The 57,671-nt window shown below is 61.9% G+C and carries 49 protein-coding genes and 2 pseudogenes (2 of these 51 only partly in view); 21 read left to right on the top strand and 30 right to left on the bottom strand.

What is annotated here, in order from left to right; genetic code table 11:
• Both PQR54_RS12480 and PQR54_RS12475 read left to right on the top strand, forming a co-directional pair.
• Nucleotides 1-319: the final stretch of a hypothetical protein gene (locus tag PQR54_RS12480; protein ID WP_408246079.1), read on the top strand. Its footprint begins 908 nt before the window's first position; only the last 319 of its 1,227 coding nucleotides appear in the window; its start codon lies beyond the left edge, outside the window; the stop codon is at nt 317-319.
• 18 nt (nt 320-337) lie between these two features.
• Nucleotides 338-2,905: an ATP-binding response regulator gene (locus tag PQR54_RS12475; RefSeq protein WP_408245949.1), complete on the top strand. Its 2,568-nt coding sequence runs from the start codon at nt 338-340 to the stop codon at nt 2,903-2,905.
• An 85-nt stretch (nt 2,906-2,990) separates the two neighbouring features.
• On the opposite strand, the gene PQR54_RS12470 is transcribed toward PQR54_RS12475, so the two are convergent.
• A complete protein-coding gene (locus PQR54_RS12470) occupies nt 2,991-4,055 on the bottom strand; it encodes a hypothetical protein (protein WP_408245946.1) in 1,065 nt (354 codons plus the stop codon).
• A 193-nt stretch (nt 4,056-4,248) separates the two neighbouring features.
• On the opposite strand from PQR54_RS12470, the gene PQR54_RS12465 reads away from it, so the two are divergent.
• Nucleotides 4,249-5,748, top strand: coding sequence for a hypothetical protein (locus tag PQR54_RS12465; RefSeq protein WP_408245944.1), 1,500 nt, complete (start codon nt 4,249-4,251; stop codon nt 5,746-5,748).
• Between the two features lie 28 nt (nt 5,749-5,776).
• On the opposite strand, the gene PQR54_RS12460 is transcribed toward PQR54_RS12465, so the two are convergent.
• On the bottom strand, nt 5,777-6,943 hold the full coding sequence (locus PQR54_RS12460) for a hybrid sensor histidine kinase/response regulator (RefSeq protein ID WP_408245942.1): 1,167 nt from the start codon (nt 6,941-6,943) through the stop codon (nt 5,777-5,779).
• 303 nt (nt 6,944-7,246) lie between these two features.
• Here PQR54_RS12460 and PQR54_RS12455 point away from each other — a divergent pair, with 303 nt between their 5' ends.
• Complete coding sequence (locus PQR54_RS12455) at nt 7,247-9,082, top strand: ABC transporter ATP-binding protein (protein ID WP_408245940.1); 1,836 nt, start codon at nt 7,247-7,249, stop codon at nt 9,080-9,082.
• Nucleotides 9,083-9,115: 33 nt separating this feature from the next.
• Here PQR54_RS12455 and PQR54_RS12450 read toward each other — a convergent pair whose 3' ends face one another.
• Nucleotides 9,116-9,337 carry a hypothetical protein gene (locus PQR54_RS12450; protein WP_408245938.1) on the bottom strand — a complete coding sequence of 74 codons (222 nt, stop codon included), beginning with the start codon at nt 9,335-9,337 and terminating at the stop codon, nt 9,116-9,118.
• Between the two features lie 423 nt (nt 9,338-9,760).
• On the opposite strand from PQR54_RS12450, the gene PQR54_RS12445 reads away from it, so the two are divergent.
• The 4 genes from PQR54_RS12445 to PQR54_RS12430 are packed head-to-tail and all read left to right on the top strand — an operon-like array spanning nt 9,761 to nt 19,004.
• Nucleotides 9,761-11,041, top strand: a complete 1,281-nt coding sequence (locus tag PQR54_RS12445; protein WP_408245936.1) for an efflux RND transporter periplasmic adaptor subunit — start codon at nt 9,761-9,763, stop codon at nt 11,039-11,041.
• A gap of 15 nt (nt 11,042-11,056) precedes the next feature.
• Entirely contained in the window at nt 11,057-14,182 is a 3,126-nt protein-coding gene (locus PQR54_RS12440) for an efflux RND transporter permease subunit (protein ID WP_408245934.1), read from the top strand.
• Nucleotides 14,179-17,499: an efflux RND transporter permease subunit gene (locus PQR54_RS12435; RefSeq protein ID WP_408245932.1), complete on the top strand. Its 3,321-nt coding sequence runs from the start codon at nt 14,179-14,181 to the stop codon at nt 17,497-17,499. The genes PQR54_RS12440 and PQR54_RS12435 overlap by 4 nt, the downstream gene beginning before the upstream one ends.
• On the top strand, nt 17,496-19,004 hold the full coding sequence (locus tag PQR54_RS12430) for an efflux transporter outer membrane subunit (RefSeq protein WP_408245930.1): 1,509 nt from the start codon (nt 17,496-17,498) through the stop codon (nt 19,002-19,004). The genes PQR54_RS12435 and PQR54_RS12430 overlap by 4 nt, the downstream gene beginning before the upstream one ends.
• Before the next feature lie 32 nt (nt 19,005-19,036).
• On the opposite strand, the gene PQR54_RS12425 is transcribed toward PQR54_RS12430, so the two are convergent.
• The gene (locus tag PQR54_RS12425; RefSeq protein WP_408245928.1) at nt 19,037-19,870 is read right to left on the bottom strand and encodes an ABC transporter substrate-binding protein; all 834 of its coding nucleotides are present in this window, start codon (nt 19,868-19,870) and stop codon (nt 19,037-19,039) included.
• Between the two features lie 73 nt (nt 19,871-19,943).
• Entirely contained in the window at nt 19,944-20,171 is a 228-nt protein-coding gene (locus PQR54_RS12420; protein WP_106284719.1) for a hypothetical protein, read from the bottom strand.
• 451 nt (nt 20,172-20,622) lie between these two features.
• On the opposite strand from PQR54_RS12420, the gene PQR54_RS12415 reads away from it, so the two are divergent.
• Nucleotides 20,623-20,991 carry a hypothetical protein gene (locus PQR54_RS12415; protein ID WP_408245926.1) on the top strand — a complete coding sequence of 123 codons (369 nt, stop codon included), beginning with the start codon at nt 20,623-20,625 and terminating at the stop codon, nt 20,989-20,991.
• Nucleotides 20,992-21,202: 211 nt separating this feature from the next.
• Nucleotides 21,203-22,270 carry a catalase family protein gene (locus PQR54_RS12410; protein ID WP_408245924.1) on the top strand — a complete coding sequence of 356 codons (1,068 nt, stop codon included), beginning with the start codon at nt 21,203-21,205 and terminating at the stop codon, nt 22,268-22,270.
• A gap of 64 nt (nt 22,271-22,334) precedes the next feature.
• On the opposite strand, the gene PQR54_RS12405 is transcribed toward PQR54_RS12410, so the two are convergent.
• The 15 genes from PQR54_RS12405 to PQR54_RS12335 all read right to left on the bottom strand — a co-directional run bounded on the left by PQR54_RS12405 (nt 22,335) and on the right by PQR54_RS12335 (nt 37,481).
• Nucleotides 22,335-23,468, bottom strand: a complete 1,134-nt coding sequence (locus tag PQR54_RS12405; RefSeq protein ID WP_408245922.1) for a porin — start codon at nt 23,466-23,468, stop codon at nt 22,335-22,337.
• Nucleotides 23,465-23,833, bottom strand: coding sequence for a Rieske (2Fe-2S) protein (locus PQR54_RS12400; RefSeq protein ID WP_408245920.1), 369 nt, complete (start codon nt 23,831-23,833; stop codon nt 23,465-23,467). The genes PQR54_RS12405 and PQR54_RS12400 overlap by 4 nt, the downstream gene beginning before the upstream one ends.
• A gap of 12 nt (nt 23,834-23,845) precedes the next feature.
• Complete coding sequence (locus tag PQR54_RS12395) at nt 23,846-24,721, bottom strand: intradiol ring-cleavage dioxygenase (RefSeq protein ID WP_408245918.1); 876 nt, start codon at nt 24,719-24,721, stop codon at nt 23,846-23,848.
• Complete coding sequence (locus PQR54_RS12390) at nt 24,718-25,809, bottom strand: branched-chain amino acid ABC transporter permease (RefSeq protein ID WP_408245916.1); 1,092 nt, start codon at nt 25,807-25,809, stop codon at nt 24,718-24,720. Before PQR54_RS12390 ends, PQR54_RS12395 begins: the two co-directional genes overlap by 4 nt.
• 10 nt (nt 25,810-25,819) lie before the next feature.
• Entirely contained in the window at nt 25,820-26,686 is an 867-nt protein-coding gene (locus PQR54_RS12385; RefSeq protein ID WP_116121178.1) for a branched-chain amino acid ABC transporter permease, read from the bottom strand.
• Entirely contained in the window at nt 26,683-27,393 is a 711-nt protein-coding gene (locus PQR54_RS12380; protein ID WP_408245914.1) for an ABC transporter ATP-binding protein, read from the bottom strand. The genes PQR54_RS12385 and PQR54_RS12380 overlap by 4 nt, the downstream gene beginning before the upstream one ends.
• Before the next feature lie 2 nt (nt 27,394-27,395).
• The gene (locus PQR54_RS12375) at nt 27,396-28,118 is read right to left on the bottom strand and encodes an ABC transporter ATP-binding protein (RefSeq protein WP_408245912.1); all 723 of its coding nucleotides are present in this window, start codon (nt 28,116-28,118) and stop codon (nt 27,396-27,398) included.
• A 20-nt stretch (nt 28,119-28,138) separates the two neighbouring features.
• Nucleotides 28,139-29,428 (bottom strand): ABC transporter substrate-binding protein, encoded by a 1,290-nt coding sequence (locus PQR54_RS12370; protein ID WP_408245910.1) that lies wholly within the window; start codon nt 29,426-29,428, stop codon nt 28,139-28,141.
• Between the two features lie 41 nt (nt 29,429-29,469).
• Nucleotides 29,470-30,528, bottom strand: coding sequence for a maleylacetate reductase (locus PQR54_RS12365; RefSeq protein ID WP_408245908.1), 1,059 nt, complete (start codon nt 30,526-30,528; stop codon nt 29,470-29,472).
• 6 nt (nt 30,529-30,534) lie between these two features.
• Nucleotides 30,535-31,998, bottom strand: coding sequence for an aldehyde dehydrogenase family protein (locus tag PQR54_RS12360; protein ID WP_408245906.1), 1,464 nt, complete (start codon nt 31,996-31,998; stop codon nt 30,535-30,537).
• A gap of 94 nt (nt 31,999-32,092) precedes the next feature.
• A complete protein-coding gene (locus PQR54_RS12355) occupies nt 32,093-33,088 on the bottom strand; it encodes a hydroxyquinol 1,2-dioxygenase (protein WP_408245904.1) in 996 nt (331 codons plus the stop codon).
• 35 nt (nt 33,089-33,123) lie between these two features.
• Nucleotides 33,124-33,615, bottom strand: coding sequence for a cupin domain-containing protein (locus PQR54_RS12350; protein WP_408245902.1), 492 nt, complete (start codon nt 33,613-33,615; stop codon nt 33,124-33,126).
• A gap of 164 nt (nt 33,616-33,779) precedes the next feature.
• Nucleotides 33,780-34,745, bottom strand: coding sequence for a LysR family transcriptional regulator (locus PQR54_RS12345; RefSeq protein WP_408245900.1), 966 nt, complete (start codon nt 34,743-34,745; stop codon nt 33,780-33,782).
• Between the two features lie 91 nt (nt 34,746-34,836).
• A complete protein-coding gene (locus tag PQR54_RS12340; protein WP_408245898.1) occupies nt 34,837-36,210 on the bottom strand; it encodes an MFS transporter in 1,374 nt (457 codons plus the stop codon).
• A gap of 137 nt (nt 36,211-36,347) precedes the next feature.
• Entirely contained in the window at nt 36,348-37,481 is a 1,134-nt protein-coding gene (locus PQR54_RS12335) for a porin (protein ID WP_408245896.1), read from the bottom strand.
• A 542-nt stretch (nt 37,482-38,023) separates the two neighbouring features.
• Here PQR54_RS12335 and PQR54_RS12330 point away from each other — a divergent pair.
• Nucleotides 38,024-38,581 (top strand): 4-hydroxylaminobenzoate lyase, encoded by a 558-nt coding sequence (locus PQR54_RS12330; RefSeq protein ID WP_408245894.1) that lies wholly within the window; start codon nt 38,024-38,026, stop codon nt 38,579-38,581.
• A 138-nt stretch (nt 38,582-38,719) separates the two neighbouring features.
• On the opposite strand, the gene PQR54_RS12325 is transcribed toward PQR54_RS12330, so the two are convergent.
• The 4 genes from PQR54_RS12325 to PQR54_RS12310 all read right to left on the bottom strand — a co-directional run bounded on the left by PQR54_RS12325 (nt 38,720) and on the right by PQR54_RS12310 (nt 41,921).
• A complete protein-coding gene (locus PQR54_RS12325; protein WP_408245892.1) occupies nt 38,720-39,325 on the bottom strand; it encodes an NADPH-dependent FMN reductase in 606 nt (201 codons plus the stop codon).
• Nucleotides 39,326-39,398: 73 nt separating this feature from the next.
• Nucleotides 39,399-40,130: a nitroreductase gene (locus PQR54_RS12320; RefSeq protein ID WP_408245890.1), complete on the bottom strand. Its 732-nt coding sequence runs from the start codon at nt 40,128-40,130 to the stop codon at nt 39,399-39,401.
• Nucleotides 40,131-40,209: 79 nt separating this feature from the next.
• On the bottom strand, nt 40,210-41,181 hold the full coding sequence (locus PQR54_RS12315; RefSeq protein WP_408245888.1) for a LysR family transcriptional regulator: 972 nt from the start codon (nt 41,179-41,181) through the stop codon (nt 40,210-40,212).
• Nucleotides 41,182-41,639: 458 nt separating this feature from the next.
• A complete protein-coding gene (locus PQR54_RS12310; protein WP_408245885.1) occupies nt 41,640-41,921 on the bottom strand; it encodes a hypothetical protein in 282 nt (93 codons plus the stop codon).
• 617 nt (nt 41,922-42,538) lie between these two features.
• On the opposite strand from PQR54_RS12310, the gene PQR54_RS12305 reads away from it, so the two are divergent.
• The 4 genes from PQR54_RS12305 (at nt 42,539) to PQR54_RS12290 (ending at nt 47,709) form a co-directional block, all read left to right on the top strand.
• Entirely contained in the window at nt 42,539-43,711 is a 1,173-nt protein-coding gene (locus tag PQR54_RS12305; RefSeq protein ID WP_408245883.1) for a porin, read from the top strand.
• A gap of 457 nt (nt 43,712-44,168) precedes the next feature.
• Nucleotides 44,169-45,788: a class I adenylate-forming enzyme family protein gene (locus PQR54_RS12300; RefSeq protein WP_408245881.1), complete on the top strand. Its 1,620-nt coding sequence runs from the start codon at nt 44,169-44,171 to the stop codon at nt 45,786-45,788.
• Between the two features lie 130 nt (nt 45,789-45,918).
• Nucleotides 45,919-46,350: a TerB family tellurite resistance protein gene (locus PQR54_RS12295; RefSeq protein WP_408245879.1), complete on the top strand. Its 432-nt coding sequence runs from the start codon at nt 45,919-45,921 to the stop codon at nt 46,348-46,350.
• 180 nt (nt 46,351-46,530) lie between these two features.
• On the top strand, nt 46,531-47,709 hold the full coding sequence (locus tag PQR54_RS12290) for an FUSC family protein (RefSeq protein WP_408245877.1): 1,179 nt from the start codon (nt 46,531-46,533) through the stop codon (nt 47,707-47,709).
• A 146-nt stretch (nt 47,710-47,855) separates the two neighbouring features.
• Here PQR54_RS12290 and PQR54_RS12285 read toward each other — a convergent pair whose 3' ends face one another.
• Nucleotides 47,856-49,589 (bottom strand): FAD-dependent oxidoreductase, encoded by a 1,734-nt coding sequence (locus PQR54_RS12285; RefSeq protein WP_408245875.1) that lies wholly within the window; start codon nt 49,587-49,589, stop codon nt 47,856-47,858.
• A gap of 215 nt (nt 49,590-49,804) precedes the next feature.
• Complete coding sequence (locus PQR54_RS12280; protein WP_408245873.1) at nt 49,805-50,107, bottom strand: DUF4148 domain-containing protein; 303 nt, start codon at nt 50,105-50,107, stop codon at nt 49,805-49,807.
• Between the two features lie 260 nt (nt 50,108-50,367).
• On the opposite strand from PQR54_RS12280, the gene PQR54_RS12275 reads away from it, so the two are divergent.
• Complete coding sequence (locus PQR54_RS12275) at nt 50,368-50,790, top strand: VOC family protein (RefSeq protein WP_408245871.1); 423 nt, start codon at nt 50,368-50,370, stop codon at nt 50,788-50,790.
• 27 nt (nt 50,791-50,817) lie between these two features.
• Here PQR54_RS12275 and PQR54_RS12270 read toward each other — a convergent pair whose 3' ends face one another.
• Complete coding sequence (locus PQR54_RS12270; RefSeq protein WP_408245869.1) at nt 50,818-51,339, bottom strand: GlcG/HbpS family heme-binding protein; 522 nt, start codon at nt 51,337-51,339, stop codon at nt 50,818-50,820.
• Nucleotides 51,340-51,678: 339 nt separating this feature from the next.
• Between PQR54_RS12270 and PQR54_RS12265 the strand changes: the two genes are divergently transcribed.
• On the top strand, nt 51,679-52,686 hold the full coding sequence (locus PQR54_RS12265; protein ID WP_408245867.1) for a TIGR03571 family LLM class oxidoreductase: 1,008 nt from the start codon (nt 51,679-51,681) through the stop codon (nt 52,684-52,686).
• A gap of 97 nt (nt 52,687-52,783) precedes the next feature.
• Here the strand turns inward: PQR54_RS12265 and PQR54_RS12260 are convergent, their stop codons facing one another.
• Together PQR54_RS12260 and PQR54_RS12255 are read right to left on the bottom strand one after the other, a co-directional pair.
• Nucleotides 52,784-53,329, bottom strand: a complete 546-nt coding sequence (locus PQR54_RS12260; protein WP_408245865.1) for a carbonic anhydrase — start codon at nt 53,327-53,329, stop codon at nt 52,784-52,786.
• Between the two features lie 89 nt (nt 53,330-53,418).
• Complete coding sequence (locus tag PQR54_RS12255) at nt 53,419-54,405, bottom strand: nitrilase-related carbon-nitrogen hydrolase (RefSeq protein WP_408245863.1); 987 nt, start codon at nt 54,403-54,405, stop codon at nt 53,419-53,421.
• Nucleotides 54,406-54,619: 214 nt separating this feature from the next.
• Between PQR54_RS12255 and PQR54_RS12250 the strand changes: the two genes are divergently transcribed.
• The gene (locus tag PQR54_RS12250) at nt 54,620-55,576 is read left to right on the top strand and encodes a GlxA family transcriptional regulator (protein ID WP_408245861.1); all 957 of its coding nucleotides are present in this window, start codon (nt 54,620-54,622) and stop codon (nt 55,574-55,576) included.
• Between the two features lie 46 nt (nt 55,577-55,622).
• Here the strand turns inward: PQR54_RS12250 and PQR54_RS12245 are convergent.
• Nucleotides 55,623-55,847, bottom strand: a pseudogene (locus PQR54_RS12245) (hypothetical protein); the annotation flags it as partial.
• Between the two features lie 179 nt (nt 55,848-56,026).
• Between PQR54_RS12245 and PQR54_RS12240 the strand changes: the two are divergent.
• From PQR54_RS12240 to PQR54_RS12230, 3 genes and pseudogenes are all read left to right on the top strand, one after another.
• Nucleotides 56,027-56,950, top strand: coding sequence for an ATP adenylyltransferase family protein (locus PQR54_RS12240; protein ID WP_408245859.1), 924 nt, complete (start codon nt 56,027-56,029; stop codon nt 56,948-56,950).
• A 31-nt stretch (nt 56,951-56,981) separates the two neighbouring features.
• Nucleotides 56,982-57,383: pseudogene (locus PQR54_RS12235) on the top strand (mannitol dehydrogenase family protein); the annotation flags it as partial.
• A 207-nt stretch (nt 57,384-57,590) separates the two neighbouring features.
• On the top strand, nt 57,591-57,671 hold the 5' portion of the coding sequence (locus PQR54_RS12230; protein ID WP_114224755.1) for a cold-shock protein. 123 nt of this gene lie beyond the right edge of the window; 81 of the gene's 204 nt are visible here — the first part of the coding sequence; its start codon is at nt 57,591-57,593; its stop codon lies off the right edge, out of view.

Below are 57,671 nucleotides of genomic sequence, written 5' to 3'. Positions count from 1 at the left end.
CGAACTCGCGTCACGCGGTCATACGCTATATATTGAGTGCTTCGCGCGTGGCCCTGCCGGACTCAACACCGCGTTCCCGTTCCGGCTGCCGACCACGCGCGATTGCTATACCTGTTTCGCCGAAGGCTACTCCGCCTGGCAGGAAGGCATTGCGTCCGACTTCATCATCGGCAGCCCGCCCGTGTGGTCCGTCTCGTACACGCACAGCCTGCTGAAAAAGTACGGCTTCGCGGTCGGCCCTTTCCACGGCAAAGACGGTTCGCCGATCGAGCTGGCGGATGCGCAACTTGGCGGCAAGCAAGAATTGATGGGGTCGTAGAACGTCACTGGAGGCCTGATGGTAATGCCGCGCGAGAGCATGCGGGACGTGCTGGAACGAAGCCGGTTTGCAATACGATGGGGCGGCGCACTGGGCCTCCTGTGCCACCCCATCTACTACGTAGTCTGGACCTATGTCCTGCCGCAGCCTTACGACAATCTCTCTCTTCGGCTCAGTGCGGCGTTCGTCTGCATTCCATTGATTTTCCAGGCGCGCTGGCCAAAGCGATTCAATCATTACCTGCTGATCTATTGGCATTGCTGCCTGATCTACGTCCTGCCATTCGTTTGCACATTTCTCGCGATCAGAAATTCATTCTCCACCATGTGGATGATGACCGAGGTCATGATGATCTTCATCATGGCGCTGTGCATCGACAATCCGCTTTTGCTGATGGGCTGCATCGGCATTGGCGTTTTTTCCGGGGCGCTTGCCGCAGTGATCAGTTCGCCGGTGCCGATTGTCTTGACCGCGGCCGATCAATCGAACCTCGCCTTGCTGCCGGTCGTCGTCCTGTGCAGCATGGCGTTCAGCCATGCGATCAGCAAAGGACGCATCTTCGTCGAAAAGAACCGCGCGTTGCAGGCGCTTGCCGGTTCGATCGCGCATGAAATGCGCAACCCGCTCAGCCAGTTGCGCTATGTGCTGGATCGCGTGGAAGAAGCCTTGCCCGCGACGATGGGACCCAACCGCCCGCTCGCACTCACACACGACAAACACGACCGGCACGACAGGAACGAGAGCGCCGCGGGGCTGTATCGTCATCTCGCCCAAGGGCAGTTGTCGATCGAGCGCGGCCTGCGCATCATTGCCATGACGCTGGACGAGGTCAGTGCCAAACCCATTCGCCCGGACTACCTCACTTATCTGAGCGCGACGAGCACCACGCGTAAGGCGCTGGAAGAATACGGCTTCGCCGACGAAAAGGAACGCGGCAAGGTCAGGCTGGTGGTGCGGGAAGACTTTACGTTCAAGGTCGACGAAACCGTCTATCTGTTCACGCTGTTCAATCTGATCAAGAACGCGCTGCATCACATCGCCACGCACCCGGCGGCCACGCTCACACTGACGATCGAGCAGCAGTCGGTCATGGTTCGCGACACGGGGCCCGGCATTGCGCCCGAGATGGTGTCGCATCTGTTCGAGCCCTTCCGTACCGCGGGCACTTCGGGCGGCACGGGGCTCGGACTCGCCTACTGCCAGCGCGCGATGCGCGCCTTCGGCGGCAGCATCAGCTGCCGCTCGGAGGTCGGCAAGTTCACGGAATTCACGCTGCAATTTCCCGTTGTCCCGAAGAGCGAGATCGTGGACCACGAGCGGCGCATTTTTGAACGCGCCACGCCGGTGTTCAAAGACCGGCGCATTCTCGTCGTGGACGACGACGCCGCTCAGCGCGCACGAGCCTGCCGTGCATTGTCGAAAGTGGGCGCGCAGGTGAGCGAAGCGGAAAACGGTGCGATTGCAGTGACCGTGCTCCGGGAGTCGGCCCCTTACGACCTCGTGTTGATGGACATCAACATGCCGGTTCTGGACGGCTATACGGCCGCCGAGAGAATTCGCGCAGGGCACGACCATCCTGGCTGGAATGTCCTGATTGCCGCCTATACCGCCGAGCCCGGGAGCGTGGTGCGCGTGCTCGCCCGGCGTGCCGGCATGGACGGAATCATCAGCAAATCCTGCAGCGTGATCGAATTGATCACGACGCTGCAGGCGCTCTTCGAAAACGGCAACCGTCATCATCTGAGCCAGAAATCCGACGCGTTCTCCGGCAAATCGATCCTCGTCGCGGACGACGATACCTACAGCCGGCTGGTGGCCAAAGCCTATCTGGAGCGATGCGGCGCGAGCGTCGTCGAGGCCGAGCACGGGCAGGCCGTGCTCGCGCATCTGCAGGCGGACGGCGTGATCGACGCTATCGTCATGGACATGAATATGCCGGGCATGGGCGGCCTGGAAACAACCGCGTCGATTCGCGCGCGTGCCGACTCGTACGCCACCGTGCCGATCATCGCGCTGACCAGCCAGTCCGATATCAAGGCCGTCCAGACCTGCCTTGCCGTAGGCATGAACGAAGTCATGATCAAACCGGTGCAAGCCGGTTCGCTCTATGCGTGCCTTGCGCGGCAGTTTGCCCAGCAACGCGGCTCGAGCGTGCCGACAGATGCAGAACTATCGTCGACGCCAGCGGCCACGCCGGCCGGCAAACCGCCCATCGTGACGGACAGCGAACTGCTCGACGAAAAACACCTTGAAGAGCTTGCATCGCTCGATCTGCTCGACGAATCGTTCCTCAAAGGCATCGAGCAGATTCGCCAACTGGTGACGCGGCTTGCGGCCAGCGTCGCGGCCGGCGACCTCGAATCGACGCACGGCGCGTTGCATGTCCTGCTTGGCGTGAGCGGCAATATCGGCGCGAGGGCGCTGCATCAGTTCGCGCGGCAAATCTATCCGCGCGTGGTGGAAGGCCAATGGCCGGTGGAAACCGATTGGCTTGCGCGCATCGGCATCCTGAGCGAGCGCTCGACCGATGCGTTGCAGACGTATTTCGTTACGGCCAGGGCAAGCCACGAACAACGGGATTTTTGAGCGATTGACGGCGCTCGAAAGCGGACCCCGGAGTGAGCCAGGAGTGAACCCGGTGGTCACACACGCGGAAGCGGCCAGAAAGCAATCAGAAGGTGATGGCCGACTTCACTGATTGCACCGCAACGCTATTGAGGAAAATATAGAAATTTTGCGGCGTGCTGCTGCCAAGTGAATTGGTCCCCAGCGTCGTACCGTCCTTGATCAGATCCGCGCTAAAGATTTGCCCGTTATTCTGAAAATAGACCCGGTACTGTGTCGTAGCAGAGTTCGATGCCACATTGGCGACCCACGCCCGCGTTCCGGCGAGTGTGACGATCTGACCGTCACTCAGGTTATACGTCGTGTTGTCCGTACTGCTGGTATGGGGGAAAAAGCCTTCCAGCGTGGATGCGGTCGTGGCGCACGGCGTGAGATTCGGCCCTGTCGTATTGGGCAATGCGCAATCCCCTGCCAATACCGTATCGCCAACCACTTCCCTCACCACTTTCAGATAGGCGGCTCCGGCTTGCCAGCCTGCTTGCCGGTTATAGAGCGAGGTTCCGTTAATGGTGTTGGTAACGATTCCTAGCGCGCTACCGTTGAATAACTCGGATGGCGAATTCGAAATAGCGCCAGACAGTGGCACCGTCGTATAGCTGGTCCCTAGCAAGGTCATCGTGACGGTTTTGCCGTCGGTAGACAGATCCGTTTCCTCTACATTTGCACCGCTGTAGCTGACCTGTACCTGCGCCGGAACCGCCTCGACAACCACACTTCCGTTAACCAGATAGCGTTGGCCGGCGAGCGCGGGCACGGCGAGCGCCGGATCGATCGTGGAGGTGCCCGTTGTTAGACGTTGGGGACCGGCCACTGCTGGGCTTTGCGCGAGGCTTGAATCGCGCGTGAAAAAGTAGGAGGTGGCCGTATTCAGTGTCGGCGCACCGCCCGACGCAGTGGAAAAATTGAGCACGCCGGTCACGAAGTGCTGGCCGCCATTGCTTGCCAGCGTGAAATTCTCGTAATTCTGCTGCGCGGCGCTGAGATTGGCGGCCGGCGCGGAGGATGAGCCACTTCCGCCGCCGCATGCGCAGAGCAACGAGGTCAGGACAAGCGTAAAGGGAAATACAAAGCGCGACTGGTTTATTTCAAAACCCCGATTTTCTTCTTTCATTTTTATAATGCCTTGTGTCGATTGTTTTATTATCGTTCGCATTCGGAAGCGGATTATAAGGCGAATTATTCTCGCGGAACACAGGTTAGTGTTCGAGCGAAAACGCTAACGCCATGCGAGGAAAACTGTATAGTTAATCGAACCCGGGGACGGCCCAACCACCGTCAGGACGGAGACCGAAACGGGGCACGACATGAGAATCAGAATCGCGTTGCTGGCGTGCATCCTCACGCTGTTCGGTTGCGGTGGGGGCAATGGCTCGTTGACGACCTATACGGTCTCGGGCACTGTCGATCACCTCTCGTCACCCGGGTTGACGCTGACCAATGGCGCCACGACCATCGCCGTCGCGGCGGGCGCCACCCACTTTGCGTTCCCGGATCAACTGACCAACGGCGCCGCCTATCAGATTTCAGTGGCGAGTCAGCCTGGCGGCGAGAACTGCGCGATCAGCCAGGGCGGCGGCACGGTGGCGGGCGCCAACGTCGGCAACATCGATGTCGCGTGCAACACGGTGATCTCCAGTCCTACCGCGGTCGGCATCTATCCGGTCGCCACGGCGCCGGATGGTTACCCGCGCGCTTATGTACCCGTCACGATGGTGGGCAACAACCCGGTGTCGATCAACGCGACACTCGACACCGTTTCGGCCGGCGTCGTACTGAATGCGTTCGATGTCGTTCCGTCGTCTATGGTGAGCATCAACGGCTTCAATTTCCCGGCTGGTCAAAGCACGATCACGTACAACGGCATCACGGTCACGAACAACGTGATGACGACATATCTGAATGGCCAGGGTGCGGGCATCAACTTTGGATTGGGACTACTCTTCGGCGCCTCCAGCACGAATGGCCCTTTGATCAGGGCAACCGGCAATCTGGCTTACGCACAGGTGACTTTCGGTTCTGCCGGAGACGTGACCACTGCAGTACTTCCGATCCTGCTGGTGTACCAGGTATCGACCAGCGCCAACGGCACGGCGCTGCCGTCGACGGTCGCATCGAATGTGTTCGGTGTCGGCGGGACCTTTACCCCCATCGGCCCCCTGACCGGCACCTTCGTCTATCCGGCGGGCACCTGCGCCACGCCGCCGGGTTCGTCGAACGCATGTGGTCTTCTCAGCCCGTTGCGGTCGGTGTCGTTTTCGTCGAACGTGGATCCCGGTTTCCTGTTGGCGCCGCTTGCTTTGCAAAACTGCCAGATCGGCACGCCGGGTAGTTGCGCTGCCATGCCGTCCCTGACGGTCGGCGTCAACGCTACGACCACGCAAGCGCTAGGGTTCGCTAATGGCTGGACCTCAAACACGGGTTGCGCCACGCTAACCTTGACTTACGTACCGCCAGCCTCAGTCGAATGCAGTACCTACATTAGCGACTTGACAACCTTGTACTTCGACAACCATGGCAGCGAGACGCGCGCGCTGCTGGACACAACGAATTCGGGCATGACGCTCGGTACGCTCGACGCCGGGTTTCCGTCGACGATCGCGGCCGGCACGCAGGTCACCATTCAGTTCGGGATCGCCATTCGCGGCAATCTCGCCGACGTATACACCTATTCGTTCACCGCCGGGACCGGCGCCTATACGACGACGATCCTGCCCACGACCAATCTCAATGACATTGGCATCGGCTTCTTCACGACGCATCGCTACTACATGGACTATCAGATGGGTCAATTCGGCTGGGTGTGAGGTCTTGAGTCACGCCAAGAGTGGAACCTCATCTCAAAGCCGCCTGACTAGCGGACGGCTCCTCATCATCAGCGCTTTGCATGCGGCTGTTAAAACCCGGAAAGCCCATGGTCACCGTAGTCCCCGCGCCGACCGTGGATTCGATCCGCAGGCATCCGCCGAACGACTGCATGATGCGGTTGCAAAAGATCATGCCCATGCCGTGGCCGCCGGCGCCTGAGTACGTGGTGACCGGATCCTGCAGCAGGCGCGCCTTGACCTCCGGCGCGATCCCCGGGCCATTGTCGCGGATGCGGATCTCGGGCTCGGGGAACGCCACCACTTCGAGCCGCAACACGGGCGCGCTGCTGCCGTCGAGCGCGCGCAGCGCGTTGGACAACAGTGAAGGCAGCACGAGCGCCACGCAATTGGGCATCGCGTGCACGATGAAATCCCCTTCCACGTCCACCTTCACCCAATCGCGCTGTGACGCGACAAACGGATAGGTGTCGAGCAGCGTGGCGATCAGGCGCGTTGCCCTGACCGCGCGCGTGCCGCCGCCGGAGGCGGACTTCTGGCCGCCGCTCTTGTGCACCGTCGCCCAGAACGACGAGATCAGCGTCAGGCAATACTGCGCGTTATCGAGCATCGACTTCGCCGCGAGGCCGATCTCCCGCTGACGCTCGGGATCGTATTGCTCGGCCACGTCGTTCTCGACGGAGCGCGCGAACAGCGAGATGGTCGCCAGCGGCGTGTTCAGCTCGTGGGCGAGGAAGGCGAGCGTCTCGTCCATGGCCAGCAGCCGCTGCTGACGCGTTTCCCGTTCGGTGTAACGGGCGGTCGCGAGGTGCAGCACCTCGCGCACCATGTCCGTTCGCAGCGGTTTTTCGATAATGCGGAACACGTCGCCGGTATTGACCGTTTGCAGCAGCATGTCCTTGTCGGCATAGGCGGTCACGAGAATGCGCACGATTTGCGGATACTCGTGCGCCACCTCGCGCAGCAGATCGTCGCCGTCGCGGCCCGGCATGCGGAAGTCGGTCACCAGCACGGCAATCTCGGAGGCGTGCTTGCCTAGCACCGTTATCGCCTCGTCGGCGCTTTGGGCGACATACACTTTGTAATCGGCACTCATCGCGCGTGCGAAGTGATTGCGCGACATCTCGTCGTCGTCGACGAAGAGAACGGAAAACGGCGGCTGCATAGGGTCACTCATCGCATTCCTGGCGGATGGCGGCGGCTCGAGATTGAACGAAGCCCACGTTGCGGATGATAAAAATGGCTTGCCGCGCGGCAAGCACTGGATCGTTTTGGCGTTTGGAAGTATAGGGTATCGCGTCTCGCGAAAAATGGGGAATCACCGCACAGCCTTATCCAATATGCATCAGCGCGATCAGACCGCCTCGCCGCCTGCAACGGCACGTTGCTTGCGTGCGGAGACTGCCGGAACGATCCACTGTCGCCCGCGCCGCGGGATCGCACAGCATGGACGCCCGAATCCCTCCAGCCAAGCGGTGCCATGGAACTGACCAACGATAGCGATGCCGGCCGGGCCGGGCGCGTGCGCAGACGGCGGCAGTCCCGCGTGCTGTCGCGATATGCCGGGCGGCCCATCCCGCTGATCTGGCGTTACGTGGCGCGCCGCAAGCTGACGCACGCCGTCGTGCTGGCCAGCGTCGTGGCCGCCGTCGGCTGCGCGCTGGGTTCGCAATACGGGATCCGCAATCTGATCGACGCGTTGCCGGGCGGCCGCGCCCATCCGCAACACGTGATCCACGCGTTTGCCGTGCTGGTCGCGCTGATTCTCGCCGACAACCTGTTCTGGCGCATCGCCGGCTGGGTCTCGGCGCGCACGTTCGTGGCCGTGACGGGCGACATCCGGCGCGAGATGTTCGACTATCTCACGGTGCATGCCCCCACCTTCTTCGCCGACAAGCAGCCCGGCGTGCTGTCGAGCCGGATTTCGGCGACGGCCAACGCGGTATACGTGATCGAAAACACGGTGGCGTGGACGGCCTTTCCTCCGTGTCTGACCGTGATCGGGGCGATTGTCATGGTCGGCGCGGTCAGCGTTCCCATGAGCCTCACGCTGGTCGGCATTTCGGCCGGACTGGCTTTCTGCCTGTTCCTGCTGGCCCGCAAAGGCACCTCGCGGCACGAGGCGTTCGCCGCGCAGGCCGCTTCGGTCGACGGTGAGCTGGTGGACGTGATCGGCAATATGGGGCTGGTCCGCGCGTTCTGCGCCCTGGTGCTCGAGCGGCGCCGCTTCGACACGCTGCTCGCCGCCGAAGGAGACGCCCGCAAGCGCAGCCTGCTTTACCTCGAGAAGCTGCGCCTGTTGCACGCGTTCGCTATTTGCATCCTGTCGGCCGGCGTGCTCGGGTGGACCGTGTGGCTGTGGAGCGTCGGGCGTGCGACGACCGGCGACGTCGTTCTGGTCGGCTCGCTCGGTTTCTCGATCCTGCACGGTTCGCGCGACATCGCCGTGGCGTTCGTCGATCTGACGCAGTACGTGGCCCGGCTCGGCGAAGCCGCGGAGACACTGCTGATCCCGCACGCCATGCCGGAGCCGACCAGAGCGACGCCGCTCGAAGTCCGGCAAGCCACCGTCGACTTCGACAACGTGACGTTCGCGTATGCGGGCCGCCGCCCGGTGCTGACCGGTCTGAACCTGCATATCGGCGCGGGCGAGCGCGTCGGTCTGATCGGCCCCTCGGGCGCGGGGAAATCGACCATCCTCGCGCTCCTTCAGCACTTCTACGAGCCGGACTCCGGCTGCGTGCGGATTTCAGGCCAGGATATCGCGCATGTCACGCTGCAAAGCTTGCAAGGCGCCATCTCGGTCGTGCCGCAGGACGCGTCGCTGTTTCACCGATCTCTGCTGGACAATATCCGCTACGGTTGCCCCGACGCCACCGAGGCCGACGTGCGCCGCGCGTGCGAGGACGCCCACTGCCTCGATTTCATCAACGCGATGCCCGAAGGGCTCAACACCATCGCGGGCGATCGCGGCACCAAACTCTCCGGCGGACAACGGCAGCGCATCGCGATCGCCCGGGCCATTCTGAAAGACTCGCCCATCCTGCTGCTGGATGAAGCGACCTCAGCGCTCGACACCGCATCGGAGACCGCGATTCAGGCCGCGCTCGAACGGCTGATGCAGCATCGCACCGTGGTCGCGATCGCTCACCGGCTGTCGACCTTGCAGTCGTTCGACCGGATCGTGGTGCTCAACCGCGGCCGCGTCGTTCAGCAAGGCACGCCGGCTGAGTTGGCCGCCGTGCCGGGCATCTATCGCGACACGCTGGCGCGGCAGATCAGACGCACGCCCGCGCCGCGCCCCGATCTCATGTGATCGGGACGCCGGCGAAGGCGCAAGCTCTTTCATTCACACGCCGCCGCCCTCGCCAAACAGACGGCGCACGAGTTCACGGCCCCGGCTCGTCAGCCGCAGCGTCGACGTGCCGCCCACCATCACGCCCTCCTCGCGCCGGTCGATTTCGATCAGTTCGTATCGGCTCAGCGCGAGCACATCGGAATCGATGGCCTCCGGACGCCGACCCGTGTCGGCAAGACGCAGCAGTGTCGCGAGTTCATGATGGCTCAGCATCGGTCACCTCGTCGGTTGGGACTGGACAAGGCCTTCATGCTAGCGAGCGGGCCCGACATTCAGGCTACGGTTCTGTTGCGTCAAGTTACGCGGTTACATGCCGGCAGCGCGCGTATGCGTCGCTTGTTCCCCTGTCACGGCCCGCGTCGTTGCTACTTTTTTCCGTATGACAACGCTCGCGCCTGGGCAGACGGCACGGCGCCACGGCCCGGCCGACCGTAACAAATCGAAACGCCCGTCAAGGCACTGTCGTGAGAATTAGCTCCACACTCGGATAGACTCTGGTCGTGATTGTCTGGATTCCTGTCGCCGGCAACGGCGATGCCCCATCCTGGGAGTTCGTATGACGCTCTTGGACAACGATTGGCCGCGCCGTCCATCGACGCCGTTCGCCGGGTGCCACGGATCCGGCGGGAGACCCTCATGAGCGAAGCGCCGGCAATCCAGGTCAAGCGTCCACGGCGTGGCCGCATCGTGCTCGCAATCGTGGTGCTGGCGCTGATCGCGCTGGTGGCGTTTCATGTGCTGCGCTCGAAGCCGGCCAAGCCCGCAGTGGCGCCCCAGGTCGTCACGGTCGCCACCGCCACCACGGGATCGATGCCGGAGACGCTGAGCGAGCTGGGCACGGTAACGCCCGTCGCCACCGTCACCGTGCTGCCGCAACTGAGCGGCTACCTGACCGCCGTCGGCTATCGCGAAGGCCAGGACGTGCAGAAGGGCCAATTTCTCGCGCAGATCGACCCGCGCCAGTACGAAATCAGCAAGCGGCAAGCAGAGGCGCAACTCGCCAAGGACAAGGCGGCGCTCGCGCAGGCGCGCGCCGATCTCGCGCGATTTACGCAACTGAACGAGCACAAGTCGATCGCCGAGCAGACCTATGCGGACCAGCAGTTTCTCGTCCAGCAGAACGAGGCCGCCGTCAAGGCCGACGAAGCCAACGTCGCGCAATTCGAGCTCGACCTGATCTACTGCCACATCACTGCGCCGGTGTCAGGCCGGGTCGGGCTGCGTCTGGTCGACCCCGGCAATTACGTGACCGCGTCGAGTCAACCGGGCATTGCGGTCATCACGACGATGAAGCCGACCACCGTCCAGTTCACGGTTCCGCAAACCGCGCTCGATAAGGTGCTGCAGCGCGTCAACGCCGGCGCGCAGTTGCCGGTCGCCGTGTTCAGCAGCGACAACGCCCGGCAGATCGCGACCGGCACGCTGTACGCGATCAATAACCAGATGGCGACCGCGACCGGCACCGTCACACTGCGCGCAACCGTCCCCAACGACGATGAGGCACTCTTCCCCAACGAGTTCGTCAACGTCAGGCTGCTGGTCGACACGCTGCAAAACGCGGTGCTGGTGCCGACGCCCGCGGTGCAGAGCGGCGCGCCCGGCGACTACGTGTATCTGGTCAACGCCGACAATACGGTATCGGTGCGCAAGGTCACGCTGGGACCCAGCGACGGCCAGCGCACGGTGATCACGGCGGGGCTCGCCGCGGGCAACGTGGTCGTCACCGACGGCATGGACCGCTTGAGCGACGGCGTGAAGATCAAGGCGTCGGCGGCGCGGCCGGGCTCGGGTGCTTCGGGTGCCGCAGGCGCTTCGGCCGCTTCGGCTGCGACGCCGGCGGCGCCGCCTAGCTCCGCGTCCACCGCGCGGCGCACACGTCCGGCGTCCGCGCCCGACGCGGCATCCACAGCCTCATAGCACGCCGCCCCGTCGATGAACTTCTCCCGCCTGTTCATCCTGAGACCCGTAGCGACGTCGCTGCTGATGGTTGCGCTCGTGCTCGTGGGCCTGGTCGCGGTGCGTTTCCTGCCGGTCTCGTCGCTGCCCGACGTCGACTATCCGACCATCCAGGTCCAGACGTTCTACCCGGGCGCGAGTCCGAATGTGATGGCGACCACCGTCACCGCGCCGCTCGAAGTCCAGCTCGGCGAGATTCCGGGCTTGCAGCAAATGGTGTCTTACAGTTCGGAAGGCGCGTCGGTGATCACGCTGCAATTCGATCTCTCGCTGAATCTGGACATCGCCGAACAGAACGTGCAGCAGGCGATCAACGCCGCCAACAGTTTCCTGCCGGCCGGCCTGCCCGCGCCGCCGACCTACGCCAAGGTCAATCCGGCCGATCAGCCGATCCTCACGCTCGCGGTCACGTCGAAGTCCATGTCGCTGACGCAGTTGCAGGACACCGCCAACAATCGCCTCGCCACCAAGATTTCCGAAGTCCCCGGCGTCGGTCTCGTCACCACTGCCGGCGGCAACGTGCCGGCCGTGCGCGTCGAAGCGGACCCGCAAAAACTCGCCGCCTACGGCCTGAATCTCGACGATCTGCGCACCCTGCTCGCCAACGTCAACGTCAGCCAGCCGAAAGGCAATTTCGATGGACCGGAGCTCGACTACACGATCAACGCGAACGACCAGATCGTCGATCCGCAAGATTATCTGGCCACGGTGATCGCGTATCAGAACGGCGCGCCGGTGTATCTGCGCGACGTCGCGCGCGTGAGCCAGGCCGCGCAGGATGTGGAACGCGGTGCGTGGTACAACCGCACGCCGGCCATCGTGCTGAACGTGCAGCGTCAGCCGGGCGCGAACGTGATCGCCACCGTCAACCAGATCATGAAGCAGTTGCCGGCCCTCGAATCGACGCTGCCCGCCGGCCTGCAAGTCACGGTGGTCGCCAACACCACCGGCGTGATCCGCTCGTCGGTCTCGGACGCCGCCTTCGAACTGGTGCTCGCCGTCGTGCTCGTTGTGCTGGTGATTTTCGTGTTCCTGCGCAACGTGCCCGCCACCATCATTCCGAGCATCTCCGTGCCGGTCTCGCTGATCGGCACGCTCGCCGTGATGTACCAGCTCAACTATTCGATCGACAACCTCTCGCTGATGGCGCTGATCATCGCCACGGGTTTCGTCGTCGACGATTCGATCGTGATGATCGAGAACATCGTGCGCTATCTGGAGGAAGGCAAGACACCGCTTGAAGCCGCGCTCGAAGGCGCCGGCCAGATCGGCTTCACGATCCTCTCGCTGACGGTATCGCTGATCGCCGTGCTGATCCCGCTGCTGTTCATGGGCGGCGTGATCGGCCGGCTCTTCAGCGAATTCGCCATCACGCTCGCGGTGACGATCGTGATCTCGGCAGTGGTCTCGCTGACCGTCGTGCCGATGCTGTGCGCGCGTCTGTTGCGCGCGCAGGCGCAACGTCATCCGAGCCGCTTCGAGCGCATCAGCGAAGGGCTATTCGACAAGACGCTCGCCGCGTATGAGCGCGGCCTCGTCTGGGTGCTCGATCACCAGTTGCTGACGCTGGTGGTCGCGCTGATCACCGTCGCGCTCACCGCGATCCTGTACATCGTGATTCCGAAGGGACTGTTCCCGGTGCAGGACGTCGGCGTGATTCAGGGCATCAGCGTGGCCGACAACTCGGTTTCGTACACGGCCATGGTGCGACGTCAAAGCGCGTTGGCCGATGCGATCCTCAAGGATCCCGATGTTGTATCGCTGACTTCGTATGTCGGCATCGACGGGACCAATCCGACGCTGAACAACGGCCGCTTCCTGATCAATCTGCGCCCGCGCGACGACCGCTCGGTCACCGCCGAGGAAATCGGCCGCCGCATCCAGCAGGAAGTCGCCGAGGTGCCCGGCATTCGCCTCTATCTGCAGCCCGAACAGGACCTGACGCTCGACACCTCGATCTCGCGCAACCAGTACAACTTCGTGCTGCGTGGGCCGAACCAGCAGGCTTTCAATCAATACGTGCCCGCGCTGATCGCGCGCATGAAGCAGATTGCCGCGATCACGGACGTCACGAGCGATCTGAACACCAATGGCCTGAGCGTGAACGTCGAAGTGAACCGTCAGCTTGCCGCGCGCTACGGCATCACGGCGGCCACGATCGACAACGCGCTGTACGACGCGCTTGGCCAGCGCATCGTCTCGACCATCTTCCAGCAGTCCGATCAGTACCGCGTGATTCTGGTGGCGAAGCCCGAGACGATTCCCACGGTGCAGTCGATCGGCAATCTGTATTTGCCGAGTCAAACCAGCAGCACCGGGCAGGTGCCGCTGTCCGGCATCGCGAAGATCAGCATCACGCAATCGCCGCTGTTGATCAGCCATCTCGCGCAGTTCCCGGCGGTCACGATCTCGTTCAACCTCGCGCAGGACGCGTCGCTCAGCGCCGCCGTGGCGCAAATCCGCGACGCCGAGAAAGCGGTGGATCTGCCGCCTTCCATCACGACATCGTTCCAGGGCGCGGCCCAGGCGTTCGAAGATTCGCTCTCCAGCGAGGTGTATCTGCTGATCGCCGCGCTGGTCGCGGTGTATATCGTGCTCGGCGTGCTGTACGAAAGCTACATTCACCCGGTGACGATTCTCTCGACGCTGCCCTCGGCCGGCATCGGCGCTTTGCTCGCGTTGATGATCGCGGGCAGCGATCTCGACGTGATCGGCATCATCGGTATCGTGCTGCTGATCGGCATCGTCAAGAAGAACGCGATCATGATGGTCGACTTCGCGCTAGAAGCGGAACGCGTGCACGGCAAGCCGCCGCGCGAAGCGATCTTCGAAGCTTCCCTGCTGCGCTTCCGGCCGATCCTGATGACCACGCTCGCCGCCATGCTCGGCGCGCTGCCCATGCTGCTCGGCACCGGCACCGGCTCGGAACTGCGCCGGCCGCTCGGGCTTGCGATCATCGGCGGCCTCACGCTGAGCCAGGTGCTGACGCTGTTCACGACGCCGGTGATCTATCTGTTCTTCGACCGCCTCGCGCAGCGCGTGAAGAACCGCCGCCGCGCCGCGAGTGAGGGCGCCGCCGCGCCGCCGGAGAACGCGCCGTGAACATCTCGGCGCTCTTTATCCGGCGCCCGGTCGCGACCGCGCTGCTGGCGTTCGCGATCCTGATATCCGGCGCGCTTGCCTACTTCCGCCTGCCGGTGGCGCCGCTGCCGAACATCGCCTTTCCGGTGATCGCGTTGCAGGCGAACATGGCCGGCGCGAGTCCGGAAATCATGGCGGCCACGGTTGCGGAACCGTTGGAGCGGCGCCTCGCCACTATCGCCGACGTGAACCAGCTCACCTCGATCAGTTACGTGGGCTCGTCGCTGATCATCGTGGTGTTCGGCCTGAACCGCGACATCAACGGCGCGGCGCGCGATGTGCAGGCCGCCATCCAGGCCGCGCGCGCCGATCTGCCGACCACGCTGCGCAGCAACCCGACGTATCGCCAGTACAACCCAGCCGGCGCGCCGATCATGGTGCTCGCGCTGACCTCCGACACGCTGACCAAAGCCCAGCTCTACGACTCCGCGGATTCCGTGATCCAGCAGCAGTTGTCGCAGGTCACCGGCGTCGGGCAGATCACGCTCGGCGGCGGCGCGTTGCCCTCGGTGCGCGTCGAGTTGGAGCCGGGCAAGCTGAACAGTTACGGCATCGGCCTCGAAGACGTGCGCGCGGCGATCGGCGCGGCCAATGCGAACAGCGCGAAAGGCCATGTCGATCAGGGCGAACAGCGCTATGTCGTCACGTCGAACGATCAGATCAGCAAGGCCGCGCCGTATCGCGACGTAATGATCGCCTATCGCGACGGCGCACCCGTGCTGCTGCGCGATGTCGCGCAGGTGCGCGATTCGAATGAAAACATCCGCAATGCCGGGCTCTACAATGGCAAGTCGGCGGTGCTGGTGATCGTCTATCCGACGCCGGGCAGCAACGTCGTGCAGACGGTCGGGCAAATTCGCGCACGTCTGCCGATCATCGAAGCCGCGTTGCCAAGCGCGATTCATGTGAACGTCGCCATCGACCGTTCGGAGTCGGTGAACTCCTCGGTCGCCGATACCGAGCGCACGCTGTTCATCGCGGTGCTGCTGGTGGTGGGCGTGGTGTTCGTGTTCCTGCTGTCGCCGCGCGCCACGCTGATTCCGGCGGTCGCGCTGCCGCTGTCGATCGTCGGCGCGTTCGGACCGATGTATCTGCTCGGCTATAGCATCGACAATCTCTCGCTGATGGCGCTGACCATCGGCACCGGCTTCGTGGTCGACGACGCGGTCGTGGTGCTGGAAAACATCGTGCGTCATCTCGAGGCCGGTCTCGATCCGAAGGAAGCCGCGCTGCGCGGCAGCGCCGAAGTCGGCTTCACGGTGATCTCGATGAGCCTCTCGCTGATCGCCGTGTTTCTGCCGATCCTGTTGATGCCAGGCATTGTCGGGCTGCTGTTTCACGAGTTCGCGGTCACGCTATCCATCGCGATCATTCTGTCGCTGATCATTTCGCTGACCATTACGCCGGTCATGTGCGCCTACCTGCTCAGCCACGAACGCGCGATGCATTCGAAGGCGCGCTGGGCCCGCTGGGTCGAGGCGCAGTTCGAGCGCTTCAAACAGGCCTATTCCCGCTCGCTCGCGACAGCGCTCGACCACGCGCTCGCGGTCGTCCTGCTGCTGATCGGCCTGCTCGTGGCCAACGTGTTTCTAGCGCGGCTGCTGTCCGGGACGTTTTTTCCGGAGCAGGACACCGGCATTCTGATCGGGCAGATCATCGCCGATCAAAGCGTCTCGTTCAGCGCCATGGAAAAGAAGCTCGCGCAATTGCAGTCGATCGTGAAGCAGGACCCCGCGGTGGCCTCGGTCGCGGGCTTCACTGGCGGACGTGCGCTGAATACCGCAAACGTATTCATCGAACTCAAACCGCTCGCGCAACGCCATCTATCGGCGACTGAAGTGGTCAACCGCTTGCGGCCGAAGATCAACGCCGTTTCCGGCGCGCGGCTCTTTCTGCAGGCGCAGCAGGATCTGCAGATCGGCGGACGCCAGGCCGCGGCCGAATACCAGTACACGCTCTCCAGCGACGATGCGAACGCGCTCTTCACGTGGGTGCCGAAACTCGTGACCGAACTCGGCAAATATCGCGGCAAGATGGAAGACGTGAACTCGGATCTGCAACAGAACGGCTTGCAGACCTACGTGAACTTCAGCCGCGCGACCGCCACGCGTTATGGTTTTCAGCCGAACCAGATCGACAACGTGCTGTACGACGCTTTCGGCCAGCGCACCGTGTCGACCATTTACAACCCGCTGAATCAGTACTTCGTGGTGATGGAAGTCGCGCCGGCCTATTGGCAGTATCCGCAAGCGCTCAATCAGATCTACCTGAGCACCGCCGCGGGCAACGCGAACGGCACGCAGCAGACGCAGATGTCGCGCGCTACGATCAAAGCCGTGCAGCAGCCGGCGGCTGTCAGCAGCGCGTCGAGCGCCAGCGCGAACACCAATTCGCTGAACGCCGATGCCGAAGCGAACCAGCAGACCAACAGCATCTCGAACAGCAAGGGCGGCAATTCGAGCGGCAGCGCGGACAGTACCGCGGCCGAAACCATGGTGCCGCTCGCCGCGCTAATGACCTTCTCGAACAGCCACACCGCCACGCAGGTGAACCACCAGAGCGGGCTCGTCGCCGGCACGATCTCGTTCAATCTGCCCGCGGGCGGATCGCTGAGCGAAGCCGGTCAGATCATTGCGCAGGCTGAGCGCGACATCGGCATGCCCGCGTCGGTCCATGGCGCGTTCGCGGGCGCCGCGCAAGCGTATGCGCAGTCGATGGGCGCCGTGCCGCTGCTGATTCTCGCCGCACTGGTGGTGGTGTATCTCGTGCTCGGCGTGCTGTACGAGAACACGGTGCACCCGCTCACGATCCTGTCGACGCTGCCGTCGGCGGGCATTGGCGCGACACTGGCGCTGCTGATCTTCGGCACGCCCTTTTCGGTGATCGCGATGATCGGCATCATTCTGCTGATCGGCATCGTCAAGAAAAACGGCATCATGATGGTCGATGTCGCGATCCAGTTGCAGCGCCACGAAGGCATGAATGCGCGCGATGCGATTCACGAGGCCGCGGTGGTGCGGCTGCGTCCGATCATGATGACGACCGCCGCCGCCGTGCTAGGCGCCGTGCCGCTCGCGATCGGCATCGGCCAGGGCGCATCGCTGCGCCAGCCGCTCGGCGTGACGGTCATGGGCGGCCTGCTGGTCAGCCAGGTTTTCACGTTGTACACGACGCCGGTGATTTATCTGTATCTCGACCGGCTGCGCGCAAGACTGGCAAGATGGTCGGCGCGCCTGCCGTGGAATCGCCGCGGCGAAGCACCGGATACGAGCGCATGATGAAGACGATCTCCCCCACCCGACTGGCCGGCGCGATGCTGGTGTTATCGACCGTGTTATCGGCTGTGCTGACAGGCGGATGCACGGTCGGTCCCGACTATCATCGCCCGCCCGTCGCGACGCCCGCCACGTGGAAAGAACTGCCCGGCTGGACCGAAGCGCAGCCCGCCGCCGAGGCTCCAAAAGGCGACTGGTGGACAGGCTTCAACGACCCGCTGATGGATGAGTTGGAGCCGCTCGTGTCGGTCTCGAACCAGACCGTGCGCCAAAGCTATGCGAACTACCAGCAGGCGCTGGCCGAAGTGCGGCTTGCGCGCAGCGCCCTGTTTCCGACGATCGGCGTGACCGGATCGGCGACCCGCTCACGTTCGTCGACCGGCAATTTCAGCAGCGGTTCGTTCAGCGGGCTTGCGGGTGCGAGCAGTTTTCAGCGCATCAACAACGCCGGCTCGCTCGAAGCCAACGCCAGTTGGGCGCCCGATCTGTGGGGCCTCGTGCGCCGCAACATCGAAGAGAGCGCCGCCACCGCGCAAGCGACCCAGGCGACGCTCGCGAACGCCACGCTCTCCGAACAGATCGCGCTGGCGAACGCGATCATCGATCTGCGCGTGACGGACGCGAATATCGACTTGCTCACTCACACCGTCGACGCGTTCCAGCAATCGTTGCGCGTCGTCGCCGATCAGGACAAAGCCGGCACCGTGCCGCCTTCCGATCTGGTGACCGCGCAAACGCAACTGGAATCGGCGCAATCGAGTCTGATCGCGCTGGGCGTCGCGCGCGCGCAATACGTTCATGCGATCGCAGTGCTGGTCGGCAGGAATCCGGAAGAGCTCGACATAGCCCAGAACACCACGCTGCCGACGCTGCCGTCCATACCGGTCAGCGTACCGTCCACGCTGCTGCAGCGCAGGCCCGACATTGCCACCGCCGAGCGCCAGATGGCGGCGCAGAACGCCGCGATCGGCGTGGCCGTCGCCGCGTATTACCCGACGATTTCGCTATCGGCGCTGGACGGCTTCACGCAGTCGCCGTTGGCCGGCCTGCTGCATATCGGCAACTATGTGTGGTCGTTGGGCGGTCAGGCGAGCGAGACGCTATTCGACGGCGGCCAGCGCAGCGCGCAGGTCGATGCGGCAAAGGCGTCGTATGAAGCGGCCGTGGCCAATTATCGCGGCACCGTTTTGACGGCGTTCCAGGGCGTGGAGAACGACCTGGCCGGCTTGCGCATCCTCGCGCAGCAATCCGAGGTGCTGGAGCGCGCGGTGCGCGACGCGACGCGCGGCACCGAGATCGCGCGCAATGAATACCAGGCCGGCACGGTGGACTTTACGACGGTGGCGACTGCGCAAGCCACTCAACTGAATCTTCAGCAAACCGCTTTGAACGTGCAGCAAACACGGTTGCTCGACGCGGCGTCGCTGATCGGCGACCTGGGAGGCGGATGGTCCGACAGCGAACTGAGAGATCCGCGCAAGCCGGGGCAACAGAATGCGTCGCCCTAAGCCCTGCCTCGCCGATCTGTTCGCTCGAGACGTTAGTCGTTTTCTTTCGCCACCACCGCGCCGGCGATCTGATGCCGCGCCAGCGACGCCGTGACAAAGCCGGACGCCTTCATGTCCTCGACGAACTTCGACAGGTAGGCGGCGGCGTCATCGCCTTTTGCTTTGGGTACGCCCATCGCCTGACGGATCACCATGAAGCGCTGATCCAGCATCCGCAGGCCGCTTTTGCCGGCCGCGTCTTTCTCGAGTTGTTGCTTGACGCCGGCGGCCACGTCCAGATGCTGATCGAGAAAGCCCTGCACGACCGCGGGCGAAGTCGGAATGCGGACAAGCGTCGCGTGGTGCAACTCGCGCGTCAGAAACAGATCGTAGGCGCTGCCCTTGCCGACCGCGACCGTCACGCCGGTTTGATCGACCTGCTCGTTCGTGGTGATCGGCGAACCGTCGCGCACGAGATAAAAGCCTTCTATCAGCACGTACGGCTTCGTGAAAGCGATTTCCTGTCCACGCTTAGGATCCACAGCGAAGAAACCGATGTCGGCCTTGTCCTGCTCGACATTCTCGACCGACGCGCCCGCCGACTTCACCGCGACCAGTTGCAGCGGCACGCCGAGCCGTTTGGCGAATTCGGTGGCGAGATCGACGGACACGCCGACGGGTTGGCCCGTCGCCGAATCGAGCGCGGCCAGCACGGGATTGCCGAGATTGATCGACGCGCGCAGCGTGCCGCTCGGAGCGAATACGGCGGCCATCGATGCGCCGGCGGGTTTTGACGTGGTGGCTTGCGCGGCGCTCGCGTCGTTAGGTTGTGCGAATGCGGGCAAGACCGCGCTGGATACCAGGATCGATGTGAGTAGTCTAAGCATGCTGCTGTGTCGCTCCGTACTTTACAAGTTTGTTATAGGGCATGCTGGCACTCCCGGAGCATTCCACGTCTTCTCAGGATAGCGAAGCAAGCATATTCGACAGCCGTCTGATGTGAGCCTTGAATGCGTCGCTTGCTTCGCGGTCGGTGGTGGGATTCAGATGCGAGGTCTCGGCGAGTTGCGCCTGCTCGTGGAAATCGTTGGCGACCGCGCGTCGCACGTCCGGTGGCAACGAGCGCACGATGGAGACCAGCAGTGCCTCTTCGGCGTGGATCATGCCCAGAATCGAATGCGTGTCCATGGCAACAACTCCGTTGATGGCGCGATAAGTTCAATCTAGCACGCTCCGCGCCGAATATTCCGGTTACTTCCGCATACCTCTCGTTACAAACCGCCGACGGGCGCCTGGTTATGATGTGCGATCGCATCGCTCTGAGCACCGTTGGCTAATTATGAGGAATATCGGAAAAGCATTGGTAGTCGGTCTGGTGCTGGCGGAGGTCGCATTCGCAGTTTACCTACTGTCCCCCAAAAGCGACCCGTCGACCCGCGATCCCGGGGCCGTTACGGATGGCTCTGCGGCGCTGGCTTCGGATAAGGTTCAGTCCGGCACCCTGCAGGTGACCGCCGGCAACGCAAACGGCGCACCGTCGCCCGGCGCGAGCACGGATTCCGGTTCACGCGTGCCCGCGCAAATCCCCGCGCAATCTGCGCAGGGACACATCACGTCTGCGCCCGCGCCTGAACCGTCAATGGAGCACGCCGCCCAGTTGCCGCAGCAACCGGCGCAACCGCGCCCGCAAACCGTGCAAACGCCCGCGGTGGCCACCGTCCTTGCCGGCAACGATTCAAAAACAGCCGCTGTTGTGCAACCCGGCCGCAGCCGTGAGGGCCTGCACCGGCACGACTCGAATTCGGTCTCGTCCTCGGCAACGGACGAACTCGTCAAGGAATCCGCTAAGCTCGATCCGGCGCTGCCGCCGCCTGAGCCATTCGCGCACGATGATCAGCCGCATCGCGGCTCGAACGCGGTCGGGGCCGCGATGACGGAACAACTCGTCAGAGAATCCGCCAAGCTCGATCCGGCATTGCCGCCGCCGAATCCGTCGGGCGTGCACTAATTGCGTGAACCGCCACGCGTGCGACTGCGGCGACTGCGGCGATCGACGTGAGCGCCGCGATCACGCGCCAACTGATCATGCGATGATGCGCTCGAGTGCGCCGTAGTCTACGATGTAGTGCACATCCATGCGCTCCAGCAGCAGCACGACCGCCATCCCAGCGCAGGCTTAGACGCATTCCCATCGCAGCGAACCTTGATGGAGGACGAGCATGGCCAACGACTCCCCCGACATGGCAGAACGCGGCACCGGCTGGATCGACCAGCCCGACAACGCTCAGGCGATCGCTCTGCTCATCGAAAAAATCAAGGCACAACAGGCGACGATTGCCGCGAGCAGCACCACTCATCTAAACGGACGCGTCGACCGCGGCCAGCATCAGAAGCAAACGCTCGGCGCGTTCGGCACGCTGCGGATCTTCGAGACGATACCCACTGCGCTCAAGCATGGCCCTTTCGCCAAACAGGACGAACTGGAGCGCTCGCTTTGCTATCGGGTCGCCTGTCGTTTTTCGAACGGCCAACCCTGTCCTTTCTCCGACCAGGCCGCCGACGTTCGCGGCGTCGCCATCAAGTTCTTCACCGCCCAAGGCATTGAAACCGACCTCCTCATGACCAACGAGGGCGGCCGTTCGCACGCGCGAAACGCGGTGCAGTTCATGGATTTCGCCGATATACTCGTCGCCCAGATCGCCAGAGGCGCGCTCGGGGCCCTGGAGCAAGCGTCGATCGAACTGTTGAGCGGCACGCTGGGCCCCGTCGAAACGGCACGTATCGTAGCGATCCTCGCCAGGGAAACGACGCTGCACTCCGTCGAAAGCCTGACGACCGAGCGGTTCTGGGGTTCGGTCGTGAAGCTCGGGCCCGCGGCCATCAAGTACTCGCTGCAACCCGAAGACGCGACCGCGCCAGGAACCGACGGCGACCGTCACGGCGAGAACTATCTGCGCGAAGACCTGTTGAACCGCCTGAAAAAAGCGCCGCTCAAGTGGCAACTCTGCGCGCAGTTCTTCGTGGATGAAGAAAGCACGCCGGTCAACGATGCATCGGTGGTATGGGCCGGAACGCCGATTGCGATCGGCGTGCTGGAGATTGCGTCACTACCTTCCGCCGACGACGAAGCGCGCATCAACCAGATGGCATTCAACCCGGCCAACGGCTTCGAACCGCTCGGCATCACGCACGCCCGCAAGGACGTCTACGCGGCCAGCGCCGCGAATCGCAAGGACCGCGGCGTCTTGTCGAGCGAGGAAGCGCGCCGGTGCATTGGGCCGGTGTGAAAACCGCATGCAGCGAGGTGGATCGTCGCGAAGCTTCGCGACAAGACCGTGCGCCCCTGCCTTGTCAAAAGCTCGTACGCAAACCAACGCGCGCAAGCGTCTGCGACCGGTTGCTCGCCGCGCCATCCGGTTGCAGCAAACCGTTGATCCATGCCCGCGTCACAGCCGCGTCGCCACTGGCGCGTTGATAGATCGCTTCGACGTAAGCGGTGGTGCGTTTCGAAAAGCTGTACTGCAACGCGGTGGTGACCTGTTGCGCCTTGTTGTTCAGCAGCACGTCGTTGCCCTTCATGTACGCGTAGTCGAGACCGAGCGTCCACGGAGCTGAGATCGTCCACGACGCGCCGCCTTTGTAGACTTCGATCTTCGCGCCGCTCGCGGTATTTTTCGTGTTGGTGTAGAGCAGCATCCCCAGCACCGCGCCGAAGTTGTAATGCGCGCCGAAGCCGAAATTGCGGATGCCGTCGTGACCGTCGCCCAGTTGCGGATACTTGACCTCGACATAGGCCGCACCGATACCCAGCGGGCCGTTCGCATAGTTCGCGCCGAAGCTCATCGTCGAGTCCGACGAGAACGAGCCGGGCACGCCGCCGAATCCATAGAGCGCACCGAACGTGAAACCCGAGATGTCGGGGCTGCGATATTTGACCGAGTTTCCGACTCGCGTCGCGCCTGCCATGCGGTCGAAATCGAATGAGCCAGTTGGATTGCTCGGCACGCCGAGCGCGGTGAACGGCCCCTGACGAAAATCATAGATGCCGCCGAACAGGAACGCGCCGTCATACAGGCCGAGCGTCAGCGTCTCGAACATGAAGTCGTACTGGGTGCCGAAAGTGAGCGAGCCGAAGCGGTCGTTGGTGAGACCCACCAGCGCAGTGCGGTTGAAAATCTGCCCTGCGCCCGGAATCGTCGCGCCGCTGCCCAGATCGAACTGCGACGTGAGTTCGAAAATCGCCTTATTGCCGCCGCCCAGATCTTCGCTGCCTTTGAATGTCAGCAAGTCCGGCGAGAGTACGCCGCTGTCGAACAGCGTCGCGGCGCCGCCATGCTGGTTGTTCACATAGGTGACGCCCGCATCGATCACGCCTTGCAGCGTCACGCTGCTTTGCGCGCCGGCTATATTCGGCACGATACCCGGCGCGATGCAGGCGAACGTGTAGCCTGCGATCGCCAGGCACTTCGGCTTCCTGCTTTTCATAGCTGTCTCCTCCAGTCGTTGTTGAATATCTGTCGTCGTTCGATGCGGATGTCGACCGGCGTGAGCGATGCGCCCTCACACGGTCCATCCACGCACACGCCGTCTTCGAAGCGGAACATCGCGCTGTGATGCGCGCACATCAGCAATTCGGCGTCGTAAGCCCAGAACGTGTTCGGTTCGTAGTTCAGTGGAATCGAAAAATGCGGGCACATGTTGCGGTATGCCCATGCGTCGTCGCCGCGACGCAGAACCACGATGCCTGGCGCGCCAGCCTGGTCAGCGGGGATTTCAAGCGCGCCGCCGTCGGGAATGTCATCGAGCGTGCAGAGAAAGCCTTGAAGAGGTTCGGGACTCGCCGCGTTCATTGCCTCGCCTCCTCATGCGTGATGAGCGGACAGCACGAAGTCGCGCCGTACTTCGAAGAACGGACTCGGCAGCGCCCACTCTTTTGCGGCGGCTGCGTCGTGGTTAGGCACGTAATCGATCACGAGTGACGGCTTCGAGCCGAACACCGCGTCCGAGTGGACATAGGGATCGCCATCGGAGTAAAGCGCCGTTGTCAGCGTCTCGTAGCCCGGCGCAACGATCAGAAAATGGATGTGGGCAGGCCGCATCGGATGACGACCGGTCGCCATCAGCATCTGCCCGACCGGACCATCGGTCGGAATGGGATAGCTGGTCGGTTTGATGGTCCTGAATGCGTATTCGCCGTTCGGCCCTGAACGGAATTTGCCGCGCAGATTGCTCTCGGGCTGATCGGGATCCTGGCCTTCGTACATGCCGTTATTCGCGGTCTCCCACACCTCGATCAACGCACCGGCCACCGGCGCGCCGCGTTCGTCGACGAGGCGGCCATGAATCAGCGTCGGCTCGCCTTCGGTGCGGGCGATGTTGGCGCCGAATTCTTCTTCCTTCGCGCCTTCGCGATAGAACGGGCCGAGCAGGCTGCTTTCGGTGGTGACACCGCCGCGCCCGTGATTGATCGCATCGACCATGATCGACAGGCCGAGCGTGTCCGACAGCAGGATGAACTCCTGGCGGATGCCTTTGCACATCTTGCCGGTGGCTGTCAGGAATTCGATGCCGCGAAGCCATTCGTCGCCGGTCAGTTCAACTTCGCTGGCGAATGCATGCAGGTGTGTGACCAGCGCGGTCATGATCTGCTTGAGGCGTGGATCGGTGCAATCGGCGAACGTATCGAGCACGTTCTGAGTTAACGGGTGGATGGTTTTATCGTTCATGGTTGGCCTCATGCGCGGTGTGCCGCCGAGCCCGCGTCGAGCGAATCGGACGCGCCGCCGGGCGAGCGTTGTTGAGCCGGACCGGCGTCACGAAACACGACGCGCCGGCCCACGGGGAACAATTGCAGGCCGTAGCGGTGCGAGACGAAGCCCCACAATCCTTGCGGAAAGAACAGGGTCACGACGATCGCCAATGCGCCGAGGCCGATCAGATACCAGGTGCCGAAATCGGACAGGAACTGGTTCAATAGAAAGAAAATCAGCGCGCCGATGATCGGCCCTTCGAGCGTGCCCAGCCCGCCGATCATCACGATGAAAATACCGAACGCGCTCCAGTTCACCGAGAACGCGGCATCGGGCGAAATGCGCAGGTTGCCGATGAAGTACAGGCCGCCCGCCAACGCCGTGCCGCATGCCGACACCAGATAGACGATCAGGCGCGCGCGCTTCACGTCCACACCCTGACTGCTCGCCGCCACCGCGTTGTCGCGCATGGCAGTGAGCGCGAGACCGGCTTTCGAGCGCAGGAACAGATACAGCAGGCCGATCGCCGCCGCGACGATGGCCAGCGCGAGCCACAGCGTCAGCGATTCGCGCAATGCACGCGGCACGTCCTGCAATGCGGTGAGACTCGTGCCCGAGCCGCCGCCGAGCACCGAGACGTTCGCCACCGTGAGCCGGAACACTTCAGCGATCACCCAGGTGCCGATCGCGAAGTAGCCGCCTTCGAGCCGGAACGCCACCATCGACACCGGAATCGCCACCACCGTCGCAATCACGGCCGCAATCGGCACCGCGATGAACGGCGAGATGCCGCAGTAGTTGGCGAGAATCAGCATCCCGTAGCCGCCGATGCCGAAGAATGCCTGCTGGCCGATCGACACCATCCCGCCATAACCCGCCAGCAGATTCCACATCAACGCGAATACCAGGTAGGACGCCAGTTGCACGAAGTCGCGCATCGCATCGCGTCCGGCCCACCATGGCGCGCTTGCCACCGCCAGCGCGACGATCAGCAGCACGATCACCGCCACGCGGCTCGCACGCGTCGCGCGCCGCACCTCGAAGCCCGCTGCGGGCTGGTTCAATTGCATGGTCATGTCGAAGCCTCTATGCGGTTTTGGGCAGCAAGCCCTGCGGCCGCGCCACCAGCACGCCGAGAAACACCACGTGGCCGAGCCAGATGCCCCAGCCGGGGTCGAAGTAAAAGCCCACCTGCTGCGCGATACCGAGCGCCATACCGCCGACGAAGGTGCCCCAGAACGACCCCATGCCGCCGATGATCACCGCTTCGAACGCATACAGCAGCAGCGCCGGGCCATCGGTCGGGGACACCGCTGTGCGCATCGAATACAGCGCCGCAGCCACCGCGATCAGCACGAAGGCGATGCCCATCGCCAGCGCATAAGTGCGGCGATACGAGACGCCCATCAGCTGCACGATCTCGCGGTCGTCCGAGGTGGCGCGAAACGCGCGGCCGAGCGGCGTACGGCCGAATAGCCACTGCATCGCGAAGGCAAGCGCCACGGTTGCCACCAGCGTGACGAGCGGCAGATAACCAAGCGTGATGCCGCCCGCGAGCGTGATGCTGCGCGACTCGAAACTGCCGGTGGCGATGGAACGTGGATCGGCGGAAAAGATCTGCTGCAACACGTTCTGAATCACGATCGACAGACCGAACGTGACGATCAGCGACGGCAGCGGATCGCGGCTGCTGACGCGGTTGAGCAGCGCGAACTGCACGCCATAGCCCGCGCCGAACGCGATCACGAGCAACAGCACGAGCGCGACGGCGAGCGGCAGATGGGCAAAGCTCGTCAACGCGAACAGCACGAACACCAGCAGCACGATAAAGTCGCCGTGCGCGGTATTGGTGAGACGCATCACGCCGAACACGAGTGACTGGCCCATCGCGAAGAGCCCGTAAAGCGCACCTAAAAGCACGCCCTGCACGACGATATTGATGAACGTGTTCATGCGGCCACTCCAAAATATGCCTGCGTGATCGCCTCGTCGGACACCTCCGCCGATACGCCCGTCAACGAAACGCGCCCTTCCTGCAGGCAATAGAAACGCGACGACACACGCCGCGCCAGTTGCACGTCCTGTTCGACGACGATCGCGCTCATGCCATGCGAGACGATCTCGGGCAACGCCGCATAGATTTCGCGGACGATCACCGGCGCGAGGCCGAGCGAGAGTTCGTCGCACATCAGCAGATCGGGATTGCTCATCAACGCGCGGCCGATCGCCACCATCTGTTGCTGACCGCCCGACAACGCGGTGGCCGCGTGATGGCGGCGCTCCCGCAACGCCGGGAACAACGCATAGACGCTTTGCAGATTCCAGCGCCCCGGCCGCTTGCTGAACGCGCCGAGCAACAGGTTTTCTTCGACGGTCAAACTCGCGAACAGGCGCCGCCCTTCCGGCACCAGCGCAATGCCCTTGCCGACGATGCTCGCCGCCGCAGCAGCGCCGATCGGCTCGCCGCGATACAGAATCTGCCCGGCATCGCCCGGGCGCAGCAGGCCCGCCACCGATTTCAGAAAAGTCGATTTACCCGCGCCGTTCGATCCGATCAGCGCGATCACTTCGCCCGGCGCGACCGTCACGTCGATGCCGAAAAGCGCCTGGAAGTCGCCGTAAAACGCGCTCAGCGCATGAGTCTCCAATAGTGCCGACATGGTCAAGCCTCCAGTCCGAGATACACGCGCCGCACCTCGGGGTCGTCCATCACGGCGGCGGGCAGACCCTCCGCGAGGCGCTTGCCGAAGTTGATGACCAGCAGACGGTCAGCGACTGCGAGTAGCGCATGCACGACGTGTTCGATCCACACGATCGTCACGCCACGCTCCTTGACGCGGCGAATCTCGTCGACGAGTGCGTGCGTTTCAGGTTCGGTTAGACCGCCGGCGATCTCGTCGAGCAGCAGCAATTGCGGCTGCGTGGCGAGCGCGCGAGCCAGTTCGAGGCGCTTGCGGTCGAGCAGTCCCAACGTTCCGGCCAACTGGTTGGCACGAGCTTTGAGGCCGGTGCGTTCGAGCACATCGACGCAAACGTCGTACGCGGCGTGGCCGGTCAATTCGCCGCCAAAGGTCGCGCCGACCAGCAGGTTCTCGAACACCGTCATTCCGCCGAACGGCCGCGGCACCTGATACGAGCGGCCGATCCCCGCCGCGCAACGTCGATGCGGCGGCAAGTGATTCACATGCGCGCCGTCGAATTCGACGCTGCCCTGATCGGGCCGCACGTCGCCGCTGACGAGGTTGAATAGCGTGGTCTTGCCGGCGCCGTTCGGGCCGAGAATGCCGTAGGTTTCGCCGCGTTCGACCGCGAAGCTGATGTCGTCGGTCACCTGCAGCGCGCCGTAACGCTTCGACACGCTGGTGAGTCTGAGCACTGGGTTCATCACTGCTCTCCGCTTTCAATTCAGGCAATCAACTTGAGTGGGCCGGATAGCGGCACGCTCGGCGCGAGCTGGTTATTGACGATGGCGAGATCGAAGGGATGCTTCTGCCCTTTCACCCATTGGCCGCCGACGAGCGGCGTCTTCGCGACATTCTTCACCGGACCGTTGCCCCACGCGACATGGCCGACCAGCGTATCGAGCTTCGTCGAGGCAACCGCGTCGCGGATCGCTTCGTTCGAGTCGACGTCTTTGGCGCGCTTCAATGAATCGACGGCGATTTCGAATAGCGCGTGGGCGAAGCCGATCGGCTGGGTCCATTGCTTCGAGGTGACGCGCTCGTAGTCGTCGGCGACTTGCCGCGCGCTTTGCCCCGTCAGCGACGACTTGAACGGATGCGAAGGCGACCACCACACCTCAGTGGAAAGTCCGTCGCCGAGATTGCCGAGCGCTTCGATCGAGGTCGGAAACAGCAGCGCCTTGCCGATCGAAATGACCTTGGGTTTCAAGCCCTGCTGACGCGCCTGAACGAGAAAGTTCTTGGCGTCGGGCGGAATCACGACACCGGTAACGATCTGCGCGTTCGACTGCTTGAAAGATGAAATCTGCGCGGAGAAGTCCTGCGTCATGCTCTGGAAGCGGCCCGGGTCTTTGAGCGTGAAGCCCTTTTGCGCAAGCACCGGCGGAAAGCCGAGCTTGGCGTCGCCCCATGCATTGCCGTCGCCGTCGTTGGGGAACAGGCCGCCCACGCTGTGATTGGTCTGCACCGATTGCCACATGCCGGTGTAGACGGTGATCACATCTTCCAGACCCCAGAAGAAGTGATAGGTGAAGCGGAAGCCCTTCTTGGGATCGCCCTTTCTGCCGAAGAACCACGGCTGCCAGGGCACCACCGTCGACACGCACGGCATCTCGTTCAGCTCGCACGCGTCGCTCACGGGATTGGCGGTCTCCGGCGTGCCGGACACCAGCATGATGTCGACCTTGTCCTTGAGGATCAGGTCGTTGGCGACTTCGCCGGCGCGATTGGGATTCGACTGGCTGTCCTTGACCACAATCGACACCGGATACGATTTTCCGCCGATCACGATGCCGTTTTTTAGCGCCGTCTGCATCTGCTGGATCGTGAAGCGGTCCGCTTCGCCGAACGGCGCGAGCGGGCCGGTTTGCGGCGATACGTAGCCGATTTTCAGCGTGCGCGGGCCTGCCGAGAAGACGAGCGGCGAGAACGCCGAGGTCGTGGCGGCGAGCGCGCCGCCTGCCGCGAGGCTGACAAAGCGGCGGCGTCTCGCATCGAAAGTAGGTGAGTCCATGGTTGTCTCCTGAATTTTTTTGTACGAGTGAAGTGGGCGCGCTAGTCGGGTCGCCGCCCGTCGAAGGCGGCTTCGAGCAACGCACGCAGCGGTACTCGTTCGACCGGCCGCGGATTCCAGTACGGGTTCTTCAAGGCGAGATCGAGTGCGACATCGAGATCGGTTGCGGTCAGGCCGATGTCTTTTAACGCCGTCGGTGCGCCGTGATCGTGTGCGAGATCGAATACGGCTTGCGCCGCGTCGTCGGCGTGCAATGCGTGGGCGATACGCTTCATCGCCCCGGGCGCGGCCGCTCGGTTATAGGCGAGCACGTGCGGCAACACGATGGTGTGCGTCTCGGCATGCGGCAGATTGAAGGTGCCGCCGAGCGTATGGCACAGCTTGTGATGCAAGGCCATGCCGACACTGCCGAGCACCGCGCCGCATAGCCAGGCGCCGTACAGGCAATCGCCGCGCGCGGCGAGGTCTTCTGGTTGTTGCATCACGCGAGGCAGGCCCTGACCGAGCGCGCGAATGCCCTCTTCCGCCATCAGGCTGATGATCGGATTCGCGTCCTGTGCGTAGAGTCCTTCCGCGGCGTGGGCGATGGCGTTGATGCCGCTAGTCAACGACAACGCGGGCGGCAGCGAGGTCGTCAATGCCGGGTCGTAGATCACCGTCTTCGGCAGCACGCGCAAATCGCGGCCGGTCTTTTTGACGCCGCCCTCGGTGAGGCCGTAGATCGGTGTCATCTCGGAGCCCGCATACGTGGTCGGAATCGCGATGATCGGCAGCGCGGTTTCGAGCGCAATCGCCTTGCCGAGCCCTGTGGTGGAACCGCCGCCTATCGCGATCGCGCAATCGGCGCCGACGCTTACGGCGAACTCGCGTGCCGCACGGGCGGTTTCGACCGGCACATGCATCACGGCTTCGGCGTACACGCCTGCCGCCCGTGAGCCGAGACTTGCCGCGAGCGCTTCTGCCTGCGCGCGCTGTTTCGGCGTGGACAACACGATCGCCCGCGTGGCGCCGAGCAAACCGATCTCGCGATCGAGCTGATCGAGACTGCCCGCGCCGAAAATCACGCGTGACGGCAGGCCGTTATAGATGAACGAATCCATGGCGATTCAGCGCGGGTAGTAAGGCGGAATCTGCGCATCCACGTTGACCCAGACCGACTTGGGCTGCGTGTATTCGCGCATCGCTTCGAAACCCATTTCGCGGCCGTAGCCGCTTGCGCCGACGCCGCCGAACGGCGACGCCGGGCTCACGCGCTTGTAGCAGTTGATCCACACCATGCCGGCGCGAATCTCGCGAGCCACCAGATGCGCGCGTTGCAGATCGCGAGTCCACAGACCCGCGCCGAGACCGTATTCGGTGCCGTTCGCAATAGCTAGCGCTTCTTCGTCGGTGCGGAATGTCGTGACCGTCATGAACGGCCCGAACACTTCCTCCTGCGAGACCCGATGCTCCGGCTTCGCTTCGACGATGGTCGGCTCGACATAGCAACCGTTGGCGAGCGCCGCATTGTCCGGCGCCTTGCCGCCTGCCAGCACGCGACCACCCTGCTCGCGGGCGACATCGACGAACGAAAGCACACGGTCGCGATGCTGACGCGAGGTGAGCGGTCCCATCTCGGTCAACGGATCGAGCGGATCGCCGATCTTGATCGTGCGGCTCAACGCGACGAACTTCTCGAGCACTTCGTCGGCGATCGATTCGTGCACGATCATCCGCGAACCGGCGATGCAGGCCTGCCCCTGGTTGTGAAAGATCGCGAATGCCGAGCCTTGCACCACGGCATCGATATTGGCGTCGCCGAATACGATATTCGCGCCCTTGCCGCCGAGTTCGAGCTGCACCTTCTTCAGATTTCCGCTCGACGCCTGCACGATCTTGCGGCCCACAGCAGTCGATCCCGTGAAGGCGACCTTGCTGATCTCCGGATGTTCGGCAATGTACTGCCCCGCCACGTGACCCAGGCCTGGCAGAATATTGACGACGCCTTCCGGAAAACCCACTTCGGCCATCAGCGCGGCAATCGCGAGACTCGAGAGCGGCGTGAGTTCCGCCGGCTTCATGATCACGCAGTTGCCCGCGGCGAGCGCCGGCGCCATCTTCCAGCTCGTGAACATCAACGGGAAATTCCACGGCACCACTTGCCCGACAATGCCGACCGGTTCGCGCGTCATATAGTTCAGAAAGCCCTGCTCGACCGGAATCACCGAACCTTCGAACTTGTCAGCCATGCCGCCGAAATAGCGGAACGTGGCTGCCGTGCGTGGCACATCGAGATTGCGCGTATCGCGGATCGGGTGGCCCGTATCGAGCGATTCGAGGCGCGCGAGTTGATCGGCGTTCGCTTCGATCGCGTCGGCCAGCTTCAGAAGCAGCCGCCCGCGCTCCATCGCGGCGAGATTGCTCCACTTCGGAAACGCCGCCTTCGCCGCCGCGACGGCGCGATCGACATCGGCCGGGCCCGCCATCGCGACCTCGGCGATCACCGAGTTGTCGTGCGGATTGAGGGAGGCGAGCGTTTCGCCGTTTGCAGCCGGCACGAAGCGGCCGCCGATGAAGAGTTGCGTTTGCATGTCAGTCCTGTGCAAGTAAAACCTGGACGCGACTTTCCCCGCGGCGCCAGCGGTCTGGCGCCGTTCGATCGACGATCAGGGGAATGCCGGCGGGTTACATCTGAATCGGATACGGCGGCAGTTCACCGCTTTCGTAGCGCTTGGGCAGATCGGGCGTCGCGTTCTCCCACACCAGCAGCATCGAACGCTTCTGCGAGTAGCCCTTGTGGCGGATATCGGCCGGCATGGCGGCGATATCGCCCGCGTTCATCGTGATGCGTGCGCGCGGCTCGCCGCTGTCCTTGTCAGCGACGTCCCAGATGATCTGGTCGGACAGTTGCAGGAACCACTCGACACGGTCGTTGCCATGAAACACCGGCAGCACGAATTCCTCGGTGGTCGGGCAGAACAGGCTCTGCTGGCAGACCGACGTGACCGACGGATTCCACGTCACGTCCGAGCGCGACAGGTATTTGAAAAGACTGAACGCATGCAGCGCGCCTTCGAAACCCGGCTCCGCGTGAATCTCGGGTTCGTCCTGACCCACGTCGGCAAACTGGCGATTGACGGGCAGATCGTCGCGCAACGGCGAGTCGCCTTCGAGGCCCGGCATGCGCTTGGTGGCAATCCGCGTGCGCTCGATCGCGGCAATGTTGTCGCCGTGTTTCGTGCCGAATGCGGAGCCGGTTTCTTCCGGCGCGGCGAACGGGTCGAAGCCTTCATTGACCCAGTCCTTCAGGATCGCCTTGAAGGTCGCCATAATGAGCGGCGTGTCGAACTGCTGCATATGATCGACGCCCGCCTCCTTGAAGCTCGCGTTATATGCGCCGGCGTACATGTCGACCTTGCCGTAGTGATTGCGCGTGCCGATCACTTCGTCGAAGTTGACCCAGCCATAGAAGAAGCCCCACGCGACGTCGCGCATCATCGCGCGCAGGAAGTCGTCAGCGTGCATCTGGTGCGAGCGGGTCTGGCCTTTGGCCGGCCATCTGACGGTGGCGAAATACGCGTCGCGGCTGAATTCGAAATCACCTAGGCAGAAGGTGCGATAACCGGTGACCGCGTCGGCCTCGCTCGCGGTGACGTTTTGCAGGGTGCTGAGTTTGTCCATGATGGGCTCCGGATGGATCGATCGTGTAGAGGGATTCAGTGGATGCAGATGTCGGCCCACTTCTCGACCGAATAGCGTCCGAGGATCGTCTGCACGAGCAGCACGCCTTTGGTCTTTGCTTCGAAGCGATAGGCGGCACCCGCGGGCAGCAGTGCCTGATGGCCGCGACGCAGCCGCACATGCCCCATCGACTTGCCCGACGGCTCGCCTTCCAGGCGCACGCTGCCTTCGGTCTGCGCGTCGACCAGCGGGCCATCCAAGGGTTTGATGAAATAGATGTCGATCTCGCCGTCGAGCACGACCGCGAACTCATCGTGCGACGCAGCAAACCACGGCGAAGAACCTTCCGCGCGCAGCGTCTCGATCACGTACTTGAGATTTTTGCCGACGACGACTTTCTCGTAGGGCTCAGCGCGGCTCGCTACGTCGAACACATTCGACATCGCGTAATGTTCCGGTTTGCCCTTGATGATTTCGATGGAGCCTTTCCGAAAGTTGTCCAGGCTGCCGAACCAGGTTTGTTGCATGTCTGCCTCCAGTTGATCCACGAATGCGTTGCTTGCATCGAAGATTAAGCGGCGGCAGGCGCTACAGCAATGCTCTGAGGGTCGGGAAACGCGAACCTTGGGTGCTCCAGAATCGCGCCAGGGAAACTACCTGGTGGCGAACCCTCATAGGCCCTGGGCGGGCCTCAACTGTCGGACAGTTCCTCGCCGACGCTTTTCGTTTCGTCTTCGGGCGGTGCGATGCCGAGCGCCCTGTCCCACTGCGGCTCACGCAGATAGCGCGCGCGCAGGAAGTCGACAAAGGTCTTGACCTTGGTGGTCGAGCGGTGCGAGGCAGGATACACCGCCGAGAGCCACAGCGGCGGCGCCGCGTACTCCGGCAGCACGCGCTCGAGCCGGCGCTCGAGCAGATCGGCGGCGGCGACCATGGTCGGCAGATAGACGACGCCCGCGCCGGCTCTCGCGAATTCCAGCAGAAGGTGCACGCTATTGGTTTTGAGCACCGGATTCAGCGCGATTTCAAAGCACTCGTTGCCACGCATCAGCGGCCACTTGTCGCCCCACGGGTAGTACGAATAGCGGGCGAAATCGTGGCGCAGCAAATCGAGCGGTGTCTCGATCAGCGGTTCCTCCTTCAGATAGCCGGGCGCGGCGCAGAGCACGCCGCGCACAGGAAAGAGACGCCGCTCGACCAGCAGGTTCGACGCCGGCGGATAGATCTGCAACGCCAGATCGAAGCCTTCCTGAACCGGATCGATAACGCGGTCGTTGACGGTCACGACGAATTCCACGCGGGGGTATGCGGCGCGGAATTCGATCAGCGTCTGCGAGAAATGGCCAAGCGCGAAGCCCGGCAGGACATGGATATTGAGCGTGCCCGCGAGCGCCTGCGGATCGCCGCGCGAGCGGCCGGACAGATCGTGGACCTTGGTGACCAGTTCAGCGCAGTCGCGGTAGTAGGTCTCGCCGAGTTCGGAAAGGCGCACCGCCCGCGTCGAACGATGAAAGAGCGGCACGCCGAAATGGTCTTCGAGCTGCTTGACGCGCGAGGTCACCACCGACTTGGCGACACCCAACTGGCGCGCCGCGCCGGCGAAGCTCTGCGCTTCCGCGGCGCGGACGAACGCTTCCATCGATGTGAATAGATCCAATGCTGACTCCTGTCGCTGCGGCGAGCGCTTTGTCGCCGTCATCTCCTCTGTACCGAGATGCTAACGCGAATTCGGCGGCGCATCTCTTTTCCTATGGACCCGGATCGACAATCGCCGCTTGCAAGCTCCCCTGCTTACTATTGACCGACACCGCCACAAGCAATGCCATCGCCGCAACGCAGGCGGGCGCCGCCATCGACGTCAAAATGGCGATCATGCTATAGCCGGCAGCAGAGAGAGCGCCGCCACCGAGCGCGCCGAGAATGCCGCCCAAGCGCCCGATACCGAGCATCCACGCAACGCCGGAGGCGCGCCCGTGCGTCGGATAGAACAGCGCCGCAAGGGCCAGCATCGACATTTGCGCGCCCGTCATGCAGACACCCGCCACGAAAGTCGCGATCCCAAGCGACTGAACATTGGCCGTGCCTTGTCCCATTGCGCAGACAGCGCCACCCAGCAACAGAAATGCGAGCGCGACCACTCGCCAGGGGTTGAAGCGGTCCATCAACCAGCCGCAGCCCAATGCGCCGATTACGCCTCCCGCCGGAAACAGTGCCGACACTAGCGACGCCTGACGCAACGTGAACCCCGCGTCATGGATCATCGTCGGCATCCAGCTCGTCAGCATGTAATAGACAAGCAGACCCATGAAGTACGCTACCCACAGCATCAACGTGCCGAATCTGTAGCGTGCGGAAAGGATAAGCGCAAGCGGCGCTTTTTCCTTCTCGCTCACCCGGTCGGATACAGAGAACTTTGAAACAGTCATTGGTTCTCCACTGGCAATTCTTTGAAGTACTCGACGAATCTGCTCAGCCGGCCAGCCCTTGATCACCATGAATCGCACCGACTCCGGCAGCGCAACAAGAGCACATGCAAGCAGGACTGGGGCAATGCCGCCCGCGACGAAAATCGCGCGCCATCCGAACTCCGGTATCAATGCAGCCGCGACCACGCCACCGGCTGAAGCGCCCAACGTGAATCCGCAGAACATGACGTTCAACAACAAGGATCGAGATCTCGCCGGCACATATTCCGACAACAACGTCGTCGCGTTGGGAAGTGCTGCGCCGAGCCCGATGCCCGTCAGAAAGCGAAACACCGATAGTTGCCAGACACCCGAAGCGAACACGCAGGCGATCGTCCACACACCGAAAAAGCAGACCGATCCGATCAGAACCTTGCGACGCCCGATCCTGTCGGCAATCGGTCCGGCAAGCAGCGCACCGACTGCGAGGCCCACGAGCGCGGCACTCAATACGGGGCCCAGCGCGATTTTTGTCACGCCCCACTCTTTCGCGATCGCCGGCGCAACGAAGCCGATTGCGCTGGTATCGAATCCGTCCAGCGCGACGATCAGAAAGCAGAAAAACAAAATCAACCACTGATAAGGTGAAAATCTCCGATCGTCGATGAAACGCTCGACGTCGAGCACATTCTGCTCGCCGATATCCTGTTTGCTCATACCAACTCCGTGATCGCGCGGGCGGAGCGTTCGCGAGAACACGTCCGCCTGCCTTGATGAATGATTGCCCTGCGGATTCACGCAGCACGATGCCCGTCGCTTCGCTCAGGCAACTCGTGCTTCGTCCACGTGCCCGGTCAGAACAGGTGCCGGATGCCTGCCATCACGCCGAACTGGCCCATACCCGCCGCCGGTGTCGTGCCCCCGCCGCCCACGCTCGCAGAAAAGTGCGCCTTCGCGCTGTTCCACAGATACGTACCGCCGGCATAAACAGCCGTGGCTTTCGACAGGAAATAAGTGGCGCGAAGCGTTGCCATCGTTGCCCGCGCATCCTGCTCCCGGACCACGATCCGAAAGCCTTCGCCGTCGATCACAAAGCCCGGTGTCACGAAATACTCGGCGCCAACGAAGAAGAGATTCGATCGTACGTCGGGCGCGGCCATGGAGTTCGTCTCGACATGCCTTCCCAGCCACCCCGCTCCGAGCTTCAGGCCGGCGAGTTTGACATACCCGTTCGCCGCGATGCGCGTGTCCTTGTCTGCGCCCGACGTAGTGGGAAAGGTCCCGATGCCATCAAAGAAATTCGCTGCGGCGTTTGCACCGCCTCGCTGTTCGTCGTACGCAGTTGCAACGCCAAAGCTTGCTCCGTCGTACTTGAGCATTGCACTCCACTCGTGACATGGGTTGAACTGACCTGCAACCTGACCAGCACACGTGCCCTGTCCCGGCGAATTGCCGGTGCCGGCCGAGTCGCGTCCGAACGAATACGAGGCGCCGACGGTGACTCCTTTAAAGCTGCCTTTGTAGACGATGCTGTTGTCGCTCCGCGCATTGGGCAGATAATTGTCCAGCGCGCCAATTCCGTGGACATCGGGGCCCAGCATGTCCGCATCGGACAACGCCCAATAGACCATGTTGTATTGGCGTCCAAAGGTTAGCGCGCCCCACGGTCCATCGAGGCCGACCCACGCCTGGCGACCGAACAGACGCCCACCTTGTCCAATGTCTCCGGCTCTCGTATTGAAGCCGTTCTCGAGGGTAAAGACGGCCTTCCAGCCGCCCCCGATATCCTCGGCTCCGCGGATCCCCCACCGGGACGGCAGTTCCCCGCTGATACCCGGCATCCGAACGACGTGATCGCCGGCGGCATTTGCATGAGACACGTACTCGATGCCGGTATCGATCAAGCCATATAGTGTGACGCTGCTCTGTGCGAAAGCCGATGCACTCAACATCCCAAGACCGAATGCTGCAAACCTTCCACGCTTCATACTCCTCCCAATGATTGACAAGTCTCTTCGTTATCCAAACTACTTTATGTGATACGGATCATTGGTTCGGAGCTTATGTTTGCAAATAAAAAGCAACAACACGGTGAAACGAGGGGCGACGGAAATCGGACGCGCATCCGCCGAACATCTTAAAAATTTAAATTCTCCTGTCCGCACGTAGACGCATCTACTTTTCTTTGCAGGGGGTGGTCAGAGGTGATTTTCATGCGCTGACGCCTTTAAGAGAGAACCGCCGGGCGCCTCGCTCATCGAAATGAATTGTGTTCATATGCCTATTGAATGCGGCAACTCCCAGCCTCCACACGGTGCCTCGACCAGTTTCTATTACGATGATCGGCACTTGAACATCATTCAATGTGGTATTGAAAACTCGCCCCTTCGTCCTTGAGCAGCGATATGGCATCGTGACTGCAGCGGTGAGCGCCTGGTCGCTATATGTCGACAGGCAAAGCCCACCATCTTCGACGCGGCGTCGTCGATCCGGACTGCACGAGCAGCCCTTCACACTAGTGAGGACCAATTTGTCACAAGCCAATAACCCAAGCAGTAGAGATGAACTGATAGCGAAATGCCTGCCCTTTCTCGAGGAGGTCAAGGACCTGACTACGGGTAACGAGGTCGAACAGTGGCTCAACGAGAAGTACGGCACGTCGAGTGAGTTCTATAAAGACCTCAAACGCCTGATCACGATTGGCGTAGTGGAAGAAGGCTGGGCGGCCAACATCGAAATATCCGGACGCAGGTATCGGCGCGCACGTCTTGTCGACCCGTCAGAAGAGACGTTTGGATTCAGCATTACGGCGGTGTATATGGACAGCACCGGTAATGACCAGAACAATCCGGAGGGAAGCTTCCGGGGTGATTACCATGCGCATCCCTACGGCGAATTCAATATGGTGGTGTCGCTAAACGAAGGCGCGGCCCTCGCCGGTCCAAACGGTTGGTGCTATGGCGGCTGGACCGCGCCGGCGCCGGGCAGTCATCACTATCCGGAAGCAAAGGGCGGTGCAATCATTGCGTTGTTTTTTCTGCCTGCAGGACGGATTGCGTACAACGTCAAGGCGCCTGACGCAAATTGATCAAATGCAGGACCCGTCGGTAACGGCGCGTCCTGCGTTTGCTTGCGTTGTGTCGACACCGGTTTCTCTTCAATCCGGAATCTAAAGCGCCAGACAAGCATCACAGCGGCCGCATTGACTCGCGCCCGCGCACCGCAATCACTTGCCGGCCAGTTGTTTCGTCACGCCGACGAGTCCAAGACCGACACGTCGCACTTCGGCATCCGCCTTCTCATCGATAAGCCCGCCATTTTCGCCAAATGCCTGATGGGCAGAACCCAGCGAGAACCCTTGAGGAATCAGGATCGCGCCCAGCTTCTCAAGAACACCGCGCATTCCGAGCATGGCTCGAATACCGCCCATCGGCCCCGGCGATGCAGAAACAACCGCGGCCACCTTACCCGTGAATAGCGTGAGGCCAGAGCTTCCCGACGCCGTCGGCCTGCTTACCCAGTCCAGCATGTTCTTCAGCGCAGCGGTGTAACCACCGTTATGCTCGGGCGAAGCCACCAGCAGCGCATCATGTCCGGCAAACAATTCCTGCAGTGCTCGCACCCGCTCAGGAACACCATGCGCACTTTCAACATCAACGTCATAGATCGGCAAGGGAAAGTCGGCGAGTGTGATAAACGTGACTTCCGCGCCATCCGCTCGTGCCGCAGACGCAGCGATTTCCAGCAGCTTTCGGTTAAGGGACTCACGGCGGGAGCTCCCGCAAAAGGCAAGGATCTTTACTGTCATATTTTGGAAAGTAGATGCGCGCACCGCAATTGCGGTGTGCGCGGATTCTGAAAGGAGAACGACTGATTAGCCGATCGGGAAACAACCGCCGTCTGCTCTATGCCTCTTCGTCGAAGCCGACAAACGTTGCAAACTTCTCGACCGCCTCGCGCGGAATAGCGAGTCTGTTGACCGCTGAATCCTGGTCCGCGTAACCGAGCGACATACCGCATACCACGTCAAAGCCCGGCGCGAGTAAGAGATGTTCCGCGATGATCGTCTGATACCGCGCGAACGATACTTGCGGGCACGTATCGAGGCCGCGTGCGCGGGCCGCGAGCATGACCGTCTGTAGAAAGAGACCATAGTCGAGCCAGCTGTGCTTCTTTAGTCTCGCGTCGATCGTGAAGATCAGGCCGACAGGTGCCCCGAAAAATCCAAAGTTCCGGCCTGTCGCGCGGGCTCGGCCGGCGGCGTCCGCCTTGTCGATACCAAGGGCACCGTAATATCGCGCGCCGAACTCCTCCTGCATCGGGCGATAAGCTTCCGGCATCGGATCTGGAACATGCTGTAGCGGCGGATGCAAATCCGCGACATGGGCACGCACAAGGGCCTCACTCAGCGACTCCTTGCTTCGTCCGCGCAGCACGTGTACCCGCCACGGCTGCATGTTCGAGTTGCTTGGCGCTGCGCGAGCGACATCGAGAATCTCAATGATGTCTTTCTGTGAGACGGCATCGGGACGAAAAACGCGAACGGCTTTCCGTGAGCGGATAACCGAATCGACGACTTGAGCGTCCGAATGCATTTGATGGCCGGTCTCCACGGCCTTGGGGAGATCTATCTGCATAGTGTCCCCATGATGGCACAGCCAGAACATCGAGCGCGGTGAAAAACCTGCAAGATGATCTTGAAGAAAACGGGACTGGCTAGCTTCGAACCTGCCTGCCGATGTCGAGTATCTGCGCCCGCAGCCACTGTAGCGCCGGGTCGTGCGCGTTTCGTGCATGCCACACCGCCCTGACCACGGACTCCGGCGACGGGTACGGCGTTGCCCGTGCTTTCAGCTCGCCGTAGCGCTCGAACTCGCGTCCCAATGGGGAAGGTACGACGGCGAACATCTCGCTGTGACGCAGCAACGCAGGGATCGCCAGCGAATGAGCGACCGCGACCCGCAGCCGCGGACGCGCGAGTCCCTCTGGAAAGGCATCTTCCAGCGCCTGCCGATCGAACATTTCCGACTGCCGCGCCAAACCCCGTTCAACGATAAAACCGCCAACCGCCCCCTCTTCCGCGCCACCGAGCGAGACGGCCACGAGTGGATAGCTCAACAGATCATCATGAGTAACGGCCCGGTCGCCAATGGGATGATCCTGACGCATCACCAGCACATCTCTCTGCTGCCACACCATCATCGATTGAAAGCGCGGGGGCACTTCCGCAAAAATCCCAATCGCGATGTCGATCCGGCCGATGTCGATCTGCCCCGCGAGATCCAACCGCGTGGAAGGCCGTATGACGAGGTTCACCATCGGCGCTTCCGCCGCGAGTCTCTGACTGAGACGGCCGAGAAGAAGCATCGTGATGTAGTCGTTCGCCGCGACGACGAACTCGCGTTCGGCAACGTCGGGGCGAAACGGCTCGTCGCCGAGCGCCACCTGAATCTGGTGGAGTGCGTTGCGCAACGGGGCTGCCATCGCGACTGCCCGCGCGGTTGGCTCCATTCCTTTCGAGGTCCGGACGAACAGGTCGTCTTCGAGTGCGTCCCGCAACCGCCCCAGCGCGTGACTCACGGCGGACTGGCTGAGATTCAACCGCTTTCCGGCAAGGACCAGATTGCGGTCCTCGAACACTGCGTCGAATACGCGCAGGAGATTAAGGTCGATCCGGCCGAGGTTCATGTTTTTTGAAGGGTTGGCATGGCAGTCGGATTATTTTACTCGCGGCGAGCCGTGCTTCGAAACCGGCATGAATCGAAATCGGCGCGATCGGTTTTCTGATGTGGTCACTCGCGGCGCTTTGCCTGAGTTGGCGCAGTCGGAGAAATTGCGGACTATCTGTTTTTCTTCACGAGACACTAGACCAGTTGGTACGGCAATCCGGATATGTGAGAGGCGTGTTGAAGTCGGATGTCACTACGCCAACGAACCAGGCCATACGTGTCGGACATACGCGGGATGGTTCTGCTAAACGCGAGTGCAAACTGAAATAGGCCCGGTTAGCGCGCATGATGATGTGTCGTCTCCCCGCGATTTTATCGAGGGCTCTCTGCTGACGTCGAGGCCTGCTGCTCTGTTAGCCTGAAAGCGAGAGTTCAGTCGCAGAGCGCAGAATGAAGCGCGCCCCGCGACCGGGGTCATCAATTGCCGCGATACATCACTCCGTCACTATTCACCGGCGCACGCGCGCCAGACTGCGATCTGACCGATTCGTTACCGCCGACACCGCTACCGTTTTCACCAACCATGCTTCCCGGGCTGCTTTCCGCCGCCAACGTCTGGGCGCTTTGACCACGTTGCGCTGCCGACTTGCCGACGTCGGGGCGATAGAACGGTGCGGGTCCGTAACCGCTCGCGAACGCGGGAGCAGCCAACGAGGCAGAGCTTGCAACTAACAAAGCGACGATGAACTTCGTCTTCATAAGTACTCCAATAACTTTGTTGAATACTCGAATGCACCTGCCTGAGGTACATTTTCGGCGCGCTATTCAACGTTGACGGAAGAAATAAAGGGCCTGTCGCGCGCTGACAGGAAGGCTCAAACGAACAACGCATTTTCAATCGATGTGAGCAATATTGCTGACGCCGCGGCGAAAGCACGAGACCGGTCGTTGTTGCGCCCGCGGCTAACAACGCATGGGTTATGCCAAGCCGGATGCGCTTACGAACTCACCGCCCCTAACCACCTGAAAATAAACAGGCTTTGATGTCAAGCACGAAGCGGTTTGGTGAAATCGATGAGCCGCGATGTTTGACTGTATCGAACGCTTTTTCGGGTCTTTGTATGCGGCAATCCAACAAGCAGAATCTGTCGTCGAGCTGCGTGCACAATCCGCGTTTGCTATGAACCAGCCGCAGAATTTTTATCGGATATTTTTGTGCACAGGCAGACGCTTTCGATTTGATCCCAGGGCGAAATCCGTGCATGGAAAAGTGTCAGAATTTCGCGACAGACTTTCGTTTTTGCTTCGGTATCCAAAGGTGTGGAGTTACGCTCAGTTTCGCAACGGCACCCCAATCGTCTGCGTGGAGAATATCGATGAAACGAATCGCTCTATCTACCGTCTCGCTTGCACTGCTCGGTGCAACCGGCGCAGTACATGCACAAAGCAGCGTTACCCTCTACGGCGTCATCGATGAAGCGTTTCAGTTCGTGCACAACGCCAATCCGGAGGGCAAAAACCTTTACCAGTTGGCCGGCGGCAACCTGCAGGGCAACCGCTGGGGTTTAAAGGGTACGGAAGATCTCGGCGGCGGCCTGAAGGCGATCTTCCAGTTGGAAAACGGCTTTGACATCAACAACGGCCAACTGAGTCAGGGCGGCCGCATGTTCGGCCGTCAGGCGTACGTCGGCCTGGCGCATCAAGCTTACGGTACCGTGACGCTTGGCCGTCAATATGACCCGCTCGTCGACCTGGTTCAGCCGCTAACGGCTGACAACTACTTCGGCAGCACATTCACGACTCCGGGCGACGTTGACAATAACGACAACAGTTCGCGCACGAATAGCGCGGTCAAGTACACCTCGCCGACGTGGTCGGGCTTCCAGTTCGAAGGCATGTACGCGTTCGGCGGCGTGGCAGGCCAGACGGGTTCGCAGCAAACGTGGTCCGGTGCGGCAACTTACGGGACAGGTCCGTTCAGTGTGGCAGCAGGCTACATCCGCATGAACAACGCCAACTCTGGCGTAATACGGCCGAACAACTCCTTTACGAGCACGTCTGACGGCACGATCGATTCGATCGTCAACGGTGCATACGCAACGGCGAAGTCGATCGGCATCGCTTCGGTTGCCGTGCAATTCGTCACCGGCCCGTTCACGGCCAGCGTGCGTTACAGCAATGCGCAGTACAAACCTGACGGCGCCTCGACGTTTGCCTCCACCGAGCGCTACAACGTAGCCGGCGGCTATTTGGGCTATCAGGTGACACCTGCCGCGTTGCTAGGTCTCGGCTATACCTACACGCACGGCTCGGGCGACACGTCCGCATCGTATAACCAGGTTTCGCTGGGCGGGGACTACAACCTGTCGAAGCGCACGGACCTTTACCTGGTTGGTGCCTGGCAGCGCGCGAGCGGCACGCAGCGCAATCCGCGCAGTTCGCCACCGCAGCAGCTACAACCCGCGGTTGCGTCGGTGGCTGACTACGGCTTCGCGGGAGATTCGCGCACGCAGGAAATCGTCAGCCTCGGCATTCGTCACAAGTTCTGATCGAAGCTTGTTGCGCGGCTGAAGCAGGAGGCTGTCGGAGCGCGGCTTTCGTTGTGTCGCTTTACGCGTCATGAGATCTTGTTGGGCTGGAGGACTGATAGGGAATCTGATGCGGCGGTGATCGCGCCGGCTGATGCGTCGGTCACGTCATTGCTGAAACGTCACCCGTTCATAGGCTTCGAGGCCGCGTCGCTGACCGGAAGGCATGTGGCGCGCCTGCTCCGGCGTCCGCGCGTCGAAGTCAGCTCGATTGTGGAGATGAACTCAAGTATGAATTCGGGCGGCAGCAACTGGCCACGGCGATCGTCAAGAATCAATTACTCGCGGCGCTGGCCAAATAACGCCCACACACCCACACTCACACCCGCTAATTCTCCGCTCATTATGCAAACGCACAATCCGTTACAGCACAGCCTGATTCGCATTTCGAATCACGCATCACTGGAGCGGAGCAATCATGCAAAACGACGGAAAATCAGCGTTTCGGCCCTATGTCGACGCCTTGCTCGATGAACTGGAAACACAATCTGATCGGGCGGTACTGCGCTATTTCGACCATGACGTAACGGGCAGGACCCTGCGAACGGCAATATTTCGCTATGCGCGGGCGCTTGAAGTGCTAGGCATCGGCAGGGGCTCTCTGGTCGCACTGTTCGCGCCCAATTGTCCGGACGCGCTTGCGATTCGCTACGCGGCAAACCTGCTCGGTTCCGCTACGATGTTCGTGCCTGCATTGGCGAATGCCGAACGTCGCGCGGCCTTGCTGACCCGCGTCCAGCCGACGCTTATCGTAGCCTTCCCGGAAACCCTTCACCATATCCCCGTTGCGCTCGAGAGCCACGTGCTCTTCGTTGGCGTCGGTCCTGTGTCTTCACGGCTGGACAGGCTCGCGCAAGCGCAGTCGGATCTGCCGTTGCGCACACAATTGAGCGCCGACGATCTCGCGGTCGTCGTCTCGTCGGGCGGCACGACGGGTGTGCCGAAATGCAGCCGCCGGTCTTTCGCGGCGTATTCGGCGATGGTCTGCGGGCCGAACGATATGGATCGGCGTCAGCTTATCAATGGCCCGCTCGCCTACCTGTCGCAAGTGCTCGTCGACACCACGCTTATCGGCGGCGGTACGGTCGTGTTGAAGCGTCGATACGATCCCGCGGCGACGCTCGCGACGATCGAATCGGAACGGATCACCGACGTGCTTCTCGTCGAGCCTCAACTGTTCGAAACAATGGACCACCCGGACGTCGGCCGGCGCGACTTGTCGTCGCTGCGCTCCATTGCGCACGTCGGCGGGTCAGCGCCCGCGGTACTGCGGCAACGCGCGATCGCGCGTCTGGGTCCTGTGCTTACGCATCTTTACGGGGCGAGCGAAACCGGTGTCGTCAGCATGCTGCCGCCATCCACCTATGAGGCGAATCCGGAACTGTTGGCCTGCGCGGGCCCTGTTCGACCCGGCGTCGAGGTACGTTTGCGCCGTGCCGATGGAACATTGGCGCATGCGGGACAGTGCGGAAACATCGAAGTGAAGTCGGCCGCCGTGGCGGATGGTTACTACCATCAGCCGGTCGAAGAAGCACAAAAGTTTCAGGATGGCTGGTGCCTGACCGGCGACGTCGGCTTCATCGACGAAGCAGCCAATCTGCACGTTCTCGGCCGCGCAGCCGATGTCGCGGAAATCGATGGACTGACGATTGGCCCGACCCAGATCGAAGATGTCTTGTGCCGCTTACCGGACGTTCGCTACGCCGTCGCGCTGGCCGCGAACAATTCTGCCAGTGAACACGGATGGAACGCGTTGATCGAAACATGGCTCGCCGGACAAGCGGACCTCGCGCGATGCAAGCACAGGCTCGAAATCGCACTTGGCCCGTTAGTGGCCAGCCGGATTCGTATCGTCGTGGTGGATCGCGTGCCGCTTACGGAACAGGGAAAACCAGACCGCGGCGCAATCGGGATGATCATTCAAGGCGACTCGCAGCAGCGCCACGCCATACGCCCATCGGTGATCGATCTCGGCGCAGAGAGGCGGCCGGACAGTCGCCGGAATGCATCGGCCAATGCAACCCGACCCGCCCCATGAAACACCCATTTTTCCGTTTTCCTCAGCTAGTGCATGCGTGAGGTCAACTGAAATGTCACGGCGATTCGCCCGGCTCATCTCAGGGTTCATTTCGCCGCCCCGCTCTTGCCGATATGGAAAGGAGTAGCAAATGCGTCACTATCAATGCAACAGTCCCGAAGCAGCAGGCCGCATCCTGGCGGCATGCCTTCTTATCGACGGACATCTCAGCCTCGCCGAACTAGAAGCGCTCGATCGCTGCGGCATGGAAAAGCGCCTGTTGTTGAACCGATACCGATTGCTTTCGATCGTTCAAACGCTGTGCGAAGACCTGACGCGCTCCGGGTGTCTCAACTGGAGCGACATATGTCAGGTCGATCCGGCGACGCTCGCCTTGCTCGCGGCCGATGTCCAGGATCGGCGCCTTCGTCGCGACATCCTGGAACTGTGCAGCGAAGCCGTCATGGCCGACCGAAGCCACTGCTATCGCGAGGCCGAATACCTGAGGCTGCTGCGCGAAGCCTGGCAAATGCCCGCTCGTCCGGTTCGGCAAGCTGCGCTAGCGGGCACGTTCGGTTCGTAACAGCCGCATAACGCACGGCCCTTCGCACCACCGGCCATATAATCTGCAGCATGGCTGCGAGGATCAATCGACGTAAGTGCCATAGCCCGCGCGATAAAAAAAGGAGGCCCGTTCCGCATGGATCACTCTGTCTTTTCCGCCATTGTGCCTGGGCCCCTCGTTTCGAGTGCGGTGGCGTAGATGACGCTCGCCGGCACGCTCGCTCAACTCTGCCGCACGGCCATCTTCGGGCTCGGGCGTGAACTGGCGGCCTGGAAGGCTTCCCGAGCGCGCGCGACATTCGCGGCCCAGGCGATGCTCTCGGTCGCGCTCTCTGTCGCGCTTGCGAACGCGTTGGGTCTGTCGGACACGTGGTGGGCCGCAATCAGCGGCTTCGCGGTCATGCAGACGAGTTTTGCCGGCTCCGTGCAGCGTGCCGTACATCGGATCATCGGCACGGTGATAGGCGCCGCGCTTGGAGCCATTGCCGGGCCCTGGATCGGTGACCGACCGTGGGTGTTTGTGCCCGCGCTAGGGGCAATCGGCGCTATCGCGGTATATCGGGCCAACGGGTCCAAAGCGACCTACGCCTGGGTTCTGGGCGGCGTGACGGCCCTGATGGTGACGTACGAAGCGCACAAGTTCGCATCCTTCCGGGCGACCGCTCTATTCGCGGCGTTGCGAGTCGCCGAAGTCGCGGTTGGAACACTCGCTTGCCTGCTGGTGGCGAGCGTGTTTCATTTCGGGCCGAAGTGGTATCGAACGAGGAGGACGCCATCGGATGCCTCAACCGCTCGCGTGGCAGGTGAGTCTGCCGGTCTGCCTGCCGCTGCGGATTTGACGCCGCCACTGGAATCGGCGCGCTCGACTCGCATGCTGTTGTGCCTGCAGGCCGCGCTGTCCATCACAATCCTTGCATCCCTGACTTACGTTCTGCATCTGCCGGGTTTCGCGCAGGCAATGGTCACGGCGATCGCGGTGCTTATCGTACCGCCGGGTCTGGCAGCAGACAGAACGCGGCAGCCGGTCATGGAAAAGATGGTGCAGCGCGTGGCCGGCTGCTTGCTGGCCGGTGTGATCGGTGTGGCGCTGCTTCCTCTGATGCAAGGGCAGGCAATCCTGTGCATGCTCGCGCTGTCCATCGGCGTATGGGCAGGATGTCACGTGCAAACAGGACGGGAAGGGGCGAGCTATGTAGGCCGTCAATTCACCATCGCGTTCATCATGGTGTTCGTCCAGGATCATCATTGGTCATCCGATCCATTGCCGGCACTCATGCGGTTATCCGGTATTCTCACCGGGATTGCCGTGTTGGCAGTGGTGATGTTCGTGACCAGCCGGCTGTATATGCCGCCCGCGCCTCAGGATGCGAACCGTTAAGACAGGTACATCTGTTGGTGAATCAGCGAGTCATAATCGGCACTGTGATAAATGGTCGTTGGTCAATTGGCGAAATCGCTCATCATTTCAGCGCAAATTACTGCTTACCCATGATGCAGCCGAAGGTGTCGAGTGTGCGGATAAAGTCACCGCGCACACGCCAGGAAATCATGAATCTGCCCCACCACGGCCGCGCCCTCACCCACCGCCGACGCGACACGCTTGGTCGATCCTGCACGCACGTCGCCGATCGCAAAGATACCCTCGACGCTCGTCTGCAGCGGCATCGAATGGACGGCGGCCTCCCCAAGATCGGTGCCCGTCAGGACGAACCCTTTGCCGTCGAGCGACACGCTGCATGTCTTGAGCCATTCCGTATTCGGTTCCGCACCGATGAATACGAACAGATGATGTGCCGTCATGCTTCCTTCAATGCCGCCGGCACCGCGATAGTGAACGCGCTCAAGGCGTGCCGCCCCTTCAAGCGCGGTTAGTTCGATATGCGTATGAAGCGTCACATTCGGCAGCGATGCGACACGCTCGGCCAGATAGTGCGACATGCTGTGCGCGAGGCTCGCGCCGCGAATGAACATATGCACATGCTCGGCGTGTGAAGCGAGAAACACCGCGGCCTGCCCCGCGGAATTGCCGCCTCCGAGCAGCAACACCGGCTCCTTGCGGCACAGTCTCGCCTCGATCGGCGTAGCCCAGTAATAGACGCCACAGCGTTCGAAGCGCGGCAGGTCTTCTATGACAGGCCGCCGATACTCCGCACCACTCGCGATAACCACAGTACGCGTCGTAATGCGGCGGCCATCGGCAAGCTCCAGAACTGGCGGCTGCTTGTGGCAATACAACGCCTTGACCTCGCACGGGATGCCGATATGCGCGCCGAACTTCTGCGCCTGGACAAACGCGCGGCCCGCAAGCGCCTGCCCGGTGATGCCGGTGGGAAAGCCCAGATAGTTTTCAATGCGCGCGCTCGTACCGGCCTGGCCGCCGGGCGCGCGACAGTCGAGCGCCGCCACCGAGAGTCCCTCGGATGCCGCGTAGACAGCTGCGGCAAGTCCTGCCGGACCTGCGCCGACGATCGCCACATCGTAGACGTGCGCCGGATCGAACTCGGGAATCAGTCCAAGACACGATGCGAGCTGCCCCTCGTCGGGATTTCTCAACACAGTACCGTTCGGACAAACGACTAGTGGGAAGTCATTGGGCTGCGGCGTCAGGCGTTCGAGCAGCGCAATGGCTTCGGGGTCCTGCTCTGCATCGAGCGTCATGTTCGGAAAAGCATTACGGCGCAGGAAATTCTGCAAAGCGAGGAGTTGTGGGTGATTGGACGAGCCCAAAAGGATGACCCCTTGGCCGCGCTCGATCACGAGGACACGCCGCAGAATCAGTGCGCGCATGATCTTTTCGCCGAGATCGGCTTCACTGATCATCATGGCGCTGAGTTCGTCGGGCCGCACCAACACCGCTTCGACATCTTCGACGACATGCGCGTCGACAACCGCGGGCTTGTTCGAGAGTTGGGTGACATCCGAAGTGAACTCGCCGCGCTGCGTGTAGGTGTGAATGATCCTTTCGTGGCCGAGGCCATCACGGCCGACTATGCGGACTTTGCCCGACAGCAGGACGAACATGCCGGGGCAGAGACTTCCCGCGCGGTAGAGCAATTCGCCTTTGACGTAGCGGGACAAGCTGCCGAAGCGGCGCACCCGGTCGACCTCAGCATCCGTGAGGACCGGAAACATCTGCTGGTAACGCGGATGATCGCGCACCGCCGGGTCATCGGCGAGCGCGCCGTCGTCGATACGGCTTTCATCCGCGGGCGGCAGAGGAGCGGGCGTATCGCCTTGCGGCCCTGACTCGTTGCTCATCGCGGCCCCTCCTTCAACGCGTCGTTGGCAGCGCCGTCGCGTGGCCGGCGGTCTACGCGATTGCAATGAAAAGAGTAATCGAGTTATAGCCGCCGACCAAGATTTCTTCTATTCGTTCTTTGGGTCTGCGCCGGACTTTAGCGATGAGCGCCCGGCGTAAACCAGGACGGCGGCCCGCGACGCCCGCTCCCTGGTTAATGAAGACTATTGAACGCTCAGCGGTTATACATTGCATTCCAGTCCGCAACCGACACGCCACCACCTGATCGTGACGTGCTCGATGCGCCGCCGTAGTTGCTCGTCGGTACATCGCGCGCCGCCACCTTCGCTTCGGCGGCCTGGATTGCATCAGGATAGTGCGTCGGATCGCCGTCACCGACGTGATAACCCACGCTCTCCAGTTGCACGAGTTCTGCGCGGACCTGCGCACGTGTTGTGTGTTCGCTCGACTGAGCGAACGACGCAACGGGAATCACAAACGCACTGGCAATAAGGACTCCACGGATAATTGATTTCATGGCAACACCTCGATAAATAATGGACCTGCCTGCAACAAACTCACTTGTCTGAAGCGGTGAATGAAGTCTATGCTTCAACGTTGTCGGGGTTAACCCACAGATCGCTCAAGACATCGTTGACCGGTGCGCGTGAATGTACGCAACGATTGGCTCGCGATACACGAATGAGCGTCTCGACTCCATCAACCGCGATCTGATCGCGCCATCCATCCATATTGCTTTTCTGCGGTAGCATCATCACCACAACCCGGAGGCTCGAAATGACTGCGAAACCGCTGACACTTGGCATCGATCACATCGGCTTGACCGTTCGCGATCTGAATCTCACTCGCGACTTTTTCATCAACTGTCTGGGATGGACGCAAGTTGGCGAGAAGCCGGACTATCCGGCTGCGTTCGTGTCCGACGGACAGGTGATGCTCACGCTGTGGGAAGTCCAGAATCAAGCGGGCCGCGTGGAATTCGACCGCAAAACGAATGTGGGCCTGCACCACCTGGCGCTGCGCGTCGGCAGTGAAGCCGCGCTCGACGACGTGTTCTCGAAAGTGTCCAAATGGCCCGGCGTCGAAGTTCAATTTGCACCAGAAGCCTTGGGTGCCGGCCCGAAGCGGCACACGATGATTTTCGAACCGGGCGGCATCCGGCTCGAGTTCGACTTCGATCCGCGAGTCGCGGCTGCCTGAGCACTGAGTCTGCTACCGGAAGCAGACTCAGTGCGGCAGGCGGTCCGCGACTTTCGCTACGCCCGCCGCCGCGCATACCTCGTCCTTGTCGCCACCGGGTGCGCCACCGATACCGAGCGCGCCCACCATCTCTCCATTCACCTTGAACGCTACCGCGCCCGGCAACGCCATGACGTTGTGCACGGTCGCGAGTTGAGGTGCGTATGGACTCGTCTTCATCAATTCGAAAAAGCCACTAGACCGGTCGAAGCCAAATTCCGGCCCTAGCGTCACAACGGTAAAGGCTTTACGCATGCTCGATTCGGCGGTGTGGACCGTGCTTCTATCTCCGCGCAGTACCACCTGCGGCACGCCATCCATATCGAGCACCGTAGCGGTCACCCAGTAATGCTTCGTTTCGCACACGCGAATCGCTTCTTTCGCCGCGTCGAGCGCGACGTCGAGCGGCAAGGTGTAGTGGTAACCGGACGGCTGCGGTTCTTGCGCCTGACTCACCGGCGACATGAGCGACGCAATGCATAGCGACGCGGTCAGACTGAAACGTTTCATGATTACACCGTGCGGCGCCGCCATGGCGTCGTTTGAACAGATCGTTAAAGGGCAGTAGCGCGCACATAGAGTTTCGGCGCATGTCGACTGATAGGACCGGTTTGCGGTCCAAGCGAACTATAGGAGTCGCGGCGGCCATTTGGCACGGCCTGTCGTTGAACAACAGTTTTTCCTCGATGGAATAAATGCCTTCGGGAATGGATCGGTTGGTTTGCGTGCGCCGCGCGTTGCCCATATCGGCGGCCTTTCTTGACTCCGTGTATCAAGTGTTGTTTGTACGGCTGCGTTCTTCACCGACGAGAAAGTGCGTAATCTCGTGCCACGCTCTGAGGAAACGCCATGGATATGTCCGTCACGCTTGCCCCCACCGACACAAACGCAACCACGATTCGACTCGAATCGCATCCGGGGTACAACCGCGTATTCCGACCGCGCGAACTCACAGTGGGGCTGATTCTGCCGTTGGAAACGCACCCCGGCACGCCGCACCCTACAATGCGCGACCACATTTCGATGGCGCAGCGCGCGGAGAGCCTGGGCGTCGCAGCATTATGGGCACGCGACATTCCGTTCTTCGATCCCGCTTATGGCGACGCCGGGCAGATTTTCGAGCCGCTGATCTATATCGCGCAACTCGCTGCCGCAACGCGCAACATCACACTCGGCACGACAGGCATCGTGCTGCCGATGCGCGAACCGCTGCTGTTGGCGAAACAGGTCAATTCGCTCGATCAACTGACGGACGGACGCGTTGTGATCGGCATGTCGAGCGGCGATCGGCCGTCGGAATATCCCGTCTTCGGCATCGACTTCGAAACACGCGGCGAACGGTTCAGAGACGCCTACGGTGTGTACCGGAATGTCAGCGAACGCGCGTTCCCGCAGTTCGCCTCGGCGCGCTTCGGACAGTCGCCCGGCGGGCTGGATATGCTTCCCAAGCCGCCGTATGGCCGAACGCCCGCCATTGCCGTCGGCCGTTCACAGCAGACCTTGCGGTGGATCGCCGAGAACATGGATGGTTATCTCGGGTTCGTTCCGGATCCATCCGAGTTGCGCAGCTTCGCAGACGAATGGCGAAGCCTCACACAGTCCGCCGCCAACACGGCCGCATTCAAACCACTGGCCTTTGGTGGATTTCTTTATTTGCATCCGAAGCCCGATCATCCATTTACCCGGATTCGCGGCGGATTCGCCATAGGCAGCCGTGCGTTGAGGGACTTCCTCGAGCAGGCGCGAGACGCCGGCGTCAATCATGTCGCGCTCAACCCTCGGGTCACGCCGCGCCCGTATGTCGAGATACTCGATGAACTCGGCTCGATCGTACTATCCGCTTTCCCTCCTCAATGACGGCAGCGCGGTAATTGGCGCCATAAGGCGCGGTTCTTCAGGATGTGCCGGCGGATCTACACTTTGACAGGCTTCGTTCTGAAAGAAGCCTCGTCCGTCACCGGGCGGCAGACTCCCGCAAAGACGCCGGTGGGACAACGGTCTCGATCCGGCCGGTTTTGACGTCATAGACCAGACCCGACACGATCAATCCGTCGGGGAGTTCCCTGTTTGCCTTAAGCGCTGCGACATCGAGGGCCACCGCGTCATAGGGCTCCGTAATGGCGAGCTCGTCGAGCGCGTCCGTCTCGACACCTAGATACTTCGCGAGCAAACCAGGTGCGTGCTTATGGCAACCGATGATCCCGCAATCCGTATGTTGTAGCAGGACGAGATTGCGCGCACCATCCGGGCGTCCCGCCGCTTTCGCGACGACGGCGAGGACCGCCAGCGTCTCGAGCAACGATTGGTTGACGCGGCCGCCCACGTTACGGATTACCGCCGCTTCACCTTGTTTCAACCCCAGCACGCTTGCGGGATCGACGCGGGGATCAACGCAGCCGACGACAATCGTTCCCGTCGACGGCATCATCTTGAGTTCAGGCGCGAACCCCGTGTTGGCGAAGTCGGCGTTGCGCTCCAGCATGACATCATTGAAGTCCATTTTTTGCTCCAGCGTATTGAGGGGCAACATTGCCCGGTGAATTCGATAGGCGAGATGACGATGATCGTATTTCCCGATACGACACGCCTTCAGGCGAGTACTTCGAAATCCCTCACTGCCTCTTCGCCCGGCGCGCGTAGCGTTCGCTCCAGCACGTGTGTTTTCGGCGTGCGGTCGATCACCAGCCCAAGCACGTCCGGACGGCTGTAATGACCGCGCGAGTCCATCATGCGTTTGCGCTTGTCGATCTGCCAGAAGTCGAGGTCCGCAATGATCTCGCCCTCTCCTTCACGCAGCGGCTGGCCGCCCATGTACTCTCCCTCGGGCGAAACAATCGCAGTGAAACAGCCGCTGGAAATCGGCCCAACGTGGCTGGTATTTGTATCGTGCAGAATCTGCTGTTGCTGTTCGGGGGTCAGCCACGCAGTCGCGTTGACAACGAAGGCTCCCGCCTCCAGCGCGTGCTGCCGGATATTGACGGAGATCTGCTCCGAGAACAGGTCGCCCGCGAACGAGCCCGGGTACATCGCCGAATGGATTTCCTCGCCGTCCGCCATCAGCGCATAGCGCGCAAGCGGGTTGTAGTGCTCCCAGCAGGCCAGTTGACCGACCCGGCCCACGGCGGTATCGATTGCGCGCAAGCCTGAGCCGTCGCCCATTCCCCAGACCATTCGCTCGTGATAAGTCGGCGAGAGCTTGCGGCGACGCTGCACCAGCGTGCCGTCGGCATCGAACAGAAGCTGGGTGTTGTAGATCGTGCCGCCGTCGCGTTCGTTGACGCCGATCGACACCACCATGCCGGCCTGGCGCGCCGCGTCGCCAATCGCACGGGTGGTCTCCGACGGCACGGTGACTGCCTGATCGAGCAGCTTGTAATGCTCGGCTCCCATGGCGAATGGCGATTCGATGAACGAGAAGTACGGGTAATAGGGCACGACAGTCTCGGGGAAGGTCGCGAACTGAACGCCCTGCTTGCCGAGCTCCAGAATTTTTCTGACGACCTTGTCGACCGTGCCTTCCCGGCTGTAGAGGACGGGCGCGATCTGGACGGCTGCGGCACGGATGATTTTCGACATGACGGTGATCCTTTCGTTGACTGCGAGGCGGATGAGAGAAGTGCTTGTACCTTAACGCCTCGGGCCATTACGATGGATGTCGTTGTTGCCACCTTTCATGACATCTGTGATTCGAGCGCAGCTAACTCACTACTCGAGCTCATTGGCCCGACATCTGGGAACGCGATTCGAACAGCGCGGGTTCACTTTTCTATTGCGGACGGCAGGAATAGATATGCATCGGATCGGCTTCATCGTGCCGCCAAGATTTCAGCTAATGAGCCTCGCGGCCCTGACGGTGTTCGAGATTGCGAACATGCCGCCAACAGGCCGGTGCTACGACGTCCATTTGCTGTCTGAACATGGCGGTCCCGTCGAATCATCGGGTGGCATGACATTGCAAACCGAGGCATTCGGCGATCCGGCATTCGACACGCTAATCGTGGGCTCGATCACCGAAATGAACATGCCGTCGTCCAGTGCAAGGATGATTGCGTTCGTGAAAGAAGCAGCCAAAGCCTCGAGACGGATAACTTCCATCTGCAGCGGCGCATTCGTTCTTGCCGAGGCCGGGCTTCTGGATGGCCGGCGCGCGACAATGCATTGGGTACATGCAGCTGAATTCAGGGCGCGCTTTCCGAATGTCATAACGGAAGAAGATCGGATCTTCGTCAACGACGGTCCAATCTGGACTTCAGCGGGAATGACGGCCGGCATCGACCTTGCCTTGGCGCTGCTCGATAACGACCTCGGTCCCGATACCGCGAAAATGGTCGCCAGGCTTCTCGTCATGAATCAGCGTCGGCTAGGTGGACAGAAGCAGCATTCCGCACTGCTCGACATGACGCCGAAGTCCGACCGGATCGAAGCGGTGCTGGCACATATTCGCCGGAATCTGCGCAATCCGCTGACCGTCGAGGAGCTTGCGGATGTGGCCAACCTCAGCCCTCGTCAGTTCAGCCGCGCCTTTGTGGCCGAGACCGGTCAGTCGCCGGCCAAGGCGGTGGAACAGCTTCGGCTGGAAGCAGCCCGATTCATGATTGAGCAAGGCCGGCACACGATTAACGTGGTGGCGCAGGAAACGGGCTTTGCGGACCGCGAACGCATGCGCCGCGCGTTCCTGCGAACGTTCGGCGTGCCCGCGGATTTCCTGCGCAGGAGCGCTCGGCGGGAAGCGGTCGCCGGCGGCTGAAATCTGTTCGCGTGGCCGTTTGCAGACCCACGCTGCCATCTCACGGTCATTGCGGCACAGGCAGGCCAAGGCGCCACATCAGATTGCCCCGAGTGCGCGTTTCGCAGCGGGTATGGAAAAAATCGGTGTGATAGATGCGCGAGCGTGCCAGCAGGTTGCCCAGAATCGTCCGTTCGTTCGTGTCGTAAGCGCGAGCGTCGAGGTCGGGACGTTCCGCCCTCAGGCGCGCCCTATCCTCGCGAAAACGGTCGCGTCGAGAGCCCAGTACAGCGGAAAGCCGCATAAGCTGAAGCTGCGCGAGCAGTTCCGCGATTACATATTGCCGACGGCACGCGAAGTTCAGAACTGCCCCCTGACCGATCGGCCGACGCGCGGTTAGTACTCGCCTGGAAGTTGCGGTAAATCGGTGCACTGGCTGGCCCAATCACGAATCAATCTGCGCAACGAACCATGCAAAATCGACGCCTTCAACCTGGAACCCTGTGGCCCGCCATGCTGCGCCAGGCGGAGCACGCGCTACGCTGCGGCGCGCTGCAACGAATCGAGACCTCGCAGACGGTGCTCGAAAGCGACGGCATCCGCTTTGTCGTGCGGCAGGTCTCGAGCCTGATCCGCAAGGAGCAGCAGTGCCGGCAAACGCAAAAGCGTCATGATGAGGAGCGTCCATCGGCGGATCCATTCCTGCCCTACGAGCCGGATCTCTTCGTCGCGGATATTTCCGACACGCATCTGGCTTTGCTCAACAAGTTCAACGTCATCGACAATCATCTGCTGATCGTTACCCGCGACTTCCAATTGCAGGACACGCTCCTCAACCTGGCCGACTTCGAGTCGCTGATTGTCTGCATGGCCGAATTCGATGGCATCGCTTTTTACAATGCAGGCGCTGCCGCGGGCGCGAGTCAGGCGCATAAGCATCTGCAAATCGTGCCGTTGCCGCTGGGCGTTTCTGAAACGCCGGTCCCCATCGAGTCAATTCTCGCAACCACGCTCCTGGATGGTCTGGCGCAAACCGTACCCGGCCTGCCATTCCGGCACGCGTTCGCGCGCCTCGAGCCCGGCGCCGCGATCTCCGTGGATACGGCGCAGTCGCTCCTCTCCTGTTATCGCGCATTGCTGGAAGCCGCCGGCGTCCAGTCAGTCGAGGTCGACGGTGAACTTCATCAAGCGGCGCCGTACAACCTGCTCGTTACACGCCGATGGATGCTGCTCGTGCCGAGATCGGAAGAGCGTGTCGAGGGCGTGTCGATCAACGCACTGGGATTCGCCGGATCGCTCTTCGTGCGCGACGCGGCGCAGATGAAAGCGATCGAGCGGCTCGGGCCGATGGCCGCGCTGCAGCGGGTCGCGCTGCCCGCTAGCGCTTTGCGATAGTGTCTTCACACAAGGTCCGCGCTACGCGAATCCAGCGCTGAAACATCGCTGCTCGCAGATTGCAATGGACGGCAGCCAGAAGATTCCGCCGCGTCTGCTCGCCACGATTGCGGCGCGGATCGACGCGGGTCAACCGTTCACGCGTCTCGCGCTAGCAGTAGCGGCCTGGATGATGTTTTTGCGGGGTCATGCGGACGACGGCACGCGTTATGAAATCAACGATCCGCTAGCGAGCAGATTGCATGCGCTCGCAGTATCCGCGCATGACGAACCGCAGGCGCTGATGGACACATTACTGTCGGTGCGCGAAGTGTTTCCGGCGGATCTGGCCGCACTTCCCGAGTTCAGAGAAGCGCTTCTGCGCGCGCTGCGGTTGCTTCGCGAAAACGGCGCACGGGGCGCCATTGCCGCGTTGCTGGGAGTCACGGGCTGAATCTGTCCCGGCTGCATGGGTGGGCAAAGCGCGAAAAGCGTTGACATTACCGCCCTGTCACTATACTGTGACTCTTGAAATATTCAAGAAGCTCGATTGCTGATCACCATTTCCGCCTCTTCTGCGTGGTACTCGTTATCCTCTCCTCTTCCTTGAAGTTTTTGTCGCTCCGCAATGGAGCTGTTATTTTTATCTCAAGGAATTCTCATGGATACCGGTACTGTTAAGTGGTTCAACGATAGCAAAGGCTTTGGCTTCATCACTCCGGACGCAGGCGGCGAAGATCTC

This window comes from Paraburkholderia phytofirmans, assembly GCF_046028095.1.
GTDB lineage: Bacteria > Pseudomonadota > Gammaproteobacteria > Burkholderiales > Burkholderiaceae > Paraburkholderia > Paraburkholderia phytofirmans_A.
This window is presented reverse-complemented; position numbering and strand designations above follow the sequence as displayed.

Coding starts and splice junctions, on each gene's coding strand:
- PQR54_RS12360 (WP_408245906.1), bottom strand. CDS start 31,998: ATGCAAACGCAACTCTTCATCGGCGGCCGCTTCGTGCCGGCTGCAAAC.
- PQR54_RS12290 (WP_408245877.1), top strand. CDS start 46,531: ATGACGCTCGCCGGCACGCTCGCTCAACTCTGCCGCACGGCCATCTTC.
- PQR54_RS12255 (WP_408245863.1), bottom strand. CDS start 54,405: ATGTCGAAAATCATCCGTGCCGCAGCCGTCCAGATCGCGCCCGTCCTC.
- PQR54_RS12285 (WP_408245875.1), bottom strand. CDS start 49,589: ATGAGCAACGAGTCAGGGCCGCAAGGCGATACGCCCGCTCCTCTGCCG.
- PQR54_RS12305 (WP_408245883.1), top strand. CDS start 42,539: ATGAAACGAATCGCTCTATCTACCGTCTCGCTTGCACTGCTCGGTGCA.
- PQR54_RS12265 (WP_408245867.1), top strand. CDS start 51,679: ATGGATATGTCCGTCACGCTTGCCCCCACCGACACAAACGCAACCACG.
- PQR54_RS12410 (WP_408245924.1), top strand. CDS start 21,203: ATGGCCAACGACTCCCCCGACATGGCAGAACGCGGCACCGGCTGGATC.
- PQR54_RS12365 (WP_408245908.1), bottom strand. CDS start 30,528: ATGGATTCGTTCATCTATAACGGCCTGCCGTCACGCGTGATTTTCGGC.
- PQR54_RS12425 (WP_408245928.1), bottom strand. CDS start 19,870: ATGCTTAGACTACTCACATCGATCCTGGTATCCAGCGCGGTCTTGCCC.
- PQR54_RS12405 (WP_408245922.1), bottom strand. CDS start 23,468: ATGAAAAGCAGGAAGCCGAAGTGCCTGGCGATCGCAGGCTACACGTTC.
- PQR54_RS12455 (WP_408245940.1), top strand. CDS start 7,247: ATGGAACTGACCAACGATAGCGATGCCGGCCGGGCCGGGCGCGTGCGC.
- PQR54_RS12385 (WP_116121178.1), bottom strand. CDS start 26,686: ATGAACACGTTCATCAATATCGTCGTGCAGGGCGTGCTTTTAGGTGCG.
- PQR54_RS12400 (WP_408245920.1), bottom strand. CDS start 23,833: ATGAACGCGGCGAGTCCCGAACCTCTTCAAGGCTTTCTCTGCACGCTC.
- PQR54_RS12280 (WP_408245873.1), bottom strand. CDS start 50,107: ATGAAATCAATTATCCGTGGAGTCCTTATTGCCAGTGCGTTTGTGATT.
- PQR54_RS12390 (WP_408245916.1), bottom strand. CDS start 25,809: ATGACCATGCAATTGAACCAGCCCGCAGCGGGCTTCGAGGTGCGGCGC.
- PQR54_RS12375 (WP_408245912.1), bottom strand. CDS start 28,118: ATGAACCCAGTGCTCAGACTCACCAGCGTGTCGAAGCGTTACGGCGCG.
- PQR54_RS12420 (WP_106284719.1), bottom strand. CDS start 20,171: ATGGACACGCATTCGATTCTGGGCATGATCCACGCCGAAGAGGCACTG.
- PQR54_RS12355 (WP_408245904.1), bottom strand. CDS start 33,088: ATGGACAAACTCAGCACCCTGCAAAACGTCACCGCGAGCGAGGCCGAC.
- PQR54_RS12395 (WP_408245918.1), bottom strand. CDS start 24,721: ATGAGGCCAACCATGAACGATAAAACCATCCACCCGTTAACTCAGAAC.
- PQR54_RS12370 (WP_408245910.1), bottom strand. CDS start 29,428: ATGGACTCACCTACTTTCGATGCGAGACGCCGCCGCTTTGTCAGCCTC.
- PQR54_RS12320 (WP_408245890.1), bottom strand. CDS start 40,130: ATGCAGATAGATCTCCCCAAGGCCGTGGAGACCGGCCATCAAATGCAT.
- PQR54_RS12445 (WP_408245936.1), top strand. CDS start 9,761: ATGAGCGAAGCGCCGGCAATCCAGGTCAAGCGTCCACGGCGTGGCCGC.
- PQR54_RS12300 (WP_408245881.1), top strand. CDS start 44,169: ATGCAAAACGACGGAAAATCAGCGTTTCGGCCCTATGTCGACGCCTTG.
- PQR54_RS12240 (WP_408245859.1), top strand. CDS start 56,027: ATGCAAAATCGACGCCTTCAACCTGGAACCCTGTGGCCCGCCATGCTG.
- PQR54_RS12310 (WP_408245885.1), bottom strand. CDS start 41,921: ATGAAGACGAAGTTCATCGTCGCTTTGTTAGTTGCAAGCTCTGCCTCG.
- PQR54_RS12295 (WP_408245879.1), top strand. CDS start 45,919: ATGCGTCACTATCAATGCAACAGTCCCGAAGCAGCAGGCCGCATCCTG.
- PQR54_RS12475 (WP_408245949.1), top strand. CDS start 338: ATGGTAATGCCGCGCGAGAGCATGCGGGACGTGCTGGAACGAAGCCGG.
- PQR54_RS12465 (WP_408245944.1), top strand. CDS start 4,249: ATGAGAATCAGAATCGCGTTGCTGGCGTGCATCCTCACGCTGTTCGGT.
- PQR54_RS12470 (WP_408245946.1), bottom strand. CDS start 4,055: ATGAAAGAAGAAAATCGGGGTTTTGAAATAAACCAGTCGCGCTTTGTA.
- PQR54_RS12315 (WP_408245888.1), bottom strand. CDS start 41,181: ATGAACCTCGGCCGGATCGACCTTAATCTCCTGCGCGTATTCGACGCA.
- PQR54_RS12275 (WP_408245871.1), top strand. CDS start 50,368: ATGACTGCGAAACCGCTGACACTTGGCATCGATCACATCGGCTTGACC.
- PQR54_RS12415 (WP_408245926.1), top strand. CDS start 20,623: ATGGAGCACGCCGCCCAGTTGCCGCAGCAACCGGCGCAACCGCGCCCG.
- PQR54_RS12440 (WP_408245934.1), top strand. CDS start 11,057: ATGAACTTCTCCCGCCTGTTCATCCTGAGACCCGTAGCGACGTCGCTG.
- PQR54_RS12270 (WP_408245869.1), bottom strand. CDS start 51,339: ATGAAACGTTTCAGTCTGACCGCGTCGCTATGCATTGCGTCGCTCATG.
- PQR54_RS12450 (WP_408245938.1), bottom strand. CDS start 9,337: ATGCTGAGCCATCATGAACTCGCGACACTGCTGCGTCTTGCCGACACG.
- PQR54_RS12350 (WP_408245902.1), bottom strand. CDS start 33,615: ATGCAACAAACCTGGTTCGGCAGCCTGGACAACTTTCGGAAAGGCTCC.
- PQR54_RS12380 (WP_408245914.1), bottom strand. CDS start 27,393: ATGTCGGCACTATTGGAGACTCATGCGCTGAGCGCGTTTTACGGCGAC.
- PQR54_RS12430 (WP_408245930.1), top strand. CDS start 17,496: ATGATGAAGACGATCTCCCCCACCCGACTGGCCGGCGCGATGCTGGTG.
- PQR54_RS12260 (WP_408245865.1), bottom strand. CDS start 53,329: ATGGACTTCAATGATGTCATGCTGGAGCGCAACGCCGACTTCGCCAAC.
- PQR54_RS12460 (WP_408245942.1), bottom strand. CDS start 6,943: ATGAGTGACCCTATGCAGCCGCCGTTTTCCGTTCTCTTCGTCGACGAC.
- PQR54_RS12335 (WP_408245896.1), bottom strand. CDS start 37,481: ATGAAGCGTGGAAGGTTTGCAGCATTCGGTCTTGGGATGTTGAGTGCA.
- PQR54_RS12340 (WP_408245898.1), bottom strand. CDS start 36,210: ATGAGCAAACAGGATATCGGCGAGCAGAATGTGCTCGACGTCGAGCGT.
- PQR54_RS12250 (WP_408245861.1), top strand. CDS start 54,620: ATGCATCGGATCGGCTTCATCGTGCCGCCAAGATTTCAGCTAATGAGC.